This window comes from Corynebacterium pseudodiphtheriticum, from assembly GCF_023509295.1.
Taxonomy (GTDB): Bacteria; Actinomycetota; Actinomycetes; order Mycobacteriales; family Mycobacteriaceae; genus Corynebacterium; species Corynebacterium pseudodiphtheriticum.
Map to the genome: position 1 here is coordinate 2,249,189 of NZ_CP091864.1, position 57,671 is coordinate 2,306,859.

Genomic DNA, 57,671 nt, shown 5'->3' on the forward strand with positions numbered 1-57,671 from the left:
AGCCCGCCCAGGGCAACCGGGTTAATGCGGGAAATCAGCCAGGCAGCGATGGGGGCAGCAATGCTTCCGCCAATCAGCAGGGCCACAACCGCGGCGGTATGCGAAACGATTTCCTCCCACAGGCCCACCACAAAACCAGCCGATGCCCCTGCGGCCACCAGAAACTCCGAGGCAGAAACCGTGCCGACGATATACCGCGGCTGTTGCCTGCCGACGCCCAGCAGCGTGGAGGTAGTCACCGGCCCCCAGCCTCCGCCACCCGTGGAATCCACCAGACCACCCAGAGCACCCAAAAATCCTAAAAATGGTGTGGAATACTCCGCCTTTTTTGCCAGCTTGCGCTTCGTGCGCCCTTGGCTAAATCGCCACACCAGGTTTGCCCCGATGGCCACCAACACGACTGCGGTAATCGGTTGTGCCTTATCCAGTGGCAAATTAGATAAAAACATTGCGCCAACAAACCCGGCGAGTGCCCCGGGAAATCCCAGCCGCGCCACCACGGACCAATCCACGTTGCCAAAGCGCCAGTGGCTAAAACCGGATACCGCGGTGGTTCCGAGTTCTGCCACGTGCACCACGGCCGAAGCTTGCGCAGCACCCAAACCAGCGAGGCCCAGGAGGATCGTTGTTGAGGTCACCCCGAAACCCATGCCGATGCCGCCGTCGACAAGCTGCGCGGCGAAACCAGCCAGGGCAATAAAAATTAAACCTCTCATGATTTTCCTCAAATCTGCGCGGCTACTACCTCTGCGAGTGCCGTGCCTAGTGGTTGGGAATAGGTGATTCTGCGTTCTTGTTCTGCGGATGCTCCTGCTTGCGAAGCACCGGCTCGTGCTGCACCGGCTCGTGCCGCATTTATTTCTTCGGCTTGCCGGTACATTCGATCCAGCAACAAGCCATGGCTGACAAACAACGGCACCAGGTGCATTCGCTCGTGGTGCTGGGCCAGCTCTGCCAACCGGTTCGGGCCGGTCGCAAATACCACGCTGATACCGCCGGCACTGCTCTGTTCGGCAGCGGGCTGATTTACGTCGGGCTGATTTGCGCCGGGCTGATGAGCACAAGGCTGGTTCCCGCCGGCACGCCGTGCAGCAACACGCCTGGCGAGCTTGTCGACGCTCGCATTGGCCGCATGATCAGAAGATCCCACCGACACCAACACCACGTGCGCCCCAGCCGGAGCGTCGCGAGCAATCACCCGGGACAGCAATTCCTCCATGGCAGCACCGGTGCCCAGCCCGTCGGCAAGCTCCACGTCCGCCCCGGCGCGCTGTGCCTGCTGGCGCACCGCAGCGAGTTGTTCCGGAACATCAACTTTTTGGTGAAAACCACGCGTAAACAGCAACGGGACGATCACCATATGCTTGTGCCCATCAGCGATGGCCTCGGCCACGGCGGTGCGCAGGTCAGGTTCGTTGAATTCCAGGTGGCTGCTGTAGCCTTCCAGCCCAGCACGGTTCGCAGCTGCTGCGCTGAGCTCATTGATCAAACCGACAGCCTGCGGGTGGCGTGAGCCGTGCGAAAGAGTAATCAGCGCAGTCATTATTAGCTCTCCCCCGTTACTTCTGCCCGATTAATCCCGCAGCCAGCGAGTTGCCATCGTGCGGATCCGCCAGCACAAAAGCGCCCCGTTTGCCACGAGCTGCGTAATCATCCACTGCGATCTCCACGGCGGTTTCTAATTCCACGGTGGCGATCTCGTTGAGCGCTAGCTGGGGTTGTGTTGGCTGTGGCTGGGCTTGTGCTGTCTGCTCGGGGGCTGGCTGTTCCTGGGCTTGTACTGTCCGGTCATGGGAAGTCTCGATGCTGGCCACGCGCGCCTTATACTTGCCGCTGTCATACAGCAGGTGCAGTTTTTGCCCCGCACGCACGCCTTTATCGGACAAGCCCACCAGCGTGGCAGTAAATTTCCGCGTACTGCGCGGGCTGCTACCAGCGGAAATGAAATCGCCGCGGACCAGATCAATCTCATCAGCCAACCGCAGCACCACGGAATCACCAGAGTGCGCCTCCTGCAGCTGTCCGTCGGCAGTATCAATGCCAACGACGGTGCTGGTACGTCCGCCACTGACGGTGACGGCATCGCCCACGGCAATCGCACCGGTGGTGACCCGGCCAGCGTATCCGCGGTAATCAGTCTGTGGCTCACGGATGACGTATTGGATGGGGAAACGGAAATCCAGACCGGCAGCGATATCGCTTTCCGCCGGTTGAATGGTATCGAGCAGTTCCACGATCGGCTGGCCGTCGTACCACGGTGTGTGCGCAGATCTTTCCACCACATTGTCACCAGCCAATGCGGAGATCGGCACCACGCGAGTATTACGTGGCGCCAACGCATCGAATTCGGCTAAGGCGTCGGCAAGCTGGGCCTGGATATCCTCATACACCGCCTGGTCATAGCCGACCAGGTCAATCTTGTTCACCGCGATGATCACGTCTTGGATTCCCAGCAACGCCGCGATATGCAGGTGGCGCTTGGTTTGTTCCACCACCCCATAGCGGGCATCGATGAGCAAGATGACGACTTCCGCCGTGGACATGCCCGTGATCGTATTTCGGGTGTACTGCACGTGCCCCGGAGTATCTGCGAGGATGAAGCTGCGCTGGTCAGTGGCGAAATATCGGTAGGCGACGTCGATCGTGATGCCTTGTTCGCGTTCGGCGCGCAGGCCGTCGACAAGCAAGGAAAAATCCAGACCATCGAAGCCGCGTTTCGACGAGCTCGCCGCCACGGCTTCTAGCTGGTCAGACAACACCGATTTGGTGTCGTGCAGCAAACGCCCCACGAATGTGGACTTGCCATCGTCGACCGATCCGGCGGTGCAGATGCGCAACGCCCGGCGATTGTTCAGGATGGTTGCGGTGGATGCGGTGGTTGCAGGAGCCGCGGTGGATGCTGTGGTTTCGGTTGTTGCGGAGCTAGTCATCAGAAGTAGCCTTCCTTCTTGCGGTCTTCCATGGCGGATTCGGAGATACGATCATCAGCGCGGGTCGCACCGCGTTCTGTGAGTGGAGAAGCCGCGATTTCCGCCAACACCTCGTCGATGGTTTTGGCTTCGGACAACACCGCACCGGTGCAGGACATATCGCCGACCGTGCGATAGCGCACCGTGCGGGTCACCGGGGTGGCCGGAGTGGCCGAGGTAGCCGGGGCGTCCGGGGTATCCGGGGTGTCCGGGGCCTCGTGCCCATTGGTCTGGTCCACGGCCCGGCTGCTCGCACCCCAGGGGCCGGGAGTTAGCCACATGCCGTCACGTTCAACAACCTCACGCTGGTGTGCGAAGTAAATGCTGGGAAGTTCCAGCCCGCGCGCGGCGATGTATTGCCAAACGTCAACTTCTGTCCAGTTGGAGATAGGAAATACGCGGATATTTTCTTCCGGCAACTTGCCGCCGTTGTAGATATTCCATAGCTCCGGACGCTGCCGCCGTGGATCCCAACCGCCGAAACTATCGCGCACCGAAAAGATGCGCTCTTTCGCTCGCGCGCGTTCCTCGTCGCGCCGCGCTCCGCCGAGCACCGCGTCGTAGCCGCGTTGTTCAATGGTGTCCACCAGCGGGACGGTCTGCAGCGGGTTCCGCGAGCCGTCGGCACGTTCCTGCAGATCACCGCGGTCGATCCAGTCTTGCAGCTTGGCGACGTGCAGGTCCACGCCGTATTTCTCGACGGTGCGGTCGCGAAATTCCAGCACCTCTGGGAAGTTGTGCCCGGTATCGATGTGGATCAGTTCCGCCGGGATCGCACCCGGAGCAAACGCCCGCCGGGCCAGTTCCAGCACCACGACGGAGTCTTTTCCGCCGGAAAACAGCAGCCCGATTTTGTCGAATTGCCCCGCGACCTCGCGCAGGACGTGGATGGATTCGTTTTCGAGTTCGTGCAGGTGCGGCGATAACGCCGCGCCGGTTGTGTGGGTCGGTTGGCTGGTGTAGGTTGAGTTTTTCACGCTTGTGCTCATGTGTGTAGTCCGCATTCTGTTTTGTTCAGTCCGGCCCAGCGCCCCGCGCGTGGGTCCTGGCCTTCCGCTACTGGCAAGGTGCAGGTCGCACACCCGATTGACGGGTAGCCCTGCCTGGTCAACGGGTGCACGATCAGGTCGTGCTTGTCGACGTAGTCCTCAGTGTCTTGCAAACTCCACGTCACCAGCGGGCTGATTTTCAGCCGTCCCGTATCGTCGAGGCTCAGCGCGGGTGCTTGTGCGCGCGTGGGGCCGTCGTCACGCCGCAGCCCGGTGACCCAACCCGCGAATGGCGAGAGGTTGCGCGCGAGTGGTTCGACTTTGCGCATCCGGCAGCAGGCAGTCGGGTTGGAGGCATAGAGCCGCGGGCCGTAGACCTCGTCTTGCTGGCTGCGTTCCAGAGCGGGTGTGGCGGTAATAAATTGCTGGTCGTAGCGCTGCTGCACCTGCTTGGCGACGTCGAGGGTCTCGTCGAAGTGATAACCAGTGTCCAAAAACAACAGGCTGGCGCGTGGGGCATAGCGACTGGCGAGTTCTGCCAACACGGTGTTTTCCATGGACATGGTCACCGCGATTTCACCGGGCACGTGTTCGTCCGCCCACGCCAGGATGTCTTCGGCACTGGCGTCATATAGCGCGTCGGCGTAGTCGGTTACGAGCTGCCGGTTGCGCGCAGCGATGTCGTCGGCAAGCGGCTCCGTCGTGGTGGAAGCACCTTCTGGGGACTGTTCCGGGTCGCGATAGCTCTGCTCCGTGCTCGATGTTCCACGTGAAACATTGAGAAAATTCAGCGACTTGTGCAGGGAGTTCTGCAGCGCCTCATTGGTGGACACCGCCGGTTCGGGCGCGGCCTCTTGCTCGTCCTGGCCGTGGAACTGCACGGAAAACACCCGCAGGCATTCGCTGCAGCTCCAGGCAAACTCCGTTTCCTCGTCCGGGAATAGCCCCTCCCCCGCGCAATAAGGGCAAAACAGCGGGTGGTTCCGGTTCGGGTTTGGTTTCCGGCGAAACTTCATGACAAAGCCTCCTCATCCGCACGGACAGTCCACTGCGCAAAGGACTCGCCCTCTTCGCGTTGCTGCTTGTAGTTCTCGACGACACGCACGACATAATCCCCCAGCTCACTGGCCAGCACCTTGTGACCTTTGAGTTTGCGGCCAAAGTTCTGCTCAATACCCAACGCACCGCCGAGATGCACCTGGAAACCTTCCACACGGTTGCCGTCGGCGTCGGTCAGCGTCTGGCCTTTCAAACCAATATCCGAGACCTGCGATCGCGCACACGCATTCGGGCAGCCGTTCAGGGAAATCGTCAGGCTGGAATCAATATCGCCAATGCGTTCTTCCAGCTCGTCGACCAGCTCAATCGCGCGCGATTTAGTGGTGACGTGGGCAAGTTTGCAAAACTCCAAACCGGTGCAGGAGATGATGCCACGGCGGAACTCCGAGGGTGTGGAATACAGGCCCGTGGCGTCCAGGTCACGAGCTACCTCAGCAAGTTTTTCGCGCGGAATATCCAAAAACAGCAGTTCCTTCATCGGCGTGGTCCGGATGCGCGTGATGCCGTGCTTTTCCGCGGCTTCCGCAATCGCAATCAGCTGTTCACCGGTCGCGTGGCCAACAGTCGGTTTCACACCCAGGTAGAAGTTGCCGTCCTTTTGCGGGTGCGCGCCGATGTGGTCACGGATGCCGGATTGCAACGGGGTCGGCTCGGCGTCGACAAGCGGCTCATCCAAATATTCCGTTTCCAGCACCTCACGGAATTTTTCAATCCCCCACTTGGCCACGAGGAATTTCAACCGCGCACGGTTACGCAGGCGGCGGAAACCATAATCGCGGAAGATGCGAACCACCCCGGCCCACACCTCCGGGACGCGCTCGATGGGGATCCACGCCCCCAGCGATTGCGACAGCATCGGGTTGGTGGACAGGCCACCGCCAACGAAGCAGTCAAACCCAGGGCCGTATTCCGGATGGTTTTTCCCAATAAACGCCACGTCCTGGATCTCGTGGGTGACATCCTGGCGGGAGTTACCCGAGATGGCAGTTTTGAATTTCCGTGGCAGGTTGTGGAATTCCGCGCGCGGCAGATAATTCTTTTTGATCTCTTCGATCGCCGGGCTGGCATCAATAATCTCATCGGCTGCCACCCCAGCTGTGGGCGAACCCAAGATCACGCGCGGCACGTCGCCGCAGCCCATCATCGTGGTCAGACCAACGGCATCCAGCCTGCGCCAAATTTCTGGGACATCCTCGATGCGGATCCAGTGCAGCTGAATATTCTGCCGGTCGGTGAAGTCCGCAGTAGACCGTGCGAAATCCCGGGAGATCTCACCGACGACGCGCAAGCGCTCCGGGGTGGCTTGGCCGCCGTCGAAACGCACGCGCATCATGAAATATTTATCTTGCAGCTCGTGGTTTTCTAATTGACCGGTGTATTCGCCACCCAGATTCTGCTTGCGCTGGGTATAAATGCCGAGCCACTTGAAGCGCTTACTGATGTCATCGGCAGGGATCGAATCAAAACCCTGCTTGGAGTAGGTGTCGATCACACGCTGCTTCACCTCGAAGGCTTCTTGTTCTTGCTTCACCTCCTCTTCTTTGTTCAGCGGGCTGGTGCCGTCGATATTCCACTGCCCTTCTGGCTTGGGCTTCCGCTTTGGGCGTGCGGGTGCGTTTGTAGTCATAAATTGCCTCACTCAACGGTTTCGGCGATGTGCTGGGGTTTTGCTCGGGATTAGTTGTAGATTTTGTTGTTCAACCGGAGAGTCACGATCCCGGTCGAACCGATGCGTTCAATCTAGATGAACCACTCGGTCTAACCTAATAAGACCGATCTGTCTATTTAATTCACGCGAACAATCCTGCATGCGACCTGGAGTAATGTGGCCCACATCATTTGAATTTAAATCGCTAGCTAGCAAAATAGAGACAAATAGGTTCAAATAGATCTTGCTTGCTTAACGCGAACCGAATAAGCGCGTGATCACGCACGCGCAGAAGAACGCACTCGCACGAGAAACCAACAAAGAAAGGCGCTATACACACGAATGGCTACTTCTAATGCAGCAGCGTCCAACCAGACCGACGCAGTGACCACCAACCCCAACACCGAAGGCGATAAACCACTGAAGATCGCCGTCGTCGGTGCAGGCCCAGCGGGTATTTACGCCTCCGATATCCTGATTAAAAAGACCGGCGGCAACGTCGATATTGATTTGCTTGACCGCATGCCCACTCCTTTCGGCTTGATCCGCTACGGCGTGGCTCCGGATCACCCGCGCATTAAGGGCATCATCAAGTCGCTGCACCGCGTGCTCAGCAACGAGAAGATACGCTTTATCGGCAACGTCGAAGTGGGCCGCACCATCAGCGTCGAAGAACTCAAGGATCATTACGACGCCGTTATTTTCTCCACCGGTGCCGTCGACGACCGGGACCTGAATATCCCGGGCGCCGACCTGGAAGGTGTCTGGGGTGCTGGCGAATTCGTCGGCTTCTACGACGGGAACCCTCACTTTGAGCGCAACTGGGATTTGTCCGCCGAGCAGGTCGCGGTCATCGGCGTCGGCAATGTGGGCCTGGATGTCTCCCGCATTTTGGCGAAGACGGGCGACGAGTTGAAGGTCACCGAAATTCCGGACAATGTCTACGAATCACTGGCGCAAAACCAGGCCCACACCGTGCGCGTGTTCGGACGCCGCGGCCCTGCCGAAGCAAAATTCACCCCGCAGGAACTGAAAGAACTCGACCACTCGGACACCATCAACGTCGTCGTCGACCCGGAAGATATTGATTACGACGAATCCGGCGAGGCAGCACGCCGCGCATCGAAGTCGCAAGATCAGGTGTGCCAAATTCTGGAACAGTACGCGATGCGCGACCCGAAGGACGCACCGCACACGCTGCAGATTCACTTTTTTGAAAACCCGGTCGAGATCATCGGCAAGGATGGCAAGGTTGCAGCGCTGAAGACCGAGCGCACCGAGTTGACTGGTGACGGAAATGTGAAAGGAACCGGCGAATTCACCGAATGGCCGGTACAAGCTGTCTACCGCGCGGTTGGTTACCGTTCAGTGGGCATCGAGGGTGTGCCGTTTGATGAGCAGAAGCACGTCATCCCCAACGACGGCGGCCACGTGCTCACAGAACCGAATGGCGAAATTGTGCCGAGCCTGTATACCACCGGCTGGATTAAGCGCGGCCCGGTTGGCCTGATTGGTAACACGAAATCCGATGCCGCCGAGACCATCGGCATGCTGTTGGAGGATATTGCGGCCGGTAAGCTGTCCGCTGCCGACAACACCGACTTGGTGGAGTTGCTGGAATCCCGCGGCATCGAAGTGACCAACTGGGAAGGCTTCCAGTTGCTGGATGCCCGCGAAGTAGCTTTGGGTGAGGCCGAGGGCCGCGAGCGCAAAAAGCTCGTGGAGTTTGAAGAAATGCTCGAAGCCTCCCGTAACCCGCAGAACTAGCGGCTAGAAATAAAAATTTAACTTTCTGTACGGCTGCACGTTCCACGGCTGCACGGCTTCCCGGCTGCAACCAAAAAGCTGTACAAACCCAGATCTGAATTATCAGGTCTGGGTTTTATTATTTATTGACGGTCACGCCGTGCCGCACGCTATTGCACGTTGGATTTGGCTGCGCGTCCAGATTTGGCTTCCGTTAGATGCTCCTGAGTCCGTCCCCGTTTTAGATTGGGGAAAGATCTGTCCACACAGGGTCACCGCCAAAAAGCATAACAACGGCATTAACTACGCTTCCCAGGATCATCAGCACGACGCCAAGCGTGAACCCGAGGACAATCGCGATTATCTCTACGAAGAATAAGGCCGGAGCCAGCAGTAAAAGTGCGCGACTTCGGGCATAAAGCCCACACCCAAAAACAATTACCGCTGCGAGAGCAGTAACGAGCCAATACGCGAGGTCCCGCGTAGGCTCCTCAATGACCAATAACCATGAGAGCACATAGAATCCCATGATCACCCAGCCCGCGTAGAGCGCAATGTTTTGGCGAGACTTCTTGCTGCGAGTGATCAAGGACATGCTTTCCCCTTTAAGTTTCGGACTTGGAGTGGGCTGGAATATCGGACCAGTGACCTTAACTGGTAACCTCGAGATTTTCTTTCTTCCAACACTCAACAAACGCATCCGGGCTTAAATAACCCAAAGACGAATGCGGATGGCGTGACCCTGGATCACTTCCTGCCCCCGGTATGGAGATGCCGGGAATAAGCAGTGACATTCACGATGGAATAGGGATCTAAGGTGTAGATATCTTTTACATAAGCCTAGTCCGTCATGAAGCCCCCGCTGTGTTGGCAATTCGAACCCAGCGGGGGTTTGATGAAGCATTCAAGGTTAGAAATGGCAACGCGCGCAATTCTGCAGTGGGATCACATCAGCCTGCCTTCTTGTTTGAGTAGACAGCCAAAAGGAAAAGGCCAAGGGTTCCCAGTGCAGAGAATTCTGCAAATCGCGACCAGTTTAGATCCTCATCCCATCCTATGATATCCCGGAATACAACGTACACTCCGATAATCAGGATCATGATAATCCATTTGACCAGGAATTTTCCTAAAGTTGCCATGCCTACGCCCTTCTTATTCTGCTTGCAATACTAAGGATTTACCAGCTACCTCGGCACTGCCAACCCCAGTACGCGAACATGCCAACTAGAGCAGCAACATTTCTCCTGATGCCTTGCTTAGCGAGATACTTCACTGCTTCCTTTGCAGCCTTGGCATAGTCTTTCTGGCCAATCGCGGCAGCAACTACGTTAATGTCGAAGACGCTCTTGATGTCATCAGAGGCTTTTCCTTTGACGCATGTGAGGAATGTTCCAGCCCCGCGAGTGGACACGGACTGACCGGTGGCCGAATTCTCTTTGATTGCCTGATTGGCTGCGTCTTCACCAAGGAAATTCACGAGGGCATCATGTGCTTCCTTTTCAGTCTGGGCATTATCAACCTCAGCAAAGTACTGAGCGAGTGCTTGTTCCTCGATGGTTCCCGCAGACTCGACAGCGACAGGGGCAGGAGTTTCTGCGGCCGCTACCGGGGCAGCTGCAAGGGGCAGTGTGACTATGAGAGCCATGGTAGCGAGGCGGCTACGAGCATTTTTCAACATATGGTGAATCCTTATGGGTTTAAAGCGTTGAAGTAACCTAGCGTGCGTTGCTTCAAGCTTTGTGGTGAGTGGTGGTGCATTAACGATCTTAGTTAAAGAAATGTTACAAGTCAACACTTTTAGTGTTGTATTTCATAGAAAGGGGTTGCTGTGCTTTACATTAGGGGCAGACGGTTGTTTCACTTGCGACACAATGAGATGATTCCCCATATAGTCATGTGGTCATATGGGAGCCGAATGGGTAATTCTTGACAGTTATTATTTTGGTTCGGTTTGGCGTAAGCGTATGAAGTGCCCAGGCTTTTGTTCCGTTTAAGTAGATGGGAAAATGTTTCGAGCATACCCACAAAATTGATCAACATGCGAAGGACCGAGTTATCCGATTAGTAGAAGATCGAATCCCGACAGAAACCATGTCGATGTAGGCCGCGAGTCAGGCAGTAGCCCCAAAGCCATGGTTTCATGGCGCATTGCCCGCCGATGGGTTCAACAAACCCTTCAACCCCCAACCGTCTAAAATTAACCATTCCGGTTTTCAGGGACTAAGTTCAGGCCACTTCCCAGGTACCGCTTCACTGCAAGCGCTTTTAGCGTTTTTCTTTGGGTTTTTACTTTGCTTCAGGAACATCAACCATAGAGCCTTGAATATGCGGCGAGGAAAACCATGATAACAACGTACATTTTATCTACTCACTGCAGACTATTTTTACGGCCGCAGTGCAAGCGAAACCCACAAACAGGGCGCATACTGCGGCACGCCCGAGGTCTCCGGGGCCGGCCTGACAAAATGTATCCTTGATAACAATATAGGATAAAGTTAGTTTATGGACACACAGGTAAAGCGCGGAAATTATTTTCTGGCAGCGGTTCTCGCTGGGGATGCAGCAATGTCAATCAAACCTCCCAAATTCATTCGAGATTGCCTGCATGGAGTGAACTTTCCGCAAAATTGGTGGTGGTCACTGATCGTCATCAAGTCGTTGGCCGCTCTCGGGCTTGTGCGCGGCACTGCGAAAAACAGCCCGGAACTGACAACTGCCGCATCCACCGGCGTCGTGGCTTATTTCGCGTGTGCAATCTTCGCGCATGTGAAGGCAAAGTTTTTAGGCAAAGAATTCTGGCTCAACTGTTTAGGAATGACAGCACTCAGCACAACAGTGCTGGTGCAAAACCGCAAGCAGCATCGCTAGGCCATCTGCGGTCGCACCGCACCCCGCACCCCACGGTGTAGGATCAAGCGCATGAAGCCAACCGTCGGAAAGATTGTGGGGTTGCCCGCAAATCGTGGACACATAGTAGAGCTACCTAGTAGTTAGGCAGCTATATTTTCTTCGTTTTCGAGGTGGGTGATGCGGTTCTCGAAATCGACGGGACTGACCATACCGAGCGCAGAGTGCCGACGCCGACGGTTATAGACCACCTCAATCCAGTAGGCAACGGCCTTGCGTGCGGCATCACGGGTCGCCCAGCGTTTACGGTCGTAGAATTCGGTTTTAAGCCTCAACCAGAACGACTCGGCCATCGCATTATCGAAGCACACGCCAGTACGTCCAACCGATTGTGCAATCCCTAGTTCGTCACAGACCTGCCATAGCTGTTCGCTGGTGAACTGGGTACCACGATCGGCGTGGAAGACCACGCCATCGGGTACTTCACCACGCAGGATATAAGCCATGCGCAGTGCGCGTTCAACCAGGGAAGTATCTTGCACGCTATCCATAGCCCATCCCAGTACCCTGCGGGAATGACCGTCACGGACCGCGCACAAATACAACCAGCCCTCGTTGGTGCGCAGGTAGGTAATACCTGACATCCACACCCTGTTGAGTTCACCGGTATCAAACATGCGCTTGACCAGGTCAGGAAGACTCGACTTACGCTTAGATTGAATCGTTGTCACCGGGACAAAGGCCCGCGGGGAGATCCCTTCAATGCCGATTAGCCGCATCCGCTTAGCCACAGTCTTACGGTTAAGAACAATCTGGTAGCGTTCGGCTAATTCTGCGGTGATCCGTGGGCACCATAAACCTCATCGGAATCCGACCAAATCTGATGAATCTTGCAGTCAATATCGTCGTAGAATGCTGCGCGATGAATGCTGCGCGATCATCTCTGCCGGAAAGTCGTTGCTGCTGGGTGTAGGACCATTTGTAGTATCCAGACCGCGATACCTTCAACAAGCGCGCCATGCGCTTGATGCTGTGGTTCGCCTTGCTCTGGCTGCATTAATTCGAACTTTTCTGTTCGCGTTGCCTCAAAGCGAAGAAGGCTGTCGCTTTTGACAAAAACTCATTATCCATTTTGGCTTCAGCCAGTTCACGGCGCAGACGAGCATTTTCAGCGCGAAGATCGGGCTGGCTTAGCCCATCGGAGGATCCGCGGCGTTCGCGCTCATTTTTTACCCACCGGCCTAAAAGTCCTGGTCCGACGCCAATCTCCTTTGCCACATGAGTAATTGGGCGCTGCGACTCGATTACCAGGCTCAAAGCTTCACGTCGATACTCAGGCGTGTACTTCTTGCGCTGTTGACTCACAATGAACATCCTCTCCTACGGACACACGATTCGCACTAATCGGGTGTCCGCTAAACGAGTGGTAACCGCAAGTTCATCTCCTCATGCAGGTTGGGGCCCCATACACAAACCATCAGACACCCTCACCATCAGACGCCCTCCTTTAAAAGCGACCTCAATGATTCAGCTCTTAGTGTAAAAAGTACCCATTATTACTGACAAAAGTCACGATGATTCTTTCATTCTTCAATACGCTGCAGGTAAAACCAATATTATTCAACACCCCCGGAAGCATAAACCTGAAAATAGCCCCTTGAAACCCTACACCAGCTTTGCCAATATCGGCAGTGCGCGAGGCAACTAGACACAAACAAATGCCAACCGCATCACACTCCAATTACTCGAGCCAAAGCGCTCGAGACTTTATCGAAAGGAACAGGCATGTTCGAGAACATGAACCTAAAGGAAGCAAACACCATCGCTGCAACAGACATTGCGAACACCGCAGACACAGTAGACTCCCCAACCACCATCCCTTGTGGCATCACTATCTCCATCACCCTGGGCTGCTAAATCAACCCCAAGGACTATTTAATACCTCCGAGCTTCACACACTCCGCAGCGCGAAGCTCGGAGGCCTTCTACTATCTACCCCACTGCTTTCAAATCAAAATCGGTTATACACAATGAAAACATTCTCCCCTCCGCAGAGCCAGTTAAAGCGACTTTGGCACGACAGTGAAATTGTGCCCAAGCACCCGCGCGTTAGATTTGGCACCGTCGGCAGCCAACCGGTGGTCATTCACCGTCGCGTCCAACCCTTTTCAACTACGCGCACAGATGCTGATAACGAAACTGAACGCCTTCATTTCTTAGCAAAGTACGCTCCACAATCCCATATATTAGTTGTGGAAGATCACTTCTTCCTGTGTAAATTCGTTGATGGCACCTGCTGCGACAAGCTCACACTTAGCCCCTCGCTCATCAAACAGATTGCCCAAGAGTTCAACCAGCTTTGGCACATTGATACTGAGCACACCGAAACTCCCCAAGCGCGTCGCGAACGCCCCATCATCGAACCACTAGGTATTCAAGAACTCACCACCACTCCCATCCAAGCCCTAAACGCTGGTCGACGACACCGAACTCTTGTGCTCGCTGCACAGGCGCTGATAAGTAACAGCAAAACACCAGAACGATTCATCCACGGTGACCTGAAACTAGATAATTTGATTCAGACCACACAAAATAGTATCAGCGTTATCGACTGGGAATGCAGTGGCATCGGCCACCCAGAAGAAGACATTGGGAGCTTCCTAGCCAGCATTATATTTTACGCCTTAGCTCGCTCCACTAGAACCGCAATGGCTCATCCGAACCTTCTAGCCGACAATACGGGTAGTGGGCTAACTGAGGCCCATCTACAACAGGAAATCTCCATCTCGATGCGCAACGCCCAAACTCTTTCTACTCGATTCCTTTCCGCGGTGGCTTCTCTTGGGACAAAAATCGACAAACTTGCGCTTAGCAGTGCGGTCTTCATCTCGCTACTCTGTCGTCTTCAAGGCGCAATCATCGCAGGCGCGGCCCCCACAACTGTCGCCGTAGTGGAATCTTCCCTGTCCACAATTGCCGATTCAGGACTGACCGCTTTTGCGTCATGGCTGGAAGGACAAAGGGCCTAAAATGACAACGCACAGTCCATGGGCAGCTATGTGCACCAGCAGCTTCCAACAAGTTTCTCACTCCACCTTTCGCCGCTACAGATCCGACACCGAAGTTTCCACTCACGAACTTCGCTCCTGCATCTATTCCGACATACACCTACGCGGCTGCGAAAGCGCCGCCTTATACGCCGATCTGCCGACAGTGACGAGATTCGTGGACCTCTCTTCCCACACCGTCCAATCACCCGGGTGGAATTTGGTGGAGGAAGAACTGCACAAGGAAGACCATTTTATACTGCGCTCCGATCAATTCTCGCAAAGTCAAACAGCAAACGGGAACTTCACTGTGACTATACCTCGCCTGAAAGTCAATGCCGTGCCGGGGTGGCTTGCAATAGAGTCTCTCGAACCAGCCCGTTTTTCTGCCCCATGGCGGCTCTACTTGCCGGGGATTGCGCTCAACAATTTTTCGACGCTGATTGAATTTATGGATCACCAGGATTACCTGCACCAGTGGTCTATGAAGACCAGTCTCAGCCTGAATCGAAACCTCATCCTCATCCCGCGTCCCGATGCCACCGTGGTCTATTTTGATCCTAATTCAGCCGGGGTTGGAGCTATCAGCGCACTAGTCAACGCCATTAGTCTTTTCGCATCCGCCGGGTGTGGACCAGGCTTTTCGGTTCAGCTAACTGATTCGGTATGGATTGGAGGCCCTAGCACCAACGCCCACACAAGCTTTGGTTCTAGCTTATCCGTAGTTGCTGCGAAATGCTTGATAGCAAACGATTTCACGGAACTTAACCAGCGCGAATCTGCATTCCGGAACGAGGTAAATGCCCTTGTCTAACAATGCGTTTTCCTTTGTATTCACTCGACAATCCACAGATGCTGTGCCGATTTTGACTGAGGTCATCCCTACTGCCCGCGTTGATTCCTCAAGAGTAAGTACAGCACCACAAATATTGACCCCTGTACAGAACTCACTCAAATCCCGCCTGACCTTTGAACAGGTGCCAGATAAAGTCTCGCTAGGACAAAAACTTCTTATCGCCCCTGATAGCTCTGTGTCTTTGAACGCGGTCAGGGACCTAGTTTGGGAAGGTGTATGGGGGGACGGTACGGCGCGGACAGCCTTCTTCCCCTCAGAGACTGAGCAGTTGTCAACGTCAACTTGGGACAGACGAGTCGGGTTAGGAAGTGTTTTTCTCGATCCATCATCAGCTGGCCGTGTCACCATCTTAACTTGGGACGCATCAGGGTTTTGCCACGCACGTGAGCGGATTTGGGCCGAATTACAGCTTTTTATTCAGTTACTTGTCGAGCATAAACAGTCAAACGTCTCCGGCCTCCGCAAAGTAGCAGACGAAATTGCAGGAAAATTCCATCTTACCCCAGATGCCGTGCAGGCAACCTGGAATTCGCACTTACTACGAACGGCGGCTTTCAACCCCACCATGCTTTCGGCACATCAAAGAGCTGTGTCCAATGCCATACCATCCCTTCAGCTGCTCAACTAACGGAAGGTTTACTTATGAAACTCGGTCTTTTTATTACGGGAGGCGTCGCGGCCTCCCTCATGCCCGGCTGGCTGCTTTACTTACGCAAGGTACAAGGCTGGAGCATCGAAGTCGCGCTTACTCGCACCGCGCAAACTTTTGTCAGCGTAGCTGCTCTAGAAGCTATCAATGGGGAAAGAATAATACTGGATACCGACTGGCTGTCCACAGGGGTCGCCAGGCATAAGACGCTAAGCACTGGACTCGATGCGATTGCAGTGTGTCCGGCGTCTTTCAACACCTGTGCAAAATTGGGCTCTGGCATCGCCGATGATATCGTGAGCGCCGCAGCTGCCTTTGCCAGTTGTCCTGTGATTGTTTTCCCAGCTTTTTCCACTGAAGACGTAGGCAATAAGAAAGAAATCGTCCTAAGCAGAATGGAGGAAATGGGATACCGGATATCCCAAACAACCTTCCCCGCAGTCGAGGTTTCAGACGGCGGAAAGAAAGAAGGTCAGGGGTTCCCCACAATTGACAAATTCATCAGTGTCGTCACCCAGGAGGTTGACGTTGCCTAGACTAGCACCTCATCTGGATTCCACTTTCCATGACGTATTCACGTCACCTGATTTCCGCGATTCGCTCCCATCCGACGCGATCATTCAACAACTGTCAGAACTAGAAGCCGGATTCGTATTATGTTATCTCGACGGCGAACACTTTCACTTTGCACGTTTTTCCGCAAGTCAAGGGTTAGAGATCGCTGCATCACAACCACTCACCGGAGAATTTCAGTACAGTTCTGACCATGTTGCGTTTTTGGATCAGGCGGGCGACTTAACCATTGTTCACGTCCGCCATTGGGATTTTGAGCACTTTTCCATCCCAACGACAGACTTCAATTTCTCCTCAAATTTCTGCTACCTAATCGCACGCACTTCCAATGACACCACCTTCATCGAGATTGCTACGGGGAAAACCCACAACCACCCTGGCGCCCACTTCCTCGACTGCGACGACTCCGGTCAACCCATCACATCAATAAAAGCTGTATCCAGTAGCTGCGTTGCAAAATCTACCTATCCTGTCCAGTTTCGACGTTGCCTGACCTGGAACAACACGGTTTATACCGTGTTTCAGAGCATCTCTGAGACATACCTGTGCAGTATTTCCGCGTCGGGCCATCAAACCACGAAAATGATTCCCAACCTTTGGTTCGTCGGGGATTTCGTGGTGAAAGGAGAGCTACGGGTAAGTCTCCGATGTGGCGATCATTCAGTGAATATTAGCGCTAACAATCTTCTTTGCTCCCCTTCCCCACCTCAAATACCGTTTAGCGTCTCGACGCTGTCAGCTGGAAATCATAAGGTCCCAGTAACACTCCTATCCGATGCCAGCAACCACAATGATACGATTATGTTGAATGTCCATGGCGGTTTTGGTGCCCCCTTGTTGCCGTTCTCCTCACTTCCTGTCACTCAGAATCTCTCTCTGGCATTTGCTCACGTCCGTGGCGGCGGCGAGCTGGGGGCGACGTGGGCCGCGGACGGACGAGGAGAAAACAAACCAAATACAATAAGGGACTTAGCCAGTGCGGTCAAATTACTTAAATCCCACGGTTACCAAAGAATCATCCTATCCGGTGCCTCACACGGAGGTTGGTTGGCTCTAGTCACCGCTTTGCGTCATCCGGGCTTAATCGCTGGGGTGGTAGCTACCTGCCCAATAGTAGACTTATCTAGCTACCTTGCCACTGAGCTTGGCCATAAACACCGCGTGGAATTTCCAGCCAATCCACAGCATATGGATCCAGCCACGTTGTTAAATAGTGTCAATCCTATTCACTTAGAATTATTATTAGTCGCCGGTGAAAAGGACTCGATCGTCCAAAATCAAGACCTCGATTCCTTCTGTACTCACTGGAAAGACATTGCAGGCCCGGTAACGCTGCTCCGGCACCAGGGCGGTCATTATGCCCCACCGAGTGACGAAATAGAGGCCTTGGAAAAACAACTTCTAAAGTTTGTGACTGGTCAAGGTTGAAACAAATCAACAGTGGGGTATTCGATGGATCCATCGCAGACACCATTCCAAGCGCACTCACCTATGACTAACGCCGCCATTGGGGTTAAGCAATCGGTAAACCAATCGGCCAGCCGCATACACAGCCAGGACACCCATCAGTATTAGAACCAGAGTGCGATTAGCAGAATCTATCGCTAAATATACGCAAATTACCAGGACTGCCACTGCCAGGAAGAATACAGCTGCCTCACGGCCAATCGTCGGTGCTGGAGTCAATCGAATGAGGTCTTGAAAAATTTTCATGAGAATTCCTTACCCCTCGAGTTCATTTGTTCTTGTATTTCCACTGTGCCAATTCTCTCGCCTGAAGCGTAGTGCCAAATGTAGGCAGACGATATGAGCTTTATCATGCGCAAACAGCGGAAACCTGACCCACACCACACTGCAAATAATGACAAAAGTCATCCCACCCTAATGATCTTTGACAGAGAAAATAATGATCAATCTTCGCGTTCAAATGATTGAAATTTTGCCAGCATAGAAGCATGAGCGAATCAACAAGACTTGAAACAGTGCTCCAAGTCAGCGACCTTACCCGTAGTTATGGCCAGGGAACGAAAGCGTTCTGGGCCGCCAAAGGACTGAACTTCCGTGTCTTCCGCGGCGATGTCTTCGGCCTTCTTGGCACCAACGGCGCTGGAAAAACATCTACGTTGGAGATTCTCGAAGGGCTAGCCCCTGCAACTTCTGGCAAAGTCAAGGTCTTCGGGCGCGACCCCTTCGATGATAGGGCTCTCATTCGTCCAAGAATGGGCATCATGCTCCAGTCGGGTGGGCTTCCCTCGCAGCTAACGGTAGAGGAAACTATCAAGATGTGGCAGGGCACATGCTCTAATCCCCGAGATCCAGAAGAAATACTTGCCGACGTCGAGCTATTACACCGACTTGATGTTCGGGTAGGGGCCCTCTCTGGCGGCGAGCAACGTCGGCTTGATCTCGGTTGTGCCTTGCTCGGAAATCCGGAACTTCTGTTCCTCGATGAGCCCACCACGGGACTCGATCCGGAATCTCGTAGAAATGTCTGGGATCTGCTCCTGCGACTCAAAAAACAGGGCGTGACGATGGTCCTAACAACCCATTATTTGGAAGAAGCCGAAACGCTTTGTGATCGTATCGCCATTATGAATGAAGGAACCGTTGCACGTGAGGGCACGCTTTCCGAGCTGGTGAATTCGGTTTCCGCAGAGATCACGGTATCCAGCATCCATACCCCGCCCCGGCTTCCGGGTACCACCATCACCACCGAACAAAAACGCCACACAATCTATACAAAACAGCTACCCCAGGACACTCTCGCAGTTTTGGAGTGGGCACGTAAAAACCAACTTGAGTTGGAACATTTTTCCGCTCGCCCTGCCTCCCTGGAAAAGGTGTTCATGAGCATCGCTGGCGACAAAAGACCATCAAACTAGCCACGAAGGAGCGCAAACAATGACCTCTACAACCTCTCACGATGCCAATACCGCCACCGAATCGGTTTCAGCATCCACCAATCACCGGAATTCCAGCTGGAAGCGCTACCGATCCTTAGCTATGGCCGAAATCCGGCAATACCTGCGCAACAAGACACTGCTGTTCATGGCTGTCGTATTTCCCATTGGGGTGGGCCTACTGATGCAGTTCATGAGTGGGGACGAACAGCCTGCAAACACACAAGTGCGCACCGCAATCTCAATGGAAGTGTTTTTCCTTATTACGCTGATGTTCGTCCAATTCTACTCCGTGCTGTCCATGACCACTGCACGTCGTGATGAGCGCGTGCTCAAGCGATTACGTACCGGTGAGGCTCGCAGCGCAGAGATTATAGCTGCGTTGGCTACGCCTGGGGCGATCATGTCACTCCTGCTTACCGCGTTAATGTCTGGCATACTCATCATCTACACAGGCGACATACCGCGTACAGGAATTCTGCTGCTTCTGGCCATTGTGTTAGGAATTGTCATCTCTACAGGTTTGGCGCTGCTTACCAGCTCAATCACTGCCAATGCCGAAGCCGCACAGATGACGTCTCTTCCCGTCATGGTTTTGGCAATGCTCTCACAATCTCCACTGCGGTCGACAATGCCCGATCAAATCCAAGATCCATTAGCACGCACACCGTTTGCGCTACTTGGCGATCTCACCTTCATTGAATGGACTGGTCAACCACTTACTTCGGATGCCGCACCTACAGATGGCGAGCTAACGACCACTCTGGTCACCGCAATGAACCCGCTTGCACTGATGTTGGTCTGGAGTGTTGCCCTAATGTGGGCAGCATTCCGCTACATGAAATGGGAAACTAACCGCTGATTGTTAATGAAACTCGATGTACGCTGACAGAGTGACCATGCTACGAGGGTTCATGGAGATGCCAGAGACCGAAAAGTTCTCCACCTACGTTCGGCTCTCAATGCATGCAGCGCTACTAGCAATTGCTATCTTGAGCTTCCGACAGGTTTTGGCACCGCCCGGCGAATTTAAACCTTCCCTCGTCCTTCTGGTCGTTTTAATCAACGGCGGACTCACTGCACTGACAATCGAAAGAACGTCAGCCTTTTCAACAACATCTCGACCGCTCGGAAAGCTTTATCCGGGAGCTATCGCCGTAAACCTACTGTGCTGGGCTATCTCCATCGGTCTCCTTGCCGCGCAACGCGCTCCCCATCTCACAGGTAGCATTGGCGGACTATCAGTATTTTTATTATTCAGCTTCGCGTTCGTGCTATCGATCCACATTAAACACGCTTATCTGATCGTTGTGGCATTAAGCGTAATCACTGCATCTGTGGTTAGGCACCCTAAGCTGGATCATCCCATCTATATCATCGCTTTTGCATTAGTGTTGGTTTTATTGAGCAAGGTGTCTGTGTGGTCGGTGAGTATCGTGAAAGAGCTCTACCGCACGCGAGAGTTGCAGTCACAACTGAAAATACAGGAGGAACGCCTACGCTTCGCCCAAGAACTGCACGACAGCCTGGGACAACGCCTAGCAGCGATGTCTCTGAAGACTCAGCTCGCCATCTCACTACACAGGAAAGATGCCGACCGGACAGATGATGAACTTCGCGACATTGAAAAGCTCGTACGTCTCATGCGTACGGATTTACATCAAGTGGTAACAGGCTATCGCACGTTGCACCCAAACTCTGAGCTTGAAGATGCTAGTAGCCTACTGAGAAAAGCAAACATCGCGGTCACCGTGACAGGGCATCCACAAGACATCCCAAAATCCTGCCAACAAACCGCCGCCTGGTTCATCCGTGAAGCGACCACCAATGTGATGAAACACTCGAACGCAAGCAAGGTGAACGTCACATTCTCAGAACACGCGGTATCCATCACCAATGACGGGGTGGAGCGCAATTTCGGGCCGCTCGGTGGCATACAAGCGCTACAGGAACGGGCTAAGCAAATCGGTGGAACAATCTCGCTTATTCACCAAAACAATCAGTGCACTGCGACACTTTCTTGGAAAGGCACCAACCGATGATCACCGTAGCAATCGTCGACGATGAACAGCTGATCGCTTCATCGCTAGCCACCTTGTTAGAACTGGAAGCCGATCTTACGGTGACCGAGACTTTCGCCTCCGGTGAGGAGGTGATGTCTCGGTGGGAAAAGGCCAACGCCCTCGAATCCCGACTACCTGATGTGCTGGTGACAGACCTGCAGCTCGGAGGTATTGATGGCGTCGAACTAGCACAAGAAATTTCGCGCCTGTCGCCTCAAACTGCCATTGTGATCGTCACGAGTCATTCGCGGCCACACCAACTCAAACGAGCGCTGACATCCGGGGTACAAGGATTTCTACCTAAAACTGCGACCGCGGAAGAATTTGCCACCGCGATCCGCACGGTACACGAAGGCAGAAGCTTCATCGACCAAGAGCTCGCTGCTATGACCATCACTGCAACTTCCAGCCCACTGACTGAACGCGAAGCTGACGTTATAGAAGCCGCTGGTAGAGGAGGTTCGATAGAACAGATTGCCAAAGAAGTCTTTCTGGCTACCGGAACAACTAGGAACTATCTTTCCTCGGCAATGGCAAAGCTCGGTGCGCAAAACCGATTCGAAGCATATTTACGCGCGCGAGAATCAGGGTGGATTTAGACGAAGAATTCTACCCCTGAAGTGCCGCGGATATCATCCATCGGGGGCGCGGAACGTCACTTCAAGATCGGTGTGCTCTCCCCGCCGTTGAAGCTGGTTTCGATGCGCACCGCGCATCCGTGTTGCAGAGATAGGGCTTGCACCGCAATCACAAGGTTTAGGTCTTTGAATAGCTACAGCAATTAAGTCTCTATAAGATGCCTAGTATGGACAAACAGGCAAAGCGCGGAAATTACTTTCTGGCAGCAGTTCTCGCTGGGGATGCAGCAATGTCAATCAAACCTCCCAAATTCATTCGAGATTGCCTGCATGGGGTGAACTTTCCGCAAAATTGGTGGTGGTCACTGATCGTCATCAAGTCATTGGCCGCTTTGGGGCTTGTGCGCGGCACTGCGCAAAACAGCCCGCAACTGACAACTGCCGCATCCACCGGCGTCGTGGCTTATTTCGCCTGTGCAATCTTCGCGCATGTGAAGGCAAAGTTTTTAGGCAAGGAATTCTGGCTCAACTGTTTAGGAATGACAGCACTCAGCACGACAGTGCTGGTGCAAAATCGCAAGCAGCATCGCTAGGCCATCTGCGGTCACTCCGCGCCCCGCACCCCGCGGTGCACCATCAAGCACATGAAGCCAACCGTCGGAAAGATTGTCGCAGCTTCGATTCTTAGCGCCGGGGTGCTTGGCGGTGGTGCAGCACTAGGTATCGCCACCACCTATGGCTCCCCGGAACGGGCGCACTACCAGATCGACGCGCCGACGCACAGCAATGTCGCTCTGCGCATTCATAACCCCGACGGCGTGCTCACAGCCGACGACGAGCGAATCCTTGAACGTGATGCCGCACGCCTCGAAGTACCGGGCGTCGTCAAGCAGCTGCACTATATTGTTTTCGCAGATAACGACGACAACGTCAACGACACCGTGGAAAACTACCTGCGCGATCACCACCCGGAGCTCATCGACGAGGATAGTTTTGCCGACGGCACATTGTTTGTTGGCGTAGGGCTTGATCCCCGGCAAGCTTTCATTTTCGCTGGTGATGACGTCGCAGAGTTACTCGATTTGCGCGACAGCAGCCATCTGAGCGAATCACTGGATGCAATCAAACCCGGTGTCAAAGACGGCAATATCCCCGGCGGCCTGTTCCACGGCGCATCCGTGGCAACCGATCTCGCTGCCCTCGAGCAAGCGCGCTTCGATAGCGCAGAATCCAACCGCACCTCCGCCATCGTTATGGGAGGTCTCGGAGCCGCAGCCCTCGGTGGTGGTGTTGCCGCAACAACCGGAGGGTATCGGCGTAGCCGGGCAAAGAAAATCGCCCAAGCGCGGGAAGACTTCGACTATATTTCCGTTGAATTCGGCACACTCGCCCAGCGTTTGGATGCCATCGATATCCGCGCACATTCACTGACCTCCGCTTTTGCGGATCAGCAGTTGCGTGACCAGTGGCGCAAGGTGCGGGATCGCTTTCTGCACATGCATGACGACGTCTCCAAGTTCAGTGAACTCAGCCCGCGCAGCGACGACAAGACTTTTCTGCAGTACGCGGGCCAGCTCAGTGACGCGGCCTCGACCGCGAAGAAAATGCACCATGCCGAAGACAACATCGACACGATCTTTGCTTTGGAAAATGGTGATGAACTCACCCGGCGCACCGAGGCGCAGTCATTGCGTGACGACGTCGTCGAGGCGAAAATGAAGGTGCGGAATGTTGATTCCAGTCTTTACCAGGAATTGGCTGCAATCCAGCAGCGAACCGAAGCTCTAGCCCAGGAACCTAGTGCCGAGGATTTCTTGGACAATTTTATTGGCGTGCTGCGTGATTATCAGGCGGCATTAACGGAGCTGCGTAAGCAAGAATTTAGCGATATTGACGAATCGAAGGCGGATGCGCCGCAAGCCCCGGGATTGACTTCGTCCGATTACCGTCCGGGTTATGGATGGAACAACTTCGTGCCTTATTGGGCGCTGAGCAGCTGGCATGCTTCCACCGTCGAGGCGCAATCTAGTAGCTCGAACAGCGGGAGCACGAATACGTCGTTTAGCTCTGGGTTTTCTGGCGCGGGTGGCTCATCGGGGTTTTAGTGCTAGCGCTTCAGGGTTTTAGTGCTAGCGCTGTGAGCCGTGCGCTTCGCGTGGGTTCTCGTGGCTATTGTTCTCTGCGTCATCGTGGTCATCGTGCTCGAAGCCGTGTTGATCGGTGCTGTGCAGATGGGTGCTGTTATTTTCGTGGCCGCCATCCTGGTGTTGACCAGAAGCAGCTCCCCTGTCAGTCTCCCCAGCTTCGCTAGTCCCAAGCTTGTCTTCCCGGGTCTCACGCAGTTCCCCGATCAACTCGGAGAAGAAATCCCGCACAACGGACCACTGGACGGTGGTGTTTTCCAAATGCTCCGGCAAACGTTCAATCTCTAGGCTTAGCTCTTTGCGACGGCGCTGCTCCGCCAGCTCACTGCGCAGCTCGCTTAACGATGCTTCGGCCTCACGCAGAATCTTTTCCAGCTGTTCTTCTACGGACTTGCCACGTAGATTGTCAGCCCCTGTGTCGTGGTGCGGATCCATCATCGTTATTACTTCCTTATCTCATATCACCGGCGAGCATGTTCTGCACCGGGATGAGTGGTGATTCCTAGAATACAGTGGTGAGCAGGATCAAAACGCCCGGCAGCACCAGGAACATGCCCAGCACCCACGCTGCGATATACAGCTTGTTACGTGCGCCAATATTCGCGATGCCCTGCGCCAAAAACAGCGGCACCTCACGCACACCTGGGATGCCGTAAATCACCAGAGCAGCGAAAACGTTGAACATCAGGTGAATCAGCGCGCCTTGCAGAGCAGCCTGACCTTCCAAGCCAGTGAATGCGAATGCGGCAATCAGTGCGGTGATCGTGGTGCCGATATTTGCGCCAATGGTGAATGGGTAGACCTGGCGGATCGACAGCGTATTGGAGCCAGCCAGCGGCACCACCAGAGCGGTTGTCGTCGAAGAAGACTGCACCAGCATGGTGATAACCATGCCAGCACCAATGCCGGAGATCGGACCACGGCCCAAGGACTTGTGCAGAATGTCTTTGGCCTTACCGACCATCACGACCTTCAGCAGCGCACCGATGAAGTTCACGACGCCAAGGATCAGCGCAATACCAATCAAAATCTGCGCGACACCAGCGATGGTCTCTGGCAACCAGCTCGTCGACGCAACCAGCAGGTCTTTGCCCGGCTCGGTAATAAAACCAATGAACGTGCCCAGGCCTTCCATGCCGGTAGCCAAGAAACCAGCCTGTTCGGATTCGGCGTTCACGCCGGAAACCAAGAAACCGGTGACCTTTTCCAACAGGCCGAACATCAACTCCAACGGCAGGAAGATCAGCACCGCCAGCAGGTTAAACATGTCATGCACGGACGCTGCGGCGAAACCACGACGGAAGGACTCTTTGTCGCGCACCATGCCCAACGAGACCAGCGTCGAGGTCAGCGTGGTGCCGACGTTCGCGCCCATCAACATTGGGATGGCGATTTGGACTGGCAAACCACCTGCCATCATGCCGACGACAATCGAGGTGGTCGTCGACGAAGACTGGATCAACGCAGTGGCCAGGATGCCGACCATGAGGGCGATCAGTGGGTTCTGTGCAAAAGCGAACAGCTCTTCCGCGTGATCGCCGGTGGCAGCCTTAAAGCCATCACCGATCACACCAACGGCGGTGATAAGCAACCACACGCTGACGGCGACAGCAACCCAGTTCACCCACTGCTTATCAGTGTCAATGCCGAGGCGCTTCAGTGGATTACGCGGAGCCTTTTGCTTTTCCTGCACACCCTGTTCCAGCCGTAGTTGAGCGTCGCCAAGGGTGCGGTCATCGGATGCGGTCTGATCCGGGAACGTTTGCCCTGAGGAAGTGTGTGACATCATCTGTTTCCTGACACCTTGCTTCGCACTTGCAGCCCGCACCCCCAGAAAACTTAAGAAAACTAGAGGTGCGTACTGCCACTGATTGGTTTGTTTCAGACCCACTCGGGGCCTTACAACAAGCAATGTATAGGGCGTGCGGAAATACGAGGTTCACACAAGGTTACAAACAAGCAAACTTTTTGGATTGTGAGCAAGCTAACGGGCTTAACGACGCCCGGCCTTTTCGTCGGCAGCAATGATGCGCTGCAAGTACTCCGCTATTGTTGGTGCCTCGATCCACGCTGGCGTCGGATTCCAGAACGGAGACACAGCCTGACCTGCGATAAAGAAGGTACCGAAGCCGTCGTCAGTAGCACCCACAAACGCGATCTCATCGGCAGATTCTGCCACTACGGAATAGCCAGCGAACGCGGTTGCCTGCGCACCCTTCAATTCTTCGGCAGAATCATTCCGCTCCATGAACGCCTCAGCCGCCTCGGTGGTGGAGAGTTGTTCATCGGGAGTAAACATTCCGTTACGGAACACGATGCCGCGCGTCATGTCCCCATTGACATCCTTGAGCGGCTTATCGATATTCAGCAAACACCGCAGCCCGTCCTCGCCCGGCGCGACCGTTTCCGGGAGTTCACACAAAGAACCATCCGGCAGTGCAATGCGGTAGAAGCCGTCCGTGATGGTCGGTTCAATGGTCTCACCGTAGCCGAGGTCAGCCGCCGGGGTTGGTTCCTTGCTAGAACTCGACTTGCTGGAGCTGGATTTACCGCTCGACTTGCTGGATTTCTCCGAGCTGGATTTCTGGGAACCGGATTTCTCGCTGGACTTGTCTGTGGACTTGCCGGAGCTTTTTTCGGTGGATTTTCCTGAAGATTTCTCGCTCGATTTTCCGGTCGATTCGCTTGCCGACGCCGAATCGGCGGACGTAGCCGACGCTGTAGCCGAGCCGGTTTCCGAGCCCGCGCCAGCAGACTCACTGGCTGCGTTGGAACCTGCTGCGGCATCGGCGGTGCTATCCGCAGCGCTGTCGGCAGCACTGTCGGCAGCACTGTCGGCAGGCTGCGGATCGGGACGATTTTCTGGATTAGAACAGCCCGCCACGCCTAAAGCAATGACGGCGCTGATGCCAAGCGTGCGGGCGAGTTTCCGTGCATGAGGTTTCATGCACCTAGTCTAGCCTGTTTGCCGGGTCACAATACCGGTTACTTCACCACCAGGTTGATCATGCGGCCAGGCACCACGATCTGCTTCACCACGGACTTCTCACCAATCGCCGCGAGCACCTTGTCGTCGGCAAGCGCGGCGGCCACGGCATCATCCTGGGAGACATCGGCAGCGACCTGCACCCGCGATTTCACCTTGCCGTTGACCTGCACGGGCAGCTCAATTTCGTCGTCAACCAGGTACTTCTCGTCGAAGCTCGGGAATGGCACGAAGGTAATCGTGCCCTCGTGGCCCAGGCGCGTCCACAACTCCTCGGCGATGTGCGGCGCCACCGGAGCCACCATCACAGCGATTGGCTCCACGGCAGCGCGCGGAGCACCGTCCGGGTAGTTCTTCGTCAAGTAATTCACGTACTCGATGAGCTTGGCGACGACGGTGTTCACCCGCAGGTTCTCATAGTCGTCGCGCACCCCAGCGATGGTGCGGTGCAGCTGCTGCAGATCCTTCTTGCCCAGCTCCGCATCCACGACGGCCACCTCGCCGGTGTTCTCGTTGACCACCAGGCGCCACAGGCGCTGCAAGAAACGCTGCGCACCGACGACGTCCTTGGTGGCCCACGGACGTGAATCCGCCAGCGGACCCATCGACATCTCATAAACACGCAGGGTATCGGCGCCAAAGTTTTCGGCAATATCGTCGGGCGCGACCGCGTTCTTCAGCGATTTACCCATCTTGCCGTACTCCCGGTTCACCTTGTCGCCGTGATAGAAGAACTCGCCGTCGCGCTCTTCGACTTCTTCGGCAGGCACGTAGACGCCACGGGAATCGGTGTAGGCATAGGCCTGGATATAGCCCTGGTTGTACAAGCGACGGTAGGGCTCTTTCGAGCTCACATGCCCCAGGTCAAACAGCACTTTGTGCCAGAAACGCGCATACAACAGGTGCAGCACGGCATGCTCCACGCCGCCGACATACAGGTCCACCCCGCCCGGATCGTTCGGGCCATGAACCTCTGGGCGTGGCCCGGTCCAATAGCGCTCGTTGTCGATATCGCAGAAAGCTTCGCTGTTCGTCGGATCGATATAGCGCATCTGGTACCAGGATGAACCTGCCCACTGCGGCATGACGTTGGCATCGCGGTAGTAGGTCTTGGTGCCTTCGCCCAAGTCCATCTCCACTTCAATCCACTCGCGTGCCTTCGCCAACGGCGGCTGTGGCTCGGTGTCGCGGTCATCCGGATCAAAGGACACCGGCTGGTAGTCATCAACCTCCGGCAACTCCACCGGCAGCTGATCTTCCGGGATCGCGTGTGGCCGTCCGGCCTCGTCGTAGACGATCGGGAATGGCTCGCCCCAATAACGCTGGCGGGCAAACAGCCAGTCACGCAGCTTGTATTGGATCTTCTCGACGCCTAGCTCACGCGCAGCCAACCAGTCGATCGTCGTCGCAATCGCCTCTGCCTTGGATTTGCCGGTCAGGTCCAGCCCGTCGTCATTGGCGGAATTCACGTAAGTGCCTTCACCGGTGTGCGCGGCAGAAGAAACATCCCCGCCAGCAACAACCTCGGTGATGGGCAAACCAAAGACCTGCGCGTATTCATAGTCACGCTCGTCGTGCGCGGGAACAGCCATAATCGCGCCCGTACCGTAGCCGGTCAATACGTAGTCCGCGGTAAAGACCGGCAGCTTCTTCCCGTTGACAGGGTTGGTGGCGTAGCTGCCTAAGAAAACACCAGTCTTTTCCTTATTCTCTTGGCGCTCCAAATCCGACTTCGCGGCGATGTCACTGCGGTATGCCTCGATGGCTTCTTTCGGGTCTTCATGGCCATAGGTCCAGCGGCTATCGACGTCATCGTCGTAAGGAACTGGCGAGAGCAAAGCGTCGACAAGCGGGTGCTCTGGGGCCAACACGACGTATTCCGCACCGAACAGCGTGTCGGGACGGGTGGTAAACACGGTGATGTCGTGGCCTTCGCAGCGGAAATCCACCTCCGCACCGCGCGAGCGACCGATCCAGTTGCGCTGCATGGATTTCACCTTCTCCGGCCAATCCAGCAGTTCCAGATCATCCAACAGGCGGTCAGAATACGCGGTAATGCGCATCATCCACTGCTTTAAGTTCTTGCGGAACACCGGGAAGTTGCCGCGCTCAGAGCGGCCATCGGCGGTGACCTCTTCATTCGCCAACACCGTGCCCAAGCCCGGGCACCAGTTCACGGTGGAATCGCTCAGATACACCAGGCGGAATTCATCCACGGCCCGGTCTTTTTCTTCCTCGCTTAACGACGCATACTCGCGGCCGTCCTTGGTGGCCAGCTCGCCAGATTCCAGCAGCGGGTACAACTCGTCAATCGGGCGCGCCTTTTGCTGCTGCTCATCGAACCAGGACTGGTAGATCTGCAAGAAAATCCACTGCGTCCAGCGATAAAATTCCGGATCAATGGTGGCCACCGAACGGCGCTTGTCATGACCCAGCCCCAACGAACCCAACTGGCGACGCATATTCGCAATATTCGCCACCGTCGTCGTGCGCGGGTGGGTTCCGGTTTGGATCGCATACTGCTCAGCCGGCAGACCAAAAGCGTCATAGCCCAAGGTGTGCAGCACGTTTTTGCCCAATAAGCGGTTGAACCGGGCGAACACATCCGTGGCGATATAGCCCAGCGGGTGCCCCACGTGCAAGCCCGCGCCAGACGGATACGGGAACATATCCTGGACGAAGAGCTTGTCTTCGGGCAGGGTGCCGTCGGCAAGAGCTAAATCACCGGTCGGGTTTGGCGCATGAAACGTGCCGTTGTCGTCCCAGTACTGCTGCCAACGCGACTCAATCTGGTTGGCAAGCTGCGGGGTATAACGGTGTTCCGGGCCAGTACTAGTTTTTTCAGTGTTTTCACGCGCTTCGCTCATGGTTTTATAGTCTAATAGGTTTACGGGATCCGTCCCGTTTTCACAGAAGGGCTAGTACAACATGCGCATGACGATTGGCGATTTTCTCATCCGCCGCTTGCAAGAAATCGGCATCACTGAAGTTATTGGTGTGCCGGGTGATTTCAACTTGAACTGGCTGGAACAAATTGAAGCTGCCGACGGCATCCGCTTTGTGGGCAGCACCAATGAGCTCAACGCCGCGTATGCTGCCGACGGCTACTCGCGCGCCCGCGGGGTCTCGTGCCTTTTGACCACCTACGGTGTTGGCGAGCTCTCCGCACTCAACGGCTTGGCCGGGGCCGCCTGCGAGCACATCCCGATGGTCTCGATCGCCGGTGCTCCCCCGCTGTTTGCCACGGAAAAACGCTGGTTGCTGCACCATACGCTTGCCGACGGCAACTTCGGCAACATGCTCGATTCGCTGCGCCCATTCACCGCGCTGGCCGAGCGCATCAGCCCCATGAATGCGGTTACCGAAATTGATCGCGCGCTGCGGACCTGCCTGCGAGAAAAGCGGCCGGTGCACCTGCAGCTGCCCTCCGATATCTCCCACCTGAGTATCACCGTGCCGGAGGAACCACTGGATACCTCGCTCGAACCGTCGGATCCGGTGCAGCTCGAGGCCGTACTGGAGCGATTGGTGCAGGAATTCGCGGCCGCGGAAAACCCGGTGCTGCTCGTCGACCAGGACGCGCAGCGCCACGGGTTCTTAGATTTGTTTGCCCAGCTCGTCGACAAGATCCAGCTGCCGTATGCACAAATGGCTTCCGGCAAGGCGCTGTTGAGCGAGCAGCACCCGCTGTTTTTGGGCACCTATAACGGTAAGGCCTCGTGGCCGGGCGTGCGCGAGCGCGTGGAAGGCTCGGATTTCTTGCTCACCTGCACCCCACGGTTCATTGAGGTGAACTCGGGTAGCTTCTCGCATGATCTGCACGAAGAAAATATCGTCGATTTCGGTGACCAGCACGTAAATATTTATGGCGAGCACATCGTGGGCTTGGACACCAAGGAGGTGCTGGCCGAGTTACTGGAGCGGCTGCCGGCTGCCGACGGGGCTGGCTCGGGCACTAACGCCGCCGGAGAGAGCGCCGGAGACAGCGCGGGAGACAGCAAGGGAGAGAGCGCCGGAGACAGAGCAGCCAAGCAGCCCAGCAGCGTGAACCCGGAGGCAGTGCTGCCGGAGCCTTTTGAGGTGCAGGCTGGTGCCGAGCTGACGCAGGCACGCTTGTGGCCGCAGGTGCGAGAGTTCATCCGCCCTGGTGACACGGTTATTGCAGAGGCCGGAACCTCCAATATCGGTTTGGGACCGCAGCGGATGCCGGAGAATGTGCGCTACATCAACAGTGCTATTTGGGGTTCAATCGGCTATACCCTGCCAGCTCTGTTGGGCAGCCAAATGGCCGATGCCGACACGCGCCACCTGCTGTTTATCGGTGATGGTTCTTTCCAGCTGACCGCCCAAGAGTTGTCGACGATTCTGCGGGAAAAGCAAAAACCCATCATCGTGTTGCTGAACAACCGTGGCTACACCATCGAGCGCTACATCCTGGGCATGGACCGCGAGTATAACGACATCGCTGATTGGGCTTATCACAAGTTACCGGAGGTTTTTGCCCCCGGAACCGAGATGGTTTCCTATACCGCACGCACTGAAGACGAGCTTGCCGACGCCTTCACCGCTATTAATAACAGCGACAAGGGTGCGTTCCTGGAAATCCACCTGGACCCAGAAGACGCCCCAGCTGGCCTGCAGGCCTTCGGCCCGATGACCGCGGAATTCGACTACGGTCCGCGTGGGCCTAGGAACTAAGAGGTCCGGAATTGCAGTTGTTGTTATTTATTGAAACAACTAACAACAACTCAAAACAACTAGCAACAACTATTCTGAGCTGGGAAAATAACCAATTTCGCTGCCCTAAAACCGCACAAGTTGTTTCCAAGTTGTTTGCTAGTTGTTTTAGAAGAAGAACAGCCGCACAGAAAACAACTTCCTGGGGTTTTGTCTATATTCGACGCTATGGATGTCACGCCCACAAAACGTGATGGCACTAATTGCCGTGCGATGTCGGAAGAAGAACGCAGACTGATCCGTCGTATCCGCGAAGATGATGACTACTCCAATCGCACCTCGTCACTGCCAGTAGAAGACCTTCCCCTAGACGTCATTACTGAACTACGTCGACTATTACGTTCCTATCGTCAACGGCGCGGCATTGATGCGGCCACCCCTTCCGGTACTCACGCGCTTTTACGTGAAGTTGGTTTACTCAGCGATCACGGAATCCTCAAACGTGCTGGAGAAATTCTGCTTAGTCCAGCAGCACCCACCAAAGTAACGATTCGGCACCTCTGGCGCGTAATGCCCAGTTCAGATCCGCAAGTCACCGAATTTTGCTCACCGTTATTAGAAGCACTACCTGCGCTCCGGCGCCTCATCCTGGAACGAGCAAATCAAGAAATGGTGCGGGTGCAATTCAACACTGGGCAAGAGTCTGCAATTCCACGATTTCCTGCACAAGCTATCGACGAGGCCATCACCAATGCCATCATCCATCGTGACTGGCGTACGGAAATGCCAATTGTCATTGACCAATCACCGCGCATCATGAAGGTATGGTCACCAGGCCCGTTGGTTCCTGGTGTCGATGAAAATAGGCTACTGACAACGCAATCGGTCCCACGCAACGGACGGCTAATGGCAACCATGCGTTCAATTGGGCTAGCCGAAGAATCATCTCGCGGTTTTGATCGAATGTGGTTGGCGATGCTGAGCACTGGACGTGAAGTCCCAGAAGTAATAGCTACTGACGAATTTGTCGAAGTCATTTTTGCGGCCGGAAACCCTGATGTTGCTTTTATTAAAGCAATCCACGAGCTCCAAGAACGATTCAGTGACGAAGTAATCAATAATTTGAACACTATGCTTGTGCTGTGGAAACTCTGGCACGCACCACTTATCACACTCAAACAAACCGCACACAGCACCCAAACCTCTGCGCTCGAGGCCCGAGAACTGCTGAACGCGCTCGAAGGATTCGGGGTACTACAGCAGATTAACGGTTCCGATGAGTGGGTCATATCGGCAACCGCGGCCAAATTCTTCGGCCAGAAGTCTTCCAAAACACCGCTCGTCAGCATTCAAGAAAGAATCGAAGCCCAATTGCAGGATGGGAAAACGGTCGCAGCAGCCGAATTAGCAGAGCAATTCGGTGTTTCTCGTGGAGAAATAACCAACGTGCTACGACACCTGCGCGCGTTGGGACGCGCACAGGTCGATCCAGCCGGACCACAGCGGGGCTCGGGAACCCGCTGGATCGCAACAGCGCCAAACACTCCCCGCTAAGCGTTAATCGCTTGCGGGTAAGCCAACCCCTTCAACCCCTCAGTACCAAACTCCACGCCGTAACCGGAGGATTTAATACCACCAAACGGCACCCGCGGATCCACCGCACCATGCTTATTAATCCACACCGTGCCGGCCTGCAAACGCGTTGCCACCTCGCGGGCTTTCTGCGCATCCGCCGACCACACCGAAGCACCCAAACCCACGTCCAAGCTGTTGGCCCACTCAATCGCCTGATCCAACTCGGAATAGCGAATCAGCGGCACCGCCGGGCCGAACTGCTCTTGCGCAACCAATGGGTTATCCGGATCAATATCAGCCACGATCGTTACCGGATAGAAAAACCCCGGCGCATCATAATCCGGGTCACCACCAACTAGTACGCGTGCGCCAGCATCTCTTGCGGCTTTAACCAGGCCATCGACAATGTCGAACTGCGCTTTGTTCTGCAGCGGGCCTAGCACGTTGTTCTCATCAAGGCCATTGCCCATCGGCATCCGCTTGGCCACAGCTACCAGTGCTTCTGCCACCTCATCATAAATCGCATCCGGAACGTAGATACGCTTAGCTGCAGCACAGGTTTGCCCAGTATTGATAAACGCACCCCAGAACAGGTCTTCGGCAATCGCCTGCGGGTCGACGTCGTCAAGCACCACGGCGGCATCGTTACCGCCAAGCTCCAGGGTCAGGCGGGTGACGTTATTGGCAGAAGCCTCAATGATTTTCTTTCCGGTTTCCGTCGAACCGGTGAACATGATCTTGTCGACGTCCGGGTGGGTCGACAGGGCGGCGCCAACCCCACCCGAACCAGTGACAATGTGCAGCACATCTTTCGGCAACACAGTATTAGCAATGGCCACCAACGCACTGACCGATAGCGGGGTATACCCAGAAGGCTTGACGACGACGGTGTTTCCCATGCGCAGTGCTGGGGCGATTTGCCAGATGGTGATCATCATCGGCCAGTTCCATGGACCAATCGCGCCGACAACACCCAGCGCGCGGTAGTGCACGGTAGCGGTAATGTCATCATCAACGGCGGTGTAATCCGGTGATTCAAATGAGGCGGTTGCCCGCAACCACGCGGCACACGCGCCGACCTCGAAACGAGCATTGGGTCCGTTGAGTGGTTTACCTTGTTCTTGCGATAACAACGTGGCCAGTGGTTCTGCGGCTTGTTCAATGGCATCGGCGAATTTATTGAGCAGTTCGCAGCGGGCGTGATCGCCTTGGGCTTCCCAGGCTGGTTGCGCAGCACGCGCAGCAGCAATGGCCTCGTTGAGATCGCTTTCGTTTTGGACCTGGTAGGTGCCAACCAGCTCGCCGGTGGCGGGGTTGTGGATTTCGGCGGTGCCGTCGCTGCCACCGTCGGTGGTGATGGCGTCCATAATGGCGTCGTAAGTGGTCAGGGTATGGGTTTCGGACATGGGATGCTCCTTAGCCTCTGTTACCGGAGTTTCTATTGTGATCTGAGTGATTGTGATCTGAGTGCCAGCATATACAACAGACTTTCCTAGCGATAGTGCCGCGAGTCACTAAAATTAATTACCGGTCTACAATTTTCCACAGGGGCAAGAAAACCAAATGGGCCTCGCAACTAGTTGACACATCATCTATTATGGTGACATGAAGAAATTCGGATTCCTCAGCTTCGGCCATTACAAGTTCCCCGGCCAGCGTGAGCCTAATGCCCAGCAGACCCTCAAGCAGGGTCTGGAGCTTGCCGTGGAGGCAGACAAGATTGGCGTGAATGGCGCGTATTTCCGCGTGCACCACTTTGCCCCGCAGGGGGCGGCGCCGATGCCGTTGCTTTCTGCGATTGCCGCGCGCACCAAGCACATTGAGGTCGGTACCGGCGTGATCGATATGCGTTACGAAAACCCGTTGTACTTGGCAGAAGAGGCCGCCGCACTGGATTTGCTTGCCGACGGCCGGGTCGCGTTGGGGGTTTCACGGGGATCACCGGAGCCTGCGCACCGTGGTTGGGAGGCTTTCGGCTATACCGGTTCCGACGATCCGCGCGGGGCAGATCTTGCCCGGGAGAAGTTCGCGAAATTTATGCAGGGCGTGCGTGGTGAGGCCGTCGTCAAGTCTGCACAGGACCCGTATCCACCGATTTATCAGCCGGGCACTCCGCTACCGGTGATGCCGCATTCGCCTGGTTTGCAGCGCAATATCTGGTGGGGTGCTGGAACGAAGAAAACTGCCGAGTGGGCCGCTGAGCAGGGTGTGAACCTGATGAGTTCCACGTTGCTGACGGAGGCCACTGGTGAGGCTTTTGGTGATTTGCAGGCGGCGCAGTTGCAGGCTTATCACGAGGCGTGGAAGCAGGCTGGGCATGATTGGACGCCGCGGACGTCGGTGAGCCGCAGCGTGTTCCCGATTGTCAGCGACCGGGATCGTGCGTTGTTTGGCATGAGTGGCGGGAATGATCAGATCGGCATTATTGATGGTTATGAGTCCACGTTTGGTCGCACTTATGCTGGCGAGCCGGAGCAATTGATCGAACAGCTCAAAGACGACGCCGCCGTGATGGAGGCGGATACTTTGATGCTGACGATCCCGAACCAGCTGGGTGTGGATCTGAACCTGCGGCTTTTGCAGAATTTCGCTGAGCATGTGGCCCCTGCTTTGGGTTGGGAGCCGGCGAACCGTTAGTTCTTGGCGCCGATTTTTCGCATAGTACGCATCAACTTTTAAACGCAGTGCTAAATATCACCAAGGTTGGCCTGGCTTAAGTTCACAACCTAAGGCTAACCTTTAACTGATTTTCAATAGAGTTTCACTCTATTCCCACTTCCTTGAAAGGATTGCTCTGACTGTGAAAAATAATCGGCGCCTCTGGATGCAGGTAACGGTGGCAGGTTTGACCTCTCTGTCGCTTGGATTCGGCACACTCACTCCCGCACATGCACAGGACTTCACCCCTCCTCCGGCTGCTCAGGAGCCACAAGCCTCGACCGAGGATCAAGATACTTCTCGCGCAGAAGGTCCGAAGCTGACCGGCGTGCTCGCCGAAGGGCAGCTCATCACAGCACAATGGGAACTTGCGCCAGCAGAGTTTCAGACGAGCTATCACCAAGTGCAACTTTTGAAAGTGCAGAACGGAAAACCTGTCACTAGTAAGCCCGTTGTGGATCAATTCGTTGCTGGCAACGCAACACATTATCAGTTCGCAAACGTAGCACCTGGTGATTATGTGGTCCGCGTGTTTGCGGTGCGGGGTGTCGAAAATTCCCAGTTCAGCCAATCACGGATCCTGACCACCACTGACAAGCCACAGGCTCCTGAAGCACCACACAAGCCATACCTACAGCTCAAGAAAGGCAAGACGGCACGCGTCGAATGGGACCGCCGCTCTACAGGCAGCACCCGGATTCACACCTACGTTGTGAAATTGCAGCCTAATGATGGTTCTGGCCCTCTCGAACAAAAAGTTACGGGCACGAGCACGTATCCCGATAACTTCGCTGAATTCCCAAATCTAAAAGCTGGGGTTTCTTACACCGCGACGGTAGAGGCACAAAGTGCGACTGGAAATTCGCGACCTTCCGAAACCAGTGAACCACTTGTCGTCAGTGAAGATCCCAATCCGCAATTCACAGTCGATACCGACACAATCGACCTCGCCAAAGGCGGCGAATTCACGGTATCCGGTAAAGGATACACCGGTCCGGCTGCACAAGAAGGTGTCTACCTCGTATTTTGGGCTGCTTCTAAGTGGACCCCAGGAGAATTACCGCGCGACATCGAGAAAAAGGGCGTCTCGGTGCACATCAAGCCCGAAGAGATTGTCAATGGCACCTTCACCAAGAAGATTCAGATTAATCCAGGTGAAATCAGCCTCGTGCAAGGCGATTCCTATCAAATAGGCACCCTTGCTGGCGGAAAGATGCTGCCTATTGATCGTCGATTGGACCTCGCAAAACCAGTCAAACTCGCTTCCCAATCACTCGCAGAAGTCCAAGCAAGCGCCAAGAATGACACAGTAACCGCGCGGTGGAAGCTTGCAGAAAATGACAAACGCGGCTCAAGCATTCGCATCACGTTGTACCGAGAAAACGACGGACAGAACACTTATGTCAACCATCTCGACCGTGGTCCACAAATTTCCACCGCTGATTTTGTTGGCCGCCAGCCGGGAACGTACCGCGTAGGCGTGAAAGCCAACCTGAACCGCGATGAATTCGGTACGCCAGAATGGACCGAAGAAAAATTCAGCGAGACCGTCACCGTCGTCGATCCTGATGCGCCGCAGCCACCAGCAGCGAAGCCTGAAGGTCCAGCTAAACCAGAGGTTCCAGCACCAGCTGATCCTGCACCGAAACCATCGCAGCCAGCACCGTCGAAACCAGCTCCTGCGCCTGCGCCGTCCCAGGATCAAAAACCGTCCAAGCCAGCAAAGCCAGCACCGTCGACCCCAGCAAAGCCTGGGAAGCAAACACCAGAAAATAAGGCACTGAAAACCCCTGATGCTCCGCGCATCAGCCCGGCATCGGCGAAAGACTATTCCAAGGCCGGTTTGTTCTACTCGCTAGCTGGCTACGAGGACATCACGAAAGTTGAAGCTCGCCTGGTGCCTGTCGACGACAAAGGCAACCAGGAAAGCGACGCGTACATCGCCCCAAGCGAAATGGCTAATGGGTACGCTGAGTTCACCGGACTGAAGAAAGGTCAGCGCTACCGCGGTCAGATCAAGGTCATCACCGAAAAAGGCGAAACCGAGTGGTCTGCATATTCCGGAATCTTCCTGTCAGAAACCCCAGAACAAGGCATCGACCCTGACCTGACCCTGTTCCCAGAAACGCCGCTGGATAGCCGGAAAGCAAACACGATCACCGTCAACGGCAGCGGCTACCTGAACGGCAAAGAGATGGATCTCTATGTCCTGGAAGACGCCGACATTCCTGAAAACGGAATCTTCAACTCCGACACCGCGAAGAAAGCTCTGGCTTCTACGACGGCTAAGGTCACCAATGGTAAGTTCTCGCAGAACCTGGAAATTCCAGCTAATACGCTGAACCCGAAGAAAAAATACTTCGTGGTAAGCGTCGACAAGCACGGCAACCACGAATATGACTACGGCGTTTTGCTCAAGGTCAAAGACGGGGCAGTTGCCACTCCGACGCTGGATGTTTCTACAACGACGGTAAATGCTGCCACGGGTGGTGACATTACTGTCCGAGGTGCGGGGTTCGTCGGCGAAGGCGCCTCGCAGGGTGTCTACGTTGCGGTGTATAAGAAATCGCAGTGGAACGTCGGCAAGTCTGCACCGGTGGGCCGTCCAGTTGCCGCCGAATGGGTGCAGATGCGCGAGCTGAACAACGGCAGCTTCGTGAAGACAATCAACATTCCGGGCAACGTTTTGGACCCCAATGAGCAGTATGTGATCGGCACGCTGGCTGCGCATGCGTTGTCGCAAACCAACCGTGAGCTCGATACAGCCCAGGATCTCGTCGTCACTAACGGCCCGACTGCCCCAGCAATGCCAGAAGCACCACAGGCCCCGAACGTTCCAGGCGCGGCAGATGCCCCAGAAGGTCCAGGTGCACACCCAGCCCCGGCCAACCCAAGTGAACAGCCTGCACCAGAAGCTCCAGGCGAGCAGCCAAACCAAACCCCACAGGTGACGCCACCAAACGCCACCCCACCGAGCGCACCTACCCCGCCGAGCACGACCACACCAGACACAATCACCTCCAGCCCTTGGTTCAAGGCGATCGCCGCAGTGGGCGGAATTGGTCTTGTCTTTGCCGGCATCGGTGCTGCATTGCAGGGACTGCGCCACAACGTCCCGGTAATCAATGACTTCCTGACCAACCTGGAACGCACCATCCAGAACTTCTTCGGTGGGCGCCGCTAATGATTTCTCCCGCATTCAACCCCCGCAAGCACCGTGGCGTACTCGCTGTCGCTGCGTGCCTAACACTTGGCTTCACCAGCGGGCCACTGAGCATAAGTGAACCAGGAATCGCTGCCGCGCAATCCAGCTTTGGTTCCAGCAATGCTCCAGGTCCCGCCCCAAAGCCACAGCCTGCACCGGCACCGGCACCGGCACCGGCACCGAAGCCACAAGATACGGCACCACAGCCGCAGCCGCTGCCCAAGATGCCGAAACTCCCGCCGGTCCAACAACCAGAGCAACCACAGCAGCCGCCACAAGGGCAGCCGCAGATCGTCGAAAAGATCACCAAGGTTCCTATTTTCAGCCGGGAAGAAAACATCGAGTGGCACGAGGTCACCGGCCAGAAAATCTATGCCGAAGGCGAAGCTTTTCAGTTCCTGGAGCGCCCCGGAAAAATCACACCAGGTGCCCGGATTACGAACACCCGGTTGGGTTCATACTGCTCGGTGGGATGGATCGTCGAAAAGAACGGCGAACAGTTCATCCTCACCGCCGGGCATTGTGGCCGCGAAGGGGACGTCTTCAGCATCGAAGACCCCGAGGGCAGGCACCATGTAGTGGGAACGATGACCTATTCAGAGTTTCAGAATCATGGCGACATTGGACGCTACGACAAAGGGCTGATCAAAATCGACAATCCTGCGATGGTCGATGCTAGCCTGCAGCTTTTCTGGAAGAACCAAAAAATGATCACCGCTGCGGTGCAGAATACGGATTGGACAGAAGAGCACAAGCCGAGACTCTGCCGCATGGGTGCACGAACCGGGCTTTCCTGTGGACCATATTACGGAGTAGGCGCTGACGGGCAGTTGATTTACAACGCGATCTCTCTGCCCGGCGACTCCGGCGGACCGGTTTTTGCCACCCACAACGGGCATGCCTTTCCTATCGGAATCGTTTCCGGTGGCCTGAAAGAAGACGCTATCCATCAGGTTGCGCAACCGATTGCGCAATTCCTTAACGACGGCGGCTACACGCTGCTCTAACGCAGCGCTTTCGGTCCAAGCACCGGTAAGCATGCCGAGATGATCAATGCTTACCGACGCCCTCGAACAGGGGCCCACACAATATCTACCCGTGTAGCACAAGTGTGGGCCCGGAGCGGCTGGGAATCCGGTTGAATGGGCACCCAACCGGAGAGTCATTCATAGACCAAAGCGGAGATAGTGTTCATACTCGCTGGATGACTATGCTCCTTTAAAAGGAGTACTGGCCGACCAGTAGCTGATTACTATTACTCAGCGGTCAATCTAAAAATGTATAGTTGAACCTGCAGCAATGTAAAGAGGTTTAACATTGGGTAACGATAGCCGTTCTTCATCGCTTTGGGATTGGCCGCGATGGGCGCTTCCGTTCCCTGAAATTCTGCTGATCGCCGTATTGCAACTAACGAGTTGGGCACACTGCTCACTGAATGACTGTTCAGAAGGCCCCACCGATTTCACTACCGGCGGCAGCAACCTCTGGTGGTGGCAACTCATGAGTGTCGCCGCCATCGTGATCAGCACTATTTTCGCCGCGTTCCCACTACGCAGTCGTCTGCCAGAAATCAGCTTATTACTCTGGTCCGGATTTACTTGGTCGCTACAATTTTGGGCCTTTAACCAAGACCTAATCGATAACTACGACTTACAATTACTCTTATACCCAATCTCGGAATCCTGGAGAGCCGGTATCATCGTCACCGCGAGTTTATTCCTCCGAAAGAGCCTGCTCAAACGACGGTTAAACCAAACTCCATCTGCCCGAAGCAACTAAAACAACCGCCCGGCCTCCGCCGCGCTCGGCTCTTCATGCTGCAACAACCAGCGCTTTCGGTCCAAGCCACCGGCATAACCGGTCAAGCTACCATCAGCACCGAGCACCCGGTGACACGGCACAATCACACTCCACGGATTCCGCCCCACTACCTGCCCAACCCGCTGCGATAGCCCTACATTACCCATCTCACGCGCCAACGCACCATACGTCGTGGTCGAACCATACGCAATCCCCTGCAGCAGCCGCCAGACCTGCACCGAAAACTCACTTGCCGACGCCGCCACGTGCGCCCAATCCAAAGGCACCGTGAAATCCTGACGCTTGCCGACGAAATACTCCTCTAGCTCATTCCGCGCCTGGCACAGTATCCGGCGGATGCTTTCATCGCTGTTGCCAACGCCGTCCGCTGCGCTTTCCAGTTCACACCGTGGCCCGCACTCCGCAATATCTGGCACATGCTTGCCGCCACTGAAATACACCCCGACTAGCCCGTCGGCAGTAGCAACCACCATTACCTCACCAACCGGGTTCTTTCCCGGCGCGGAAAAACTCGTGTGCTGCACGCCGCCGTGCGTCTTTCCAGCAGACGAATTTTTACTGTGCGCATCCCTCATCTGCGGCTGGGAATCGTTCATAAACCCATTCTAGGGCGATCTGCTGGCAGCATTTCCGCCCGGCGCGGCGTCGTCGGTAGGATCGGCGCTGTGTTTCGCGAGGCCATGTTAATCGGGATCGGCGCCGCCATTGGTGCGCTCGTCCGGTTCGTTACCCTCGCGATTTTTGGCGAAGAGCTATTTCCCGTCGCCGTACTAGACATGATCGCCTGTTTCCTGATGGGCTATCTCGCACCCGGCCCGTTTGGCGGTGCTGGCATGCTGGGTGGCTTTTCGACGTATTCCGCCTTCGTCGGGCTCGCCTTCACAGAATTGGGCAGCCACCAGGTATTTTACGTCGCTGGGATTATCATTGCCTGCACAATCTGCTGGCTCGGTGGCGATCAGCTGCGCAACGTGTTGGATCTGCGCGAGAAAATGACACACTTTGTGCTCACCCATGGGCCCTGGGCGCACCCGGAGACGAACCCGCGCGTAAACCCGGCTTTCCGTGCCGCTGAAGGCGCTACGGGCGGCAAGGACGGTGAGAGCGAATGAATCTCGATATCAGCCTCACCGAAGCACTCTTGTCGACGGCTTCCGTCGCCGCCGGTGCCTTTGCTGGCGGTCTGGTACGTGGCTTGTTGAGCAAGCTGCGCGGCCGCTACACCGGAACCGCGTGTTCTAATATGCTGGCGTGTTTCGCACTCGGGATTATGTTGGCGCGCGTCGATCTGGGCGCGCTCGTGCACCTGCCATATTGGGAAATCGCTTTTGGTACAGGTTTTTGCGGTGCGCTTTCAACCCTGGCAACCCTGGCCCGCGAACTTGGGAATCTGACCTACGAACGGGCGTGGATCCGCTTGAGCCTCTATACCGTGTTCACGGTGCTCGGCGGGCTGGGCGCAGTCTGGCTGGGATGGTTGCTGGGCATGGCGGTCTGACAAGATAGACCTGAAAATCAGGATATTGAAGTGTCCCAGGTTTTGTTCCGTTTAAGTAGATGGGAAAATCTGGAACATGCCCAAAAAATTTGACCAGGATGCAAAGGACCGCGTAGTCCGCCTCGTGGAAGATCGCATCTTGGCGGAAAATATGTCGATGCAGGCCGCGTGTCAGGCAGTAGCCCCAAAGCTGGGAGTTTCATGGCACACGGCAAGACAATGGACCCAGCAGGCTCGCCGGGATGGCGATGTTACTCGTGCCGAGGAAGACGTGATTGCTGAAAACGCTAGACTACGTCGTGAAAACCAAGAGCTACGCGACACCAATGAGTTGTTGAAAGCTGCCTCGGCTTTTTCGCCTCATGACTCGACCCGAAACGTCGGAAATGATCCGGTTCATCGATGAATACCGGGATCGTTTCTCAGTCGAGTTCATTTGTGAGACGTTGAAGAACAATCGCGAAGGTGGCTTCATTACCTCGCGTGGATACCGCCAGTCCAAGGCCCGTGGGCTTAGTGCTCGTCGCCTTCGCGATACTGTGCTGGTTGAACGCATTAGTGCTGTTCATCAAGCTAATTACGGTGTCTATGGTGTGCGGAAAATGTGGCATGCTCTTCGCCGTGATGGAATCGATATCGGTCGTGAACACACCGCACGGCTGATGCGTTTGGCTGGTGTTTCTGGCAAAGGTAAAGGCCGTTCACCGGTGACCACTCGTAGGTCAAAGACGGTGGATACGCACCCGGATTTGGTGCAACGCGAATTCAACGCCGAAGCACCCAATAAGTTGTGGGTGGCCGATATTACTTACGTGCGCACGAAGAAAGGTTTTGTCTACACCGCGTTTGTCACCGACGTTTACTCCAGGCGGATCGTTGGGTGGGCGTTATCAGACTCGATGCGCACTTCAAGCACTGCCGCTGCACGCTCTCAACCAGGCGATAGTGTGTGCTGAAGAAACGACAGGTTTGGTGCACCATTCGGATCACGGGTCGCAATATGTCAGCGTGGTCTACAACGAGCGACTTTCCCAGCACGGCATCACAGCTTCCACCGGAAGTGTCGGTGACTGGTATGACAATGCTTTGGCTGAAAACGTGAACGGCTCCTACAAGAACGAGCTCATCCATACCCGCAAGTGGGATGATGTTGTCGAGGTAGAAAACGCGACATTCGAGTGAGTGTCATGGTGGAATGTGGAAAGGCTGCATCAAAGCTTGGGATACCGAACCCCGGTTGAGGTTGAAACCGAGTTTTGGGAACAAGATGAGTCTCGGGAAATAATAGAAAATAGGGTAAATGCCTAGGAACAAAACTCGGGGCACTTCAGTTCTTAGTTGGCGAAAATCTGCTTTAGCAACTGGCTGGTCAGCAGCTTATGTGGATTCAGTACAAAATACTGACCTTGAAAAATTTTCTTGGAGATTAGATCGCGGTATTGCGGGCATTTTATTGTCACTGCATGGTTGTCTCCCTACGCCTGGACTACAGGAAACTAAAGAGCAAGTTCTCTCTCTTCTAAGGTCCCGTGTCCTTGAGTGGTTAGACAAGAAAGTTGTGTATCGGAACGATGACAGGGGTCTTTTTGGAGGAACAGCGGGAGTGGCTTTTGCTCTTGCTACTGTGGGGGATCCTTCAGATATTGTCCTTGCCCAGAAACTTCTCTGGTTGGAGGCAGAGACTTATCAAGAGGTTTCAGGAGGGCTCTACTTTACGGATGAAACGAACCGATATCGGCCTTATTTCGATAGAGGTAACGCTGGACTTCTAGTGGCTGCTCTCAAGGTTCTTCCTCCTGATGATATCAACCGCGGACCGTGGCCATATATAGCTAGAGGCCTTTCTACGGGATTAGCGGTCGAACCCGGTCTCTCTCAAGGGACTGCGGGAATGCTTGCGGCTGCTAGAGTCCTATACTCTTCTGACAATAGGGGACTAATCCCTGAAAGCATCCTTTCGGGACTCGAATCGGATCTTCTTTCCTGCTTCATTCATACCCATGATGGATTAGTGATTCCAGGACAAATGTCACGGAGAGTCTCTCTTGATGGGATTCACGGGTTAGGTGGGTCTGTTCCGGTAGCTTGTGCTTCTAAAATTGGTGATTTGTTTAACGTACTTAAAATTGATTGAACATGAAGACTGGGAGAAAATATGCAAGTTTTACCTGTTTCAAGCTCAAAGGGTCTTTCCGGTTTATCGTTTCAGACTCGGACTATAGGCAATAAAATTCCGAATGAGGAATATGCAGGAGCAGTTTTATCGGCTATAAATGATTCTGATTGGCTCACTGTTGTAGGCGGGGGTGATGATGCAGTCCCCAGGGAGGTTTATGTTGCGAACTCTATCGCTTCTAAGGTTGAAGAGGATCCTCCAGTATTAATTCAGCACACCAGCGGATCCACTGGAAAGCCCAGGGCATTCGCGTTTACACGACATGCTCTCTGGAAACATGCACGTACAACTGCGGAGGTTATGGAGGTTGATCGTTCGACCCCTACTGCATTAGCTATTCGTCGCAACACTGCTTATGCCACTAGCGTTTTGCTTATGGCTAGTGAGTCATCCATTCCTGTACAGCTGTTTGATCCTACTGAGATTGGTCAATTTTTTGATGCTGCGCGTGAAGGAGCTACCGGGACGATCGATGGCGGTGTTCGATTTTGGCAAACGGTTATGGCCTTCCTTTCTTCTGACGAAAAACTTATTGATGCACTTTCAACTATAAGAGTGCGTGGCGTTGGCGGAGATCTTCTTCCGAAGAATTGTGAACAGTATTTTCGTGAACGGGGGATTCCCCTAAGTAATGGGTACGGGCTGACCCAGGCAGGGCCGAATGTTGCTATCAATATGAGAGGAGACTCACTGACTCCAGGGTCTTGCGGACCCCCTCTTCCTGGTGTGGAAATCGTTCTCCAGAAAGATGAGCTATATGTTCGTTCTCCTTTTCGGGCTAGCGCGGAGTTGATTGACGGGGTGCTCGTCCCTATTAGAGAAGTGGATGGAGAAGGCTGGCTGCAAACCGGGGATATCGCTAACATTACAGAGCAGGGGGACTTAGTTCCTATCGGTCGAGCTGAGAAGACTATGCAAAGGAGAAGTCCGTGGTTAAAACAGCGGTCTTAGAGAATGTGGTTACAAGTTCCGCTCGTGCGGAAGCGGCATTAGTCGGCTTAGGGGATCCGGTGTTGGACGTTAAATGGGAGGGGGGTAGCACTGGGGCTGAAAACCTTGTGAAATGCGTGAGAGCGCTTATCGAATCTGCTAAGCAAAAAGGGAATCCTATTGGTGGAAAGGTTGTAGTATTTCTGGGAAGTCAGTGTCATGGCGAGAATAAAGAGACGGCTGCATTTTACCCAACATCTCCTGTGCCAGAAATTAAAGGCCTGCTTCCGGGGGCCGTTGTAGAACAGGTGACGGTATCTCACGCATGTGCTTCTACTGGGATCGCAATAGGTTTGGCCTCAGATATGTGTAGATTTGGCGGATGTGATGCCGCGATCGTATGCGCCACTTCAATGGAAGGGGGGATTGAAGAAAACGCTTTCGTGAAGCGAGAGCATTGGGTACGCAGTTAAAACCTTTCGATCGTGAGGCAAATGGAACACGAGTATTTGGCTTTTCTGGAGCGTTATTGGTGCGTGCTCAAGCGAAGCCAAACTTTGGTTCTGTGACGGTTCAGGGTTGGCATGCCCGTAGTATTGGAGGTTTAAGCGGCTCCACACCGTCTGAAGAGCTGGAAGTCATGTCTCGGTCTGTAGAAAAGGCGGGTCTGGTTCCGAGGGTTGTATTTGCGCACGGAACAGGAACGGTCCAAGGGGACACTGCTGAGCTTGAGGCAATAGCCTCCTTCTGTGATAAATACGGCAAAAAAGCTACGGTTATAGGGAATAAAGGGGCTCTCGGCCATGCCGTTTTCGGTGCTGGCGTCGCCTCTGTAGCCTCAGCTTTACGGCTCATGAAAGGCTCTTCAATCATTGGGATGGCTGGATTAACCAATCCCCGTAGCACAGCGCCAAAAGTTCGACTAGTGTCAGGGGAAACTGAGTTCGTTCTCAATGACGATTCTCTACTGTTAAACTGCTTCGGATTTGGGGGCAGCAACGTGAGTATGGTACTAGAAAGGATTGACGATGATCGATAGTGCTGAGTTTCAGCGGTTTTTACTAGAAGAGAAAGAGCGTATCACCGAAGAGCCGTTTGCTGGAACGGAAATTGATGAATCGACCTCTCTTAAAGACGAGCTTGGGTTAGATTCACTCGCTCTCCTAGAGTTATGTTTGGTTATTAACCAGAAATATGGAACAGATATCAGCGATAGGCACACCGAAGATCTGTCCACCGTAGGTGACTTAATTCGAGTCGCGAATGAGACCCTTCCGGGTAAATAATTCGAAAGGGGCCATAGTTGCTAATTGTTCTCGCTGAAATACTGTTTTGGATTCTAATTGCGGCGGGGATGATGGTCCGCTATGGTTTGCGAAAACCTACGCTTAGCAAGATTTTGCTCTTAGCGGTCCCTTTGGTTGATGTTGCCTTAATATTCATTGTGATAGTAGAGCTTCGTGCTGGAAAGCCCGTAGAATTAGCGCATCAACTAGCGGGAATTTACTTGGGCATTAGTATTATTCTTGGGCCAAGTATAATTAAGTGGTGTGACAAAAAGGCATACTCTTGGCATGCGAAAATCCCGACTCAGAAACCTGAAAAACGCAGTTTTGCTATAGAAATGCGTTCTGAGCTTTTCTTTTTAGGAAAATGGATTGCGGCTATGGCCGTAGGTTTCTTTGTCAATAGAGGTCTCATGCTCTTGGCGGTTAATGAGAGTCAACAAGACGCCTTATCTCAGGCGAGTACAATGCCGTTCACTTCTGTACTATTCATTGCATTGTTTGGTCCTGGCTGGCTCTTGCTCTTTGGGACGGGGAAAGAAAAGGCATAGTTGTGAGAGAGCAGGCTTATTTACGGGGAATATGGACTGATTTAATCCCACAGGAAACAACCCCCTTTTACCAACGCTTTGTCGTGGAGAGCTGTCAGCGTGGTACCTGTGTTGGGGAGGTAGATTCACGACTGAAGTGTCCCAGGTTTTGTTCCGTTTGAGTAGATGGGAAAATCTTCGAACATGCCCAAAAAATTTGACCAGGATGCCAAGGACCGCGTGGTCCGTCTCGTGGAAGATCGCATCTTGGCGGAAAATATGTCGATGCAATCCGCGAGTCAGGCAGTAGCCCCAAAGCTGGGGGTTTCATGGCACACGGCTCGTCAATGGACTTAAGCCTGCTCGCCGTTCGGGAAATAATAGAAAATAAGGTAAATGCCTAGGAACAAAACTCGGGGCACTTCACTGACGTCGAACACACGATAAGCCTCTCTTAGAGGGGATAATTCAGGTAAATCTTCATCCTCTTGCACGACTGTAATATCCCTTGGGAAATCGTACTGAATTTCATCATCTGTAACTATTACAGAGAAGGTTGCAGCCAGTTGCTCCGCTACGTCCCAAGATTGCTCGGAGCAAACCCTTATATAAGTATGTTACCCATTTCTACCACCCTTAATGGCTTCCTTACAGGCTATATAAACAATAAGAATACCTACACATATCAAGGAAATTCCGGCAATCTGGCCGGCGAGAACAGTTGTCCAGGGAAGAGATTTCACCCCAGGTATATATCCAATTACGAAAGGCTCAGTTAAGAAACACAATGCAAGAATTAAGCTAAGCAAAGGGATTCTATTCGATAAATAGCCTAATAAGCCAAATATCATTCCTGCAGGCAATGAAGCGAGGAACCAAATCTGGTTATCAGAAAAAATACTAGATGAAAAAAATCCGAGAAGCGCGCCCGTCGCATAGTGGACTGCCAACATAAAAAGGAGTGTAAATACTCCGACGAAGGATGAGAGTAGTGTTCTGCCCGATATGGATTTTCCTGCCAGAAATGCACAGCTTATCCATAAAGACGCCGATCCCATGATTTGCCCCACTAGATTGCGTGAGAAAAGTAGCCCGTTCGCCTGCCCTTCGAGCATAGCTGTTGATGTTGCATGGGAAATTGCATAACCCACGGCGATGGCTAGGCAGGCTGTTGGAAGAATGAATCTGTTCATGAGGCCTAACGAAAGAACCTATTGGGTGGACCAGATGGATGCAAGCACTCCCTTGAGCGTGCGTTTCATGCGAGTCTCCTTGTATTTGAGCGGAACTGGGGGCAAGGCCTAGTAGGCCATTCGAACAGCTGTCAATCAAGTAACTAAGTGACACTTTAAATCTATCATCAAATGACTTGAGCTGCGATGGGATTCCGCTATTCATAATTATTAAAGAATGCATATAATTTTGATGGATGAATGTCTATGACCTAGTACCGGCAACCTTCCAATCCCCTCGGTCAAATCCCAGTATCTGACATGTTGATTGTCTGCTGTGTGCCACGACAGTGTGATTCACCCTTTTTAATAGGCCTATCCATATTCTTTTGAAGTGTCCCAGGTTTTGTTCCGTTTGAGTAGATGGGAAAATCTTCGAACATGCCCAAAAAATTTGACCAGGATGCGAAGGACCGTGTGGTCTGTCTCGTGGAAGATCGCATCGTGGCGGAAAATATGTCGATGCACCCCGCGTGCCAAGCAGTAGCCCCAAAGCTGGGGGTTTCATGGCACACGGCTCGTCAATGGACTTAAGCCTGCTCGCCGGGATGGCGATGTTACTCGTGCCGAAGAAGACGTGATTGCTGAAAACGCCAGACTACGTCGTGAAAACCAAGAGCTGCGAGATACTAATGAGCTGCTGAAGGCTGCATCAAAGCTTGGGATACCGCACCCCGGTCGAGGTTGAAGACGCGTTGTGGGAACAAGACGAGTCTCGGGAAATAATAGAAAATAAGGTAAATGCCTAGGAACAAAACCTAGTACACTTCAATATATTCATTCAGGATATATTCATTACGGTATACACAAACCAGGATCCAAACATGAGAACCGCTGGAAATACCGCACTGAACAGCCCAATTCCCGCTATCCATGGTTTACGCTCTGCAATACCTAGGGCTCCTGCACTGAGTCCGAGAACAAAACACACCGGCCAATGGTATAAATCAGTATCTTGCACAAGAAAGCCACCGATTACAGCCAGAAATAGATTAACGGAGATAAGCCCGATCGCGATTTTCGCCTTGGTTTTTCTCACCTGACCCCCAAATATTCCTGATCCCGAAATGCTTTGAGCTAACTCATATTATCGTTTGTCTACCAATAGACCTAGCGCTTTACCGGGATTTGTAAATACGGGGTGATATTTAGGGCTGGCCTCAATAGATAACCCGTTATCATGCAACCTAAATTGTCACTATTCGAGTTTATATAGAGGAAAAAGACCGAAGTGCGTCTCTAGGGAGCAATTTTATCCGCCAACACAAAACCGCCAGCCCTGATGCTCGCAATTGAGCACCGGACTGGCGGCAGTCGCTGCCGGAGCAGCGTATTGAGTCAGATGGCTAGACCCGCGGGAACCTAAGCACCGTGGCTTGGGGTTTCACCTTCCAACTGCTCGCGGTGCGAACGGATTGGCTCCCACGCGGTATTGGAACGCATCGGGGTGGTGCGCTCGTCGCGGGAACGGTACAGCACGTACGGGCGGGTGGTGTACCCCACCGGCGCAGAGAACGCGTGCACCAGGCGGGTAAACGGCCACACGGCAATCAGCGTGAAACCAGCAATGACGTGCACCTTGAACTGCCACGGAGCATTCGCCATGAGGTCCGGCTCAATATTGAAAATCAATAGCTGACGCAACCACGGCGAGATGGTTTCGCGGTAGTCGTATCCACCGGTACCGGCCAGATCAAACAACTGCAGCGTAAACGTCGCGAAAGAACCGGAAATCAGCGCCGCACCCAACAAAATGTACATGACTTTGTCGGAGGTGGACGTCGACAAGAACACCGAACGGTTCTTCAAACGACGGTAGAGCAACCCGGCGAATCCCAGCAACACCGCCAACGCGGCAATGGAACCCGGGATGGTCGCGATCAGGTGGTAAGTGTGATCGTCGATGCCGACGGCGCGAGTCCAGGACTTCGGGAAGGCCAGGCCCATCAGGTGGCCGATGATCACGAAGACCATGCCCCAGTGGAACAGTGGCGACGACAAGCGCAGCAGCTTGGATTCATAAATCTGCGAGGAGTGAGTGGTCCAGCCGAATTGGTCCGAGCGCCAACGCCAGAAGATACCGACGACAAACGCCACAATCGCTAACCACGGGAACGCGCCCCAGAGGAAGTTATCAAACATGGTGTGGTCCTTAATCAATTTTAGTTATACAACGTCCGGCTGCGTGGTCGGGAACGGCAAATCCGCGATGCCGACCATCTCTGCGGGCGGTCCGGTACGGATCAAATCGACGTATTTCTGCGCAGTCTTTGCATCAACCTGCGGCAACGCCTTGCACAATGCGACGATCAGCGCGACATAAGGCGAGCTCGCCTGGTTCAACGCCGCCCGCAGCACCTCAATGCCCTCGCGGTGGCTGGCCACCATTTCCACGGCGCGTTCGTGCTCTTCACCTTCGGTCATCGCCATGGCTTCTAATACCACGCACAGATGATCCGGCAACTCGTCGTCCGAAATCTGGAAACCCAAGGCCTCCAGCTGCTCACGGAACGACAAAATTGCCATGCCCCGCTGGCGAGTATCGCCCACGGCGTAGTAGGACAAGAACAACGCGCAACGACGACGCTGGTCGAAAGTTTCCACGTAGTGTTCTTCCAGCGCACGCGGGCCCACACTGCGGGCCCATTCCGCGAAGTTCACGAAGTCTGTGGCAATCGCCAACGGCAGCTGATCTACCTGCTCTTCGACAGCGGCGAGCTTATCGATGATGTCCTCGCCCGGGTAGTTCAGCAACACAGACACCGCCATCGCGGTGATGCGTCGCTGCTCTTCGGTGACCTCCACCGGGGCAATGAACTCGGTGGGCACTTTACCGGTGTGGGCACGCAGGGTTCGCTCGACGTCCTTGGCGCCACCCATAGTGCCGATACCAGCCGGGGTGCCATATCCGGCGACGGCGTCGTCGGCAGGCGCGGCGGCAAATTTCGGCTTCGTCGACGGAGTCGTCGGGCGTTTGCGCAGTTTGTCGAAGATACTCAAGGGTTGCTCCTACTTCTTCCCTATTCCCTATTTTTTCGGAGGGAACATCGAATCGGGGCGGTCACCGCTCCACGACAACAGCGAGACTTTGCCTCCTTGCGCAGCACTGCTGGTGCAGGCTTCCGGTGCTCCCATGCCCAGGTCGTGGAATACGTCCTCGGAGGCCTGTGCCGGATCGACACCACCGAATGGGTCCAGGTTGGAAATGCCACGTGGGGTTTCCGGAGAAGCGGTCGGGATGACGTAGCGGTCGTCGTACTTCGCGATGGACAGCAGACGGTACATTTCTTCGATCTGCTTGCCGGTCATGCCGACGGCCTGGGCAATTTCTTCCTTCGGCTCGTTGCCCAGGTTGATATCGCGCATGTAGGAACGCATAGCCACCAGGCGGCGCAGGGATTTCTCCACCGGCACGGTATCGCCCGCGGTGAACAAACCAGCCAGGTAATCCAGCGGGATGCGCATATTCGACAAAGCCGAGAACAAGATCTTGTGATCCTCGCCGTCGTTGCCGGAAGCAGTCACGCTGTCGACGATTGGGGACAGCGGCGGGATGTACCAGACCATAGGCAAGGTGCGGTACTCCGGGTGCAGCGGCAAAGCAACACCGTACTTGAAGATCAGATCATAGATCGGCGACTGCTGGGCAGCATCAATCCAGGAGTGCGGGATGCCCTCTGCTTGTGCGGCACGCACCACCTCTGGGTCGTGCGGATCCAGCATGATGGACTTCTGCGCCTCGAACAGATCCTGCTCGTTTTCGGTGGCAGCGGCCTCAGCGACGCGGTCGGCGTCGTAAAGAATCACGCCCAGGTAGCGCAGACGGCCCACGCAGGTCTCAGAGCACACCGTCGGCTGGCCGACCTCCAAACGCGGGTAGCACAAAGTACATTTCTCGGCTTTACCAGTCTTGTGGTTGAAATAAACCTTCTTGTACGGGCAGCCGGAAACGCACATGCGCCAACCACGGCAACGGTCTTGGTCCACCAGAACAATGCCGTCCTCGGTGCGCTTGTACATCGCACCAGATGGGCACGAGGAAACACAGGTCGGGTTCATGCAGTGCTCGCAGATACGCGGCAGGTAGAACATGAACGAATCCTCGATTTCCTTTTTCACCTCGAGGTTCATGTTGTGCAAGATCGGATCATCGTCCATGGTTGCGGTGGAACCACCCAGGTTATCGTCCCAGTTGGACGACCATTCAATCTTGCTGATGTCGCGGCCGTCGATCTGCGATACCGGCTTTGCGGTTGGCTGCGTTTTCTGCCCAGCCTTCGCACCCATCAGATCTTCGTACTGGTAAGTCCAAGGCTCGTAGTAGTCCTTGAGCTCCGGCAAGTTCGGGTTGTGGAACAGCGTCGCCAATTTCTTGATGCGTCCACCGGCTTTCGGCTTCAGCTTGCCAGAGCTGGTGCGTTCCCAGCCGCCTTTCCACTTCTCCTGGTCCTCCCATGTGCGTGGGTACCCCAGACCCGGGCGGGTCTCGACGTTGTTGAACCAGATGTACTCGGTGCCTTCACGGTTGGTCCATGCCTGCTTACAGGTCACCGAACAAGTGTGGCAGCCAATGCACTTGTCCAGGTTCATGATCATGGAAATTTGGGCCATGACTTTCATTAGTAGGAAACCTCCTGTGAACGGCGACGGACGCGAGTAACCTCATCGCGGTTGTTGCCAGTCGGGCCGATGTAGTTGAAGTGGTAGGTCAGCTGGCCGTAACCGCCAGCGATGTGTACCGGTTTGATAGAGATGCGGGTCAGCGAGTTGTGCGTGCCGCCGCGTCGGCCAGTGTGCTCATTGATCGGCGTGCCGACGGTGCGTTCCTGGGCGTGGTTACAGATCATCGTGCCCTCCGGGATGCGGTGGGAGACGATGGCACGCGCAGACACCACACCGTTGCGGTTGTAGACCTCGACCCAGTCGTTGTCCGTAACCCCGATCTTCTCGGCGTCCTTGTTGGACATCCACACAACCTGCCCACCACGCGAGATGGACAAAACGTGCAGGTTATCGAAGTACTGCGAGTGGATCGACCACTTGTTGTGCGTCGTCAAGTAACGCAGCGTGACTTCGGCTTCGCCACGGTCGTTGGTCAGTTCCGTGCCCGGCGCGAATTCGCCGTGCATGTGGACGTGATCCAGCGGTGGCCGGAAAATCGGCAGGGTTTCGCCGTAGTCAATGTACCAGTCGTGGTCGATGTAGTACTGCATGCGGCCAGTGACGGTGTGCCATGGTTTGTCGAATTCCACGTTGATGGAAAACGCGGTGTAGCGGCGCTTGTTGCGCTTGTCGGCGGTCCACTCCGGCGAGGTAATGACCTCTTTCGGGCGTTCCTTGATGTCGTCCCAGGTGATGCGCACGTCTTCGTCGGCCGCACCCAGTGGGGTGAGGTCTTTGCCAGTGCGCGAGGACAGGAACTCAAAGCCTTGCTTGGCCAGCTCGCCATTCGACACACCAGACAGGTGCAAAATGGCGTCGATGACCTTGGTGTCCTTGGACAGATCCACCAGCTCGCCCATGGAAGTTTCCGAGGTACCGCAGATCAGCTCAAGCTCTTTGGCCTGCTTTTCGACGTTGAACTTGGTGCCGTGCACGCCAGTTCCGGCCTTTGCTGGCAGCGGGCCGAGGTGGGTCCACTTCTCGTAGATCTTGGTGTAATCACGCTCGACGACGTGCAGCTTCGGCATGGTCACGCCCGGGATCAGTCCCTGCTCTTCCACGTTCGGCACCACGCCGTTTGGCATGCCCAGCTCGTCGGGGCTGTCGTGGTGGCTTGGCTGCGTGACGACGTCGCGCTGCTTGCCCAGCCAGGTGGTGGCCTTGTCAGACAGGTCTGCGGCGAGATCGCGGAAGATCTCGAAGTCGGTGCGTGCCTCCCATGGTGGGTTAATCGCGGCGTTGAACGAGTGCAGGTACGGGTGCATATCCGTCGAGGACATGTCGTGCTTTTCGTACCAGGTCGCCGCCGGGAACACCAGGTCAGAGACCAGAGTGGTAGAGGTATTGCGGAAATCGGCGGTCATCATCAGATCGAGCTTGCCGACGGGCACGTCATCGGTCCATTTGATGGTGCGCGGGCGATCTTCTTCTGCCAGTTCCGGCGCGTTGGCATCGGAGTCGATGCCCAGCAGGTGGCGGAGGAAGAACTCGGTGCCTTTCGCGGAGGAGCCCAGCAGGTTGGTACGCCAGTTGATGAGGATGCGTGGCCAGTTCTCTTCTGCCGATGGGTTGTCGTAGGAGAACTCCAGGTCGCCTTTTTCTAGCTGCTGGACGACGTAATCGTTGACTTCCATGCCGGCTTCGTCGGCTTCGTCAGCCAAGAACAGCGAGTTGCGGTTGAACTGCGGGTAGGCCGGCATCCAGCCACGACGCATGGCTTCTGCCATGGTGTCGGAGACCATCTTGTCACCGATGGCGTCGTTGTTGGCCAATGGCGAGCCCAGGTGGGATGCCCGCGAGTTGTCGTAGCGGTATTGCTCGGTGGCGAAGTAGTAGAAGCCGGTGGTGATCATGTGGCGCGGTGGGCGCTGCCAGTCGGCAGACATGGCCCACTGGGTCCAGCCATTCATCGGACGCAGTTTTTCCTGGCCGACGTAGTGCGCCCAGCCGCCACCGTTGACGCCCTGGGTGCCGCACATGGAGGTCAGTGCCAAGAAGGTGCGGTAGATGTTGTCGGCGTGGAAGTAGTGGTTCACGCCGGCGCCCATGATGATCTGCGAGCGGCCCTGTGAATCGGCAGCATTCTGCGCGAATTCGCGGCCAATGCGGATCGCGGTTTCGGCTGCGACACCAGTCAAACCTTCTTGCCATGCTGGGGTGCCTACTTCGCTGGCGTCATGGAAGTCCTTCGGCCAGGAGCCAGGCAGGTTCAGTTCTTCACGGTTCACGCCATAGTGCGCGAGCATGACGTCGTAGACAGTGGTGACGAGCTTGCCGTCAACCTCACGTACCGGAACGCCGCGGTGCACGACACCAGCGCCGATTGGCTTACCGGTTCCGACGTCTTCTGGGTTGGCATCCAAGTCAAAACGTGGGAACAGCACCTCTGCGGTGTCGAATTGGTCGGTCTCGGCGATCGACATGACCGGGTCTGCGTGATCCAGCGCCAGGTTCCACTTCGACGATTCCATATCCCAGCGGTCGGCAACCGTGCCGCCTGGGTCGACGACGCGACCGTCTTCTTCCATGACCAAGCCACGGTGGGTCGCGTTGGGTGATTCCTTCAGGGTGTCATCGCTGACCTGCGAGGCGGTCAGGAATTTACCTGGGGTGTAGGTGCCGTCGTCACGCTTGTCCAGAGCCACCAAGAATGGCGAGTCAGTGTATTTCCGCATGTAGTTGAGGAAGTACGGCTCCTGGCGGTCCACGTGGAAGGTCTTCAGGATGACGTGCCCCATGGCGAACGCTAGCGCGGCGTCGGTGCCTGGTTGGATGCGGGCCCATTCGTCGGCGAACTTGGTGTTATCCGCGAAATCCGGGGAGACCACGACAACCTTGGTGCCCTTGTAGCGGGCTTCCACCATGAAGTGGGCGTCCGGGGTACGGGTGACCGGGATGTTGGAGCCCCACATCATCAGGTAGGACGAGTTGTACCAGTCGCCGGATTCTGGGACGTCGGTTTGGTCGCCGAAAGTCTGTGGCGATGCCGGTGGCAAGTCGGCGTACCAGTCGTAGAAGGACAGGGCGACGCCGCCGATGGACTGCAAGAAACGCATGCCGGCGCCGTAGGACACCTGCGACATGGCCGGAATAACGGTGAAGCCGTTGATGCGGTCTGGGCCGTACTTACGGATGGTGTAGACGTGCGCCGCCGAAGCAATATCGATGGCCTCTTCGTAGGAAATGCGGATCAAGCCGCCCTTGCCGCGCTGCGAAACATAAGCGCGGCGCTTTTCTGGGTCTTCTTGGATCGCGCGCCACGCCAGCACGGAATCGCCGTGCTTTTTCTTTTCCTCACGGAACATGTCCACGAGCACGCCACGGGCGTATGGGTAACGCACACGAGTTGGCGAGTAGGTGTACCAAGAGAACGACGCACCACGTGGGCAACCGCGGGGCTCATATTCTGGCATGTCGTTGCCGGTGGTTGGGTAATCCACAGCCTGGGATTCCCAGGTGATCACGCCATCTTTGACGTAGACCTTCCACGAGCAGGAACCAGTACAGTTCACGCCGTGGGTGGAACGGACCATCTTGTCGAAGGCCCAGCGGTTGCGGTAGAAAACGTCCGCTTGGCGGCCGCCTTTTAAGAACAGCTGTTGGCCAGACTCCGTGGCCTCACCTTTGCGCAGGTAGGCACCGAGCTTAAACAGCGGATTCGGTTTTGGGGAACCGGAAGTAGCAGTAGTCATGGGGGAATGTGCTCCTATTTATCCTGTATACGGCGCTTTATCCTGGGTATGGTGCGTTCGGGCGGGCGTAGAAGATCCAGACCAGCACCGTGGTGATCGAGAAGTACACAACGCAGCCGATGAAGAAGACCGTTGGGGCCAGCATCGAAAGCAGGACACCGACGATGAATGGTCCGAAGGCTGCCGTGGCACCGGTCCAACCGATCACACCGCCAGCCTGCCGCTTCGGCAGAATCATCGGCATCTGCTTGAAGGTTCCGGCGTTAGCCAAGCCAGTGAAGAAGAAGACCACCAGCATCGAGCCTAAGAACCACCACATCTGATCCGGGTGGGTAGGCGTCAGGAAGAACGTGGCGACGACGGTGAAGATCGTCATTCCGAGACAGCCGATGAACGTCCAGATGGCACCGCCGAATTTATCGCACAGTGGGCCCCACATTGCGCGAACCAGGGCGCCAATGAGTGGTCCAAGGAAGGCGAAAGTAGCACCGTTCGGCAGATCTTCGAATTGACCAGCAAATTCCGAGCCAGCACCAAAGGTCTGGTTGATCAGCAGTGGCAGCTGGGCTGCAAAGCCTGCGAATCCACCGAAAGTCATCATGTAGACAACGGTCAAAATCCAGGTGTTTTTGTTGCCGAAGATGTCGATCTGCTGGCGGAAGTTCGCCTCAATCG

50 protein-coding genes and 4 pseudogenes (2 of these 54 running past the window's edge) are annotated in these 57,671 nt (G+C 55.0%); 33 read left to right on the forward strand and 21 right to left on the reverse strand.

Annotated features, from left to right (window positions below; all coding sequences use genetic code 11):
• From L9H78_RS10055 to L9H78_RS10080, 6 genes are all read right to left on the reverse strand, one after another.
• A protein-coding gene (locus tag L9H78_RS10055; protein ID WP_064833035.1) for a sulfite exporter TauE/SafE family protein crosses the window boundary here: on the reverse strand, positions 1 to 716 show its 5' portion. Its footprint begins 283 nt before the window's first position; 716 of the gene's 999 nt are visible here — the first part of the coding sequence; its start codon is at positions 714 to 716; its stop codon lies beyond the left edge, outside the window.
• An 8-nt stretch (positions 717 to 724) separates the two neighbouring features.
• Positions 725 to 1,543, reverse strand: coding sequence for a sirohydrochlorin chelatase (locus L9H78_RS10060; protein ID WP_249620000.1), 819 nt, complete (start codon positions 1,541 to 1,543; stop codon positions 725 to 727).
• A gap of 16 nt (positions 1,544 to 1,559) precedes the next feature.
• Positions 1,560 to 2,930 (reverse strand): sulfate adenylyltransferase subunit 1, encoded by a 1,371-nt coding sequence (locus L9H78_RS10065; protein ID WP_249620001.1) that lies wholly within the window; start codon positions 2,928 to 2,930, stop codon positions 1,560 to 1,562.
• Entirely contained in the window at positions 2,930 to 3,958 is a 1,029-nt protein-coding gene (cysD, locus tag L9H78_RS10070) for a sulfate adenylyltransferase subunit CysD (RefSeq protein WP_249620002.1), read from the reverse strand. The genes L9H78_RS10065 and cysD overlap by 1 nt, the downstream gene beginning before the upstream one ends.
• On the reverse strand, positions 3,955 to 4,761 hold the full coding sequence (locus L9H78_RS10075) for a phosphoadenylyl-sulfate reductase (RefSeq protein ID WP_430622754.1): 807 nt from the start codon (positions 4,759 to 4,761) through the stop codon (positions 3,955 to 3,957). Before L9H78_RS10075 ends, cysD begins: the two co-directional genes overlap by 4 nt.
• Positions 4,762 to 4,970: 209 nt before the next feature.
• Positions 4,971 to 6,644: a nitrite/sulfite reductase gene (locus L9H78_RS10080; protein ID WP_249620003.1), complete on the reverse strand. Its 1,674-nt coding sequence runs from the start codon at positions 6,642 to 6,644 to the stop codon at positions 4,971 to 4,973.
• Positions 6,645 to 7,007: 363 nt separating this feature from the next.
• Between L9H78_RS10080 and L9H78_RS10085 the strand changes: the two genes are divergently transcribed.
• A complete protein-coding gene (locus L9H78_RS10085; protein ID WP_249620004.1) occupies positions 7,008 to 8,432 on the forward strand; it encodes an FAD-dependent oxidoreductase in 1,425 nt (474 codons plus the stop codon).
• A 220-nt stretch (positions 8,433 to 8,652) separates the two neighbouring features.
• On the opposite strand, the gene L9H78_RS10090 is transcribed toward L9H78_RS10085, so the two are convergent.
• The gene (locus L9H78_RS10090) at positions 8,653 to 9,006 is read right to left on the reverse strand and encodes a hypothetical protein (protein ID WP_201810000.1); all 354 of its coding nucleotides are present in this window, start codon (positions 9,004 to 9,006) and stop codon (positions 8,653 to 8,655) included.
• Between the two features lie 582 nt (positions 9,007 to 9,588).
• On the reverse strand, positions 9,589 to 10,089 hold the full coding sequence (locus L9H78_RS10095; RefSeq protein ID WP_049168475.1) for a hypothetical protein: 501 nt from the start codon (positions 10,087 to 10,089) through the stop codon (positions 9,589 to 9,591).
• A gap of 824 nt (positions 10,090 to 10,913) precedes the next feature.
• On the opposite strand from L9H78_RS10095, the gene L9H78_RS10100 reads away from it, so the two are divergent.
• Positions 10,914 to 11,279, forward strand: a complete 366-nt coding sequence (locus L9H78_RS10100; RefSeq protein WP_249620005.1) for a DoxX family protein — start codon at positions 10,914 to 10,916, stop codon at positions 11,277 to 11,279.
• Positions 11,280 to 11,401: 122 nt separating this feature from the next.
• On the opposite strand, the pseudogene L9H78_RS10105 reads toward L9H78_RS10100, so the two are convergent.
• Positions 11,402 to 12,632, reverse strand: a pseudogene (locus tag L9H78_RS10105) (IS3 family transposase).
• 411 nt (positions 12,633 to 13,043) lie between these two features.
• Here L9H78_RS10105 and L9H78_RS10565 point away from each other — a divergent pair.
• The 12 genes from L9H78_RS10565 to L9H78_RS10160 all read left to right on the forward strand — a co-directional run bounded on the left by L9H78_RS10565 (position 13,044) and on the right by L9H78_RS10160 (position 24,029).
• Positions 13,044 to 13,175 carry a hypothetical protein gene (locus L9H78_RS10565; RefSeq protein WP_283775214.1) on the forward strand — a complete coding sequence of 44 codons (132 nt, stop codon included), beginning with the start codon at positions 13,044 to 13,046 and terminating at the stop codon, positions 13,173 to 13,175.
• A gap of 113 nt (positions 13,176 to 13,288) precedes the next feature.
• Positions 13,289 to 14,287, forward strand: a complete 999-nt coding sequence (locus tag L9H78_RS10110; protein WP_249620006.1) for an aminoglycoside phosphotransferase family protein — start codon at positions 13,289 to 13,291, stop codon at positions 14,285 to 14,287.
• Position 14,288: 1 nt separating this feature from the next.
• Positions 14,289 to 15,119 (forward strand): hypothetical protein, encoded by an 831-nt coding sequence (locus L9H78_RS10115; RefSeq protein WP_249620007.1) that lies wholly within the window; start codon positions 14,289 to 14,291, stop codon positions 15,117 to 15,119.
• A complete protein-coding gene (locus L9H78_RS10120; RefSeq protein ID WP_249620008.1) occupies positions 15,112 to 15,789 on the forward strand; it encodes a hypothetical protein in 678 nt (225 codons plus the stop codon). The genes L9H78_RS10115 and L9H78_RS10120 overlap by 8 nt, the downstream gene beginning before the upstream one ends.
• Positions 15,790 to 15,803: 14 nt before the next feature.
• Positions 15,804 to 16,346, forward strand: a complete 543-nt coding sequence (locus L9H78_RS10125) for a flavoprotein (RefSeq protein WP_249620009.1) — start codon at positions 15,804 to 15,806, stop codon at positions 16,344 to 16,346.
• A complete protein-coding gene (locus L9H78_RS10130) occupies positions 16,339 to 17,811 on the forward strand; it encodes a prolyl oligopeptidase family serine peptidase (RefSeq protein ID WP_249620010.1) in 1,473 nt (490 codons plus the stop codon). Before L9H78_RS10125 ends, L9H78_RS10130 begins: the two co-directional genes overlap by 8 nt.
• 527 nt (positions 17,812 to 18,338) lie before the next feature.
• On the forward strand, positions 18,339 to 19,265 hold the full coding sequence (locus tag L9H78_RS10135; RefSeq protein ID WP_249620011.1) for an ABC transporter ATP-binding protein: 927 nt from the start codon (positions 18,339 to 18,341) through the stop codon (positions 19,263 to 19,265).
• A 19-nt stretch (positions 19,266 to 19,284) separates the two neighbouring features.
• Positions 19,285 to 20,145 (forward strand): ABC transporter permease, encoded by an 861-nt coding sequence (locus L9H78_RS10140; RefSeq protein ID WP_249620012.1) that lies wholly within the window; start codon positions 19,285 to 19,287, stop codon positions 20,143 to 20,145.
• Positions 20,146 to 20,203: 58 nt separating this feature from the next.
• Positions 20,204 to 21,325 (forward strand): sensor histidine kinase, encoded by a 1,122-nt coding sequence (locus L9H78_RS10145; RefSeq protein WP_249620013.1) that lies wholly within the window; start codon positions 20,204 to 20,206, stop codon positions 21,323 to 21,325.
• Positions 21,322 to 21,945, forward strand: a complete 624-nt coding sequence (locus L9H78_RS10150) for a response regulator transcription factor (protein ID WP_249620014.1) — start codon at positions 21,322 to 21,324, stop codon at positions 21,943 to 21,945. The genes L9H78_RS10145 and L9H78_RS10150 overlap by 4 nt, the downstream gene beginning before the upstream one ends.
• A gap of 206 nt (positions 21,946 to 22,151) precedes the next feature.
• Complete coding sequence (locus L9H78_RS10155) at positions 22,152 to 22,517, forward strand: DoxX family protein (RefSeq protein ID WP_249620015.1); 366 nt, start codon at positions 22,152 to 22,154, stop codon at positions 22,515 to 22,517.
• Positions 22,518 to 22,568: 51 nt separating this feature from the next.
• Positions 22,569 to 24,029, forward strand: a complete 1,461-nt coding sequence (locus tag L9H78_RS10160) for a DUF5129 domain-containing protein (protein ID WP_249620016.1) — start codon at positions 22,569 to 22,571, stop codon at positions 24,027 to 24,029.
• A gap of 24 nt (positions 24,030 to 24,053) precedes the next feature.
• Here the strand turns inward: L9H78_RS10160 and L9H78_RS10165 are convergent, their stop codons facing one another.
• From L9H78_RS10165 to leuS, 4 genes are all read right to left on the reverse strand, one after another.
• Positions 24,054 to 24,506 (reverse strand): hypothetical protein, encoded by a 453-nt coding sequence (locus L9H78_RS10165; RefSeq protein ID WP_249620017.1) that lies wholly within the window; start codon positions 24,504 to 24,506, stop codon positions 24,054 to 24,056.
• A gap of 64 nt (positions 24,507 to 24,570) precedes the next feature.
• Entirely contained in the window at positions 24,571 to 25,857 is a 1,287-nt protein-coding gene (locus L9H78_RS10170; protein ID WP_249620018.1) for a Na/Pi symporter, read from the reverse strand.
• A gap of 204 nt (positions 25,858 to 26,061) precedes the next feature.
• Entirely contained in the window at positions 26,062 to 27,015 is a 954-nt protein-coding gene (locus L9H78_RS10175; RefSeq protein WP_249620019.1) for a hypothetical protein, read from the reverse strand.
• 38 nt (positions 27,016 to 27,053) lie between these two features.
• Positions 27,054 to 29,921, reverse strand: coding sequence for a leucine--tRNA ligase (gene leuS / locus L9H78_RS10180; RefSeq protein ID WP_249620020.1), 2,868 nt, complete (start codon positions 29,919 to 29,921; stop codon positions 27,054 to 27,056).
• A 61-nt stretch (positions 29,922 to 29,982) separates the two neighbouring features.
• On the opposite strand from leuS, the gene L9H78_RS10185 reads away from it, so the two are divergent.
• Together L9H78_RS10185 and L9H78_RS10190 are read left to right on the forward strand one after the other, a co-directional pair.
• Positions 29,983 to 31,752: an alpha-keto acid decarboxylase family protein gene (locus tag L9H78_RS10185; protein ID WP_249620021.1), complete on the forward strand. Its 1,770-nt coding sequence runs from the start codon at positions 29,983 to 29,985 to the stop codon at positions 31,750 to 31,752.
• A 207-nt stretch (positions 31,753 to 31,959) separates the two neighbouring features.
• Positions 31,960 to 33,285 carry an ATP-binding protein gene (locus tag L9H78_RS10190; RefSeq protein WP_249620022.1) on the forward strand — a complete coding sequence of 442 codons (1,326 nt, stop codon included), beginning with the start codon at positions 31,960 to 31,962 and terminating at the stop codon, positions 33,283 to 33,285.
• Here L9H78_RS10190 and L9H78_RS10195 read toward each other — a convergent pair.
• On the reverse strand, positions 33,282 to 34,712 hold the full coding sequence (locus tag L9H78_RS10195) for an aldehyde dehydrogenase family protein (protein WP_249620023.1): 1,431 nt from the start codon (positions 34,710 to 34,712) through the stop codon (positions 33,282 to 33,284). The two genes, L9H78_RS10190 and L9H78_RS10195, sit on opposite strands and share 4 nt — an antisense overlap.
• Positions 34,713 to 34,911: 199 nt before the next feature.
• Here L9H78_RS10195 and L9H78_RS10200 point away from each other — a divergent pair, with 199 nt between their 5' ends.
• The 4 genes from L9H78_RS10200 to L9H78_RS10650 all read left to right on the forward strand — a co-directional run bounded on the left by L9H78_RS10200 (position 34,912) and on the right by L9H78_RS10650 (position 40,311).
• A complete protein-coding gene (locus L9H78_RS10200) occupies positions 34,912 to 35,943 on the forward strand; it encodes an LLM class flavin-dependent oxidoreductase (RefSeq protein WP_249620024.1) in 1,032 nt (343 codons plus the stop codon).
• A 163-nt stretch (positions 35,944 to 36,106) separates the two neighbouring features.
• A complete protein-coding gene (locus L9H78_RS10205; RefSeq protein ID WP_249620025.1) occupies positions 36,107 to 39,148 on the forward strand; it encodes a fibronectin type III domain-containing protein in 3,042 nt (1,013 codons plus the stop codon).
• Positions 39,148 to 40,176 (forward strand): S1 family peptidase, encoded by a 1,029-nt coding sequence (locus tag L9H78_RS10210; RefSeq protein ID WP_249620026.1) that lies wholly within the window; start codon positions 39,148 to 39,150, stop codon positions 40,174 to 40,176. The genes L9H78_RS10205 and L9H78_RS10210 overlap by 1 nt, the downstream gene beginning before the upstream one ends.
• A gap of 39 nt (positions 40,177 to 40,215) precedes the next feature.
• Entirely contained in the window at positions 40,216 to 40,311 is a 96-nt protein-coding gene (locus L9H78_RS10650) for a hypothetical protein (RefSeq protein ID WP_430622686.1), read from the forward strand.
• 633 nt (positions 40,312 to 40,944) lie between these two features.
• On the opposite strand, the gene L9H78_RS10215 is transcribed toward L9H78_RS10650, so the two are convergent.
• Positions 40,945 to 41,586, reverse strand: coding sequence for a methylated-DNA--[protein]-cysteine S-methyltransferase (locus tag L9H78_RS10215; RefSeq protein ID WP_249620027.1), 642 nt, complete (start codon positions 41,584 to 41,586; stop codon positions 40,945 to 40,947).
• A gap of 69 nt (positions 41,587 to 41,655) precedes the next feature.
• On the opposite strand from L9H78_RS10215, the gene L9H78_RS10220 reads away from it, so the two are divergent.
• The 12 genes and pseudogenes from L9H78_RS10220 (at position 41,656) to L9H78_RS10260 (ending at position 47,767) form a co-directional block, all read left to right on the forward strand.
• Positions 41,656 to 42,102, forward strand: coding sequence for a CrcB family protein (locus L9H78_RS10220; RefSeq protein ID WP_249620028.1), 447 nt, complete (start codon positions 41,656 to 41,658; stop codon positions 42,100 to 42,102).
• Positions 42,099 to 42,488 carry a fluoride efflux transporter FluC gene (locus L9H78_RS10225; protein ID WP_126844195.1) on the forward strand — a complete coding sequence of 130 codons (390 nt, stop codon included), beginning with the start codon at positions 42,099 to 42,101 and terminating at the stop codon, positions 42,486 to 42,488. The genes L9H78_RS10220 and L9H78_RS10225 overlap by 4 nt, the downstream gene beginning before the upstream one ends.
• Positions 42,489 to 42,518: 30 nt before the next feature.
• Positions 42,519 to 42,894: pseudogene (locus L9H78_RS10610) on the forward strand (transposase).
• Positions 42,851 to 43,444: an IS3 family transposase gene (locus tag L9H78_RS10615; protein WP_347276362.1), complete on the forward strand. Its 594-nt coding sequence runs from the start codon at positions 42,851 to 42,853 to the stop codon at positions 43,442 to 43,444. The pseudogene L9H78_RS10610 and the gene L9H78_RS10615 overlap by 44 nt, the downstream one beginning before the upstream one ends.
• Positions 43,434 to 43,670, forward strand: coding sequence for a hypothetical protein (locus L9H78_RS10620; RefSeq protein ID WP_347276363.1), 237 nt, complete (start codon positions 43,434 to 43,436; stop codon positions 43,668 to 43,670). The genes L9H78_RS10615 and L9H78_RS10620 overlap by 11 nt, the downstream gene beginning before the upstream one ends.
• A 118-nt stretch (positions 43,671 to 43,788) precedes the next feature.
• Positions 43,789 to 44,622, forward strand: a complete 834-nt coding sequence (locus L9H78_RS10235) for a glycoside hydrolase family protein (RefSeq protein WP_249620029.1) — start codon at positions 43,789 to 43,791, stop codon at positions 44,620 to 44,622.
• A 21-nt stretch (positions 44,623 to 44,643) separates the two neighbouring features.
• On the forward strand, positions 44,644 to 45,615 hold the full coding sequence (locus L9H78_RS10240; RefSeq protein WP_249620030.1) for an AMP-binding protein: 972 nt from the start codon (positions 44,644 to 44,646) through the stop codon (positions 45,613 to 45,615).
• On the forward strand, positions 45,594 to 46,067 hold the full coding sequence (locus L9H78_RS10245) for a hypothetical protein (protein WP_249620031.1): 474 nt from the start codon (positions 45,594 to 45,596) through the stop codon (positions 46,065 to 46,067). Before L9H78_RS10240 ends, L9H78_RS10245 begins: the two co-directional genes overlap by 22 nt.
• Before the next feature lie 92 nt (positions 46,068 to 46,159).
• Positions 46,160 to 46,633: a beta-ketoacyl-[acyl-carrier-protein] synthase family protein gene (locus L9H78_RS10655; RefSeq protein WP_430622755.1), complete on the forward strand. Its 474-nt coding sequence runs from the start codon at positions 46,160 to 46,162 to the stop codon at positions 46,631 to 46,633.
• Entirely contained in the window at positions 46,623 to 46,880 is a 258-nt protein-coding gene (locus L9H78_RS10250; protein ID WP_249620032.1) for an acyl carrier protein, read from the forward strand. Before L9H78_RS10655 ends, L9H78_RS10250 begins: the two co-directional genes overlap by 11 nt.
• A gap of 17 nt (positions 46,881 to 46,897) precedes the next feature.
• A complete protein-coding gene (locus L9H78_RS10255) occupies positions 46,898 to 47,431 on the forward strand; it encodes a hypothetical protein (protein WP_249620033.1) in 534 nt (177 codons plus the stop codon).
• A gap of 136 nt (positions 47,432 to 47,567) precedes the next feature.
• Positions 47,568 to 47,767, forward strand: a pseudogene (locus tag L9H78_RS10260) (hypothetical protein).
• A 260-nt stretch (positions 47,768 to 48,027) separates the two neighbouring features.
• On the opposite strand, the gene L9H78_RS10265 reads toward L9H78_RS10260, so the two are convergent.
• A complete protein-coding gene (locus tag L9H78_RS10265) occupies positions 48,028 to 48,603 on the reverse strand; it encodes a hypothetical protein (protein WP_023018694.1) in 576 nt (191 codons plus the stop codon).
• Between the two features lie 373 nt (positions 48,604 to 48,976).
• On the opposite strand from L9H78_RS10265, the pseudogene L9H78_RS10270 reads away from it, so the two are divergent.
• Positions 48,977 to 49,176: pseudogene (locus L9H78_RS10270) on the forward strand (hypothetical protein).
• 828 nt (positions 49,177 to 50,004) lie between these two features.
• On the opposite strand, the gene narI reads toward L9H78_RS10270, so the two are convergent.
• The 5 genes in view from narI to L9H78_RS10295 are tightly spaced (at most 37 nt apart) and all read right to left on the reverse strand, a layout consistent with a single transcriptional unit that may run on beyond the window.
• The gene (gene narI, locus L9H78_RS10275; RefSeq protein ID WP_249606198.1) at positions 50,005 to 50,784 is read right to left on the reverse strand and encodes a respiratory nitrate reductase subunit gamma; all 780 of its coding nucleotides are present in this window, start codon (positions 50,782 to 50,784) and stop codon (positions 50,005 to 50,007) included.
• Between the two features lie 24 nt (positions 50,785 to 50,808).
• Complete coding sequence (gene narJ, locus L9H78_RS10280; RefSeq protein ID WP_249620035.1) at positions 50,809 to 51,642, reverse strand: nitrate reductase molybdenum cofactor assembly chaperone; 834 nt, start codon at positions 51,640 to 51,642, stop codon at positions 50,809 to 50,811.
• A 27-nt stretch (positions 51,643 to 51,669) separates the two neighbouring features.
• The gene (narH, locus tag L9H78_RS10285) at positions 51,670 to 53,262 is read right to left on the reverse strand and encodes a nitrate reductase subunit beta (protein ID WP_249620036.1); all 1,593 of its coding nucleotides are present in this window, start codon (positions 53,260 to 53,262) and stop codon (positions 51,670 to 51,672) included.
• Entirely contained in the window at positions 53,262 to 56,996 is a 3,735-nt protein-coding gene (locus L9H78_RS10290) for a nitrate reductase subunit alpha (RefSeq protein WP_249620037.1), read from the reverse strand. Before L9H78_RS10290 ends, narH begins: the two co-directional genes overlap by 1 nt.
• Before the next feature lie 37 nt (positions 56,997 to 57,033).
• Positions 57,034 to 57,671, reverse strand: the final stretch of a protein-coding gene (locus L9H78_RS10295; RefSeq protein WP_023018688.1) for an MFS transporter. 688 nt of this gene lie beyond the right edge of the window; only the last 638 of its 1,326 coding nucleotides appear in the window; its start codon lies beyond the right edge, outside the window; it ends in the stop codon at positions 57,034 to 57,036.

Excerpts from the sequence above, each read along its gene's own strand:
- L9H78_RS10160 (WP_249620016.1), top strand. The coding sequence starts at position 22,569 with ATGAAGCCAACCGTCGGAAAGATTGTCGCAGCTTCGATTCTTAGCGCC.
- L9H78_RS10085 (WP_249620004.1), top strand. The coding sequence starts at position 7,008 with ATGGCTACTTCTAATGCAGCAGCGTCCAACCAGACCGACGCAGTGACC.
- L9H78_RS10080 (WP_249620003.1), bottom strand. The coding sequence starts at position 6,644 with ATGACTACAAACGCACCCGCACGCCCAAAGCGGAAGCCCAAGCCAGAA.
- narH (WP_249620036.1), bottom strand. The coding sequence starts at position 53,262 with ATGAAAGTCATGGCCCAAATTTCCATGATCATGAACCTGGACAAGTGC.
- L9H78_RS10110 (WP_249620006.1), top strand. The coding sequence starts at position 13,289 with ATGAAAACATTCTCCCCTCCGCAGAGCCAGTTAAAGCGACTTTGGCAC.
- L9H78_RS10240 (WP_249620030.1), top strand. The coding sequence starts at position 44,644 with ATGCAAGTTTTACCTGTTTCAAGCTCAAAGGGTCTTTCCGGTTTATCG.
- L9H78_RS10170 (WP_249620018.1), bottom strand. The coding sequence starts at position 25,857 with ATGATGTCACACACTTCCTCAGGGCAAACGTTCCCGGATCAGACCGCA.
- L9H78_RS10100 (WP_249620005.1), top strand. The coding sequence starts at position 10,914 with ATGGACACACAGGTAAAGCGCGGAAATTATTTTCTGGCAGCGGTTCTC.
- L9H78_RS10115 (WP_249620007.1), top strand. The coding sequence starts at position 14,289 with ATGACAACGCACAGTCCATGGGCAGCTATGTGCACCAGCAGCTTCCAA.
- L9H78_RS10250 (WP_249620032.1), top strand. The coding sequence starts at position 46,623 with ATGATCGATAGTGCTGAGTTTCAGCGGTTTTTACTAGAAGAGAAAGAG.
- L9H78_RS10165 (WP_249620017.1), bottom strand. The coding sequence starts at position 24,506 with ATGATGGATCCGCACCACGACACAGGGGCTGACAATCTACGTGGCAAG.
- L9H78_RS10145 (WP_249620013.1), top strand. The coding sequence starts at position 20,204 with ATGCCAGAGACCGAAAAGTTCTCCACCTACGTTCGGCTCTCAATGCAT.
- L9H78_RS10210 (WP_249620026.1), top strand. The coding sequence starts at position 39,148 with ATGATTTCTCCCGCATTCAACCCCCGCAAGCACCGTGGCGTACTCGCT.
- L9H78_RS10150 (WP_249620014.1), top strand. The coding sequence starts at position 21,322 with ATGATCACCGTAGCAATCGTCGACGATGAACAGCTGATCGCTTCATCG.
- L9H78_RS10185 (WP_249620021.1), top strand. The coding sequence starts at position 29,983 with ATGCGCATGACGATTGGCGATTTTCTCATCCGCCGCTTGCAAGAAATC.
- L9H78_RS10615 (WP_347276362.1), top strand. The coding sequence starts at position 42,851 with ATGACTCGACCCGAAACGTCGGAAATGATCCGGTTCATCGATGAATAC.
- L9H78_RS10155 (WP_249620015.1), top strand. The coding sequence starts at position 22,152 with ATGGACAAACAGGCAAAGCGCGGAAATTACTTTCTGGCAGCAGTTCTC.
- leuS (WP_249620020.1), bottom strand. The coding sequence starts at position 29,921 with ATGAGCGAAGCGCGTGAAAACACTGAAAAAACTAGTACTGGCCCGGAA.
- L9H78_RS10065 (WP_249620001.1), bottom strand. The coding sequence starts at position 2,930 with ATGACTAGCTCCGCAACAACCGAAACCACAGCATCCACCGCGGCTCCT.
- L9H78_RS10090 (WP_201810000.1), bottom strand. The coding sequence starts at position 9,006 with ATGTCCTTGATCACTCGCAGCAAGAAGTCTCGCCAAAACATTGCGCTC.
- L9H78_RS10175 (WP_249620019.1), bottom strand. The coding sequence starts at position 27,015 with ATGAAACCTCATGCACGGAAACTCGCCCGCACGCTTGGCATCAGCGCC.
- cysD (WP_249620002.1), bottom strand. The coding sequence starts at position 3,958 with ATGAGCACAAGCGTGAAAAACTCAACCTACACCAGCCAACCGACCCAC.
- L9H78_RS10195 (WP_249620023.1), bottom strand. The coding sequence starts at position 34,712 with ATGTCCGAAACCCATACCCTGACCACTTACGACGCCATTATGGACGCC.
- L9H78_RS10190 (WP_249620022.1), top strand. The coding sequence starts at position 31,960 with ATGGATGTCACGCCCACAAAACGTGATGGCACTAATTGCCGTGCGATG.
- L9H78_RS10140 (WP_249620012.1), top strand. The coding sequence starts at position 19,285 with ATGACCTCTACAACCTCTCACGATGCCAATACCGCCACCGAATCGGTT.
- L9H78_RS10135 (WP_249620011.1), top strand. The coding sequence starts at position 18,339 with ATGAGCGAATCAACAAGACTTGAAACAGTGCTCCAAGTCAGCGACCTT.
- L9H78_RS10215 (WP_249620027.1), bottom strand. The coding sequence starts at position 41,586 with ATGAACGATTCCCAGCCGCAGATGAGGGATGCGCACAGTAAAAATTCG.
- L9H78_RS10235 (WP_249620029.1), top strand. The coding sequence starts at position 43,789 with ATGCCTAGGAACAAAACTCGGGGCACTTCAGTTCTTAGTTGGCGAAAA.
- L9H78_RS10200 (WP_249620024.1), top strand. The coding sequence starts at position 34,912 with ATGAAGAAATTCGGATTCCTCAGCTTCGGCCATTACAAGTTCCCCGGC.
- L9H78_RS10290 (WP_249620037.1), bottom strand. The coding sequence starts at position 56,996 with ATGACTACTGCTACTTCCGGTTCCCCAAAACCGAATCCGCTGTTTAAG.
- narI (WP_249606198.1), bottom strand. The coding sequence starts at position 50,784 with ATGTTTGATAACTTCCTCTGGGGCGCGTTCCCGTGGTTAGCGATTGTG.
- L9H78_RS10265 (WP_023018694.1), bottom strand. The coding sequence starts at position 48,603 with ATGAACAGATTCATTCTTCCAACAGCCTGCCTAGCCATCGCCGTGGGT.
- L9H78_RS10225 (WP_126844195.1), top strand. The coding sequence starts at position 42,099 with ATGAATCTCGATATCAGCCTCACCGAAGCACTCTTGTCGACGGCTTCC.
- L9H78_RS10650 (WP_430622686.1), top strand. The coding sequence starts at position 40,216 with ATGATCAATGCTTACCGACGCCCTCGAACAGGGGCCCACACAATATCT.
- L9H78_RS10565 (WP_283775214.1), top strand. The coding sequence starts at position 13,044 with ATGTTCGAGAACATGAACCTAAAGGAAGCAAACACCATCGCTGCAACA.
- L9H78_RS10095 (WP_049168475.1), bottom strand. The coding sequence starts at position 10,089 with ATGTTGAAAAATGCTCGTAGCCGCCTCGCTACCATGGCTCTCATAGTC.
- L9H78_RS10125 (WP_249620009.1), top strand. The coding sequence starts at position 15,804 with ATGAAACTCGGTCTTTTTATTACGGGAGGCGTCGCGGCCTCCCTCATG.
- L9H78_RS10060 (WP_249620000.1), bottom strand. The coding sequence starts at position 1,543 with ATGACTGCGCTGATTACTCTTTCGCACGGCTCACGCCACCCGCAGGCT.